We start from the raw sequence: 48,568 nt of genomic DNA on the forward strand, positions 1-48,568 counted from the left end.
TCCTTATTTTTATAAGGGGGTACCCCCTTAAAATCCCCCATTTAATAGGAAAAAAGAGAACTTTCCTATTAAATAAAAAAGGAATTGCCCTCAGTTGGGCGATTCCTTTTTTATAGGATTTCCTTACAATATGAAATAGTCATTACTCTTTAGTAATTTCTGCAACATTTTTGCCATCCTGCACGGCTTGGACATTAATCTTTTTATCTGGATACTTTTCCTTTAATTGATCAGCATATTTCGCTGCCAGTTGGTTAATCCTTTCTTGGCTTACACCCTTTTCAATTACCATAGTACCCACCATATACTCATCGGACTCATATACTTTGCCACCAATAACTCCTTCCTCCTGTTGAATCTCGCTAGTTATTTCCTCATCAGTAACCTCCTCAACTTCTTCTTGGGGTTTGTCACTTATCTCGTCTGGGGTTTGAGGATTCTGACCCTCTGGAGCTTCTTCTTCTCCTCTACATCCAAAGGAAAAGACGCATACTACTATTAACAAAAATACTAAGATTCTAACATGTTTATTTTTCATTTTTATTTTCCTCCATATTAATTTCTTTTATTTTAGTATGTGTCATCAATAGAAATTGAATACTGAGGATAAGGAATTTAACTTCTAAAGTTAATAACTAAAGGCTGACATAGAAATCCTCTATCCCAGCCTTTAGTTATCGTATTAATTTTGCTAGCCTACCAACCAAAGGTATTGCTATTCATAAGTCCTTCAAAGATAGAGGCAACGCTTCTTTTAATATAAAACCATGTTATGATAACCGTAATAATATTTATAACAGGTACTAAGTAAGCAGCCCTATCAGCATCTATTCTTAAAACATCTTTTGTTCCTATATATAATAGAATAAGACTTAAAACACCACCAATTATCAATGCACCATAGGTTAGGTTTAGTGAAATAAATGAAGCTATTAAACCTATAATAGTAAATATGATAGAGGGTGCAAAGGATACTCCCACCATTGTAGTGATTGATTGGTACTTGGCGTTTCCTTTTAAAAGGCTATTGGCTAATAATAGCAAGCCAATGACTGCTGCAGCTTGAATGATAATTGCAAAGAAGCCGAAGAAAAATACTTTGCTTGATGGTATAAGCTCGGTTATTTGATTGGCAAAGCCATACATCCCAAACTCACCTAGCATACCTCCTAATAAGCCACCTGTAGTTTCTAGCATCTTCTTAACCATGCTCATAGCTATTAATCCCCATATTAATGCATAGGCTAATATAAAGGTAACTCCAACCGAAAAGTTGGGTGTTTTAATAACCTCAGTAAAGGTTGTCACTGGTTTAGCCACCATTTTAACAGTAATATTTTTAGCAGCAATAACACTACTTAATCCCTGATTAACTACCTTATTCACATCTACATTGACATTAACAGTTCCCTGCTTATCTTCTGTAGTAGCTGTTGTTTCCACCTTTGCACCTTGCTGCGAAGTACAATCACACACAGCACCCTCTTCTATTTGAGACCCACAATGAACACAAAATTTAGCCATTTAAACTACCCCCTATAATTTAATAATATATCCATTCACCATATTCATTCAGATACTGATCTTCATATGACCACTTATTAACATATTCAATCTTCCAAGCACCGTTATCCTTAGTTAGCTCATAGGTTCCTTCAAGAAGATTCTTTCTTTCAATGGATTTCTCTCCATTGGCACTAAAGGACCAATAATAATCTTCTCTTATTTCTTCCCTTGTATGCCAGCTTTCATCTGTAACAACAGTGACATAGGTTTCAGAACCGATTTCTATATAATAATCTACAATGGAGTAGCTTTGACTATTAATAATTTTCCACTCAACCTCATCATAGAAATCATACACATCATCACTAAATCTATACTCTGTTACATATTGAGACAGGTTTGATAGAGGATCTTTCTCAGATGACTCATCATAGTTGACATAGGCATTAATCAGTGTGTTGTTATAGCCTTCTATTATATCCATAATTTCTTCTGTAAAGGCCTCCTGAGGCTCTAGCTCATTGAAAATAAAATAATCGTTATCCCTTGACACTTCAATCTCAGCCTCAAGGGGTTTAACCATATCCCCCTCCATCTTAATGGTAACCTTATGGGTTCCTTCTAGTACATCATCTATGTATGCATAGCCCTCCTTACCTAAAGACTGGCCATTAAAGAGAATCTCTGCTCCATATAGGGTTTCTACATAAACCATATATGTATCATAGGGAGATTCAACATGAGATTCCCTTGGAAGGAAAATTTCCTGACTGTATGGCGGCTGAACATCGTTAAAAAACTTCAACTCTATGACATGTTTTCCTGGTAAGTATGGGCCTATCTCAAAGTATCTACTATCATCAGCTTTAAGAGCCTCTTCTCCATTAACCAATATTGTAGTACCCACTGGAGCTGTAACTGTGGCATATCCCATAGAATAAGGATAAGAGGTTTGCCACTGTTTTTCGTCAAGGCTCTTGTAAAGGGTTAGAATATTCACTTGCTTATTATTATTGCCATAATCATACTCTACAGGTATAAAGACCTTGTTTTTATCAAGTAATTCAAACTCAGAATATCCTTGATTCTCTAAAACCATATCTCTTCTCTTACCCTTTTCAATAATCCTAATTACTGGTGGTTGGGTATCCTCGGCCATATCCTCCATAGATTTAATAACCATTTCCTTAGTTAGGTTATTCTGGTTCATAAAATCCTGATAATACTCTGATGCCTTTTCAAAATCACCTCCGTTTAAAGCTTCAACATACTGCTTTGCAGCCAGCTGAGGACTGTTCAAATACTGAATTAGCTGAAAAGAACCAATACCTATAATAATAACTAAGAAAATTACTAAACCAATAAGTTTTTGCTTCTTAGTTAGCTGCCTCAGCTGTAGCTGAACACCACTGTTTTGAGGTTTTGATGGCGAAATATGCTGTACAGTAGCCACAGAGCCGTTTTTAATGACTTCCGTTGGTATTCCCGTCTCTTTACCACAATGCTCGCAAAATTTGCCTTCGTTTACCACTCTTTCACCACAACTTTGACAAAACATTTTTAACCCCTCCCTTTTTAAATTTGTGTCTCTACCCTGATAACACAAGCCTTTCATAATTAATATCCAATAGTCAAAAAGCTCTTATTTTCCAGAGAACCCCTGGGTTCTCTAGGACCCTTTGTTGTATTCTCCTTATACAAGAGAATGACTACAAAATAACCCTCATACAATAAGTAGCAAAAATATCTGTCCATTATATAAGAAGTGGGTATTTAGCACTATTTAAGTATAGCAGGAAAGGAACCTTTCATTTGTCGATATTTGTCGATACTTACTAATTTTAACTGCTAAAGTATTCTTATGGCTATTGTTTATAATATGCAAAAAATCCCTTGGCATATTCCATGGGATTCTCTTAAAAAATTATTTGACTCATGTACCCATATTGTACTAATCCTTATTCATAAAATTTCTTATAATCACCCTAACTACACCATATAAAGGTATGGCTACAAAGGCGCCCACAAAGCCATATAGGGAAATTGCTATTATAACGAGAAATATGATGATTAAGGGATGAATTTGCAGACGATTCCCCATTATATGAGGTCTAACCAGATTCCCCTCCAATTGCTGTACCACCAATATTACAATTAGGATCTTAATAATCATAAAATAATTTACTGTCAGACCGATAAGTAAGGCTGGTATAGCTCCCATAATTGGTCCAATAAAGGGAATGATCGATGTTATCATGGCAAATACAGCCAGTATTAAAGAATTTGGTAGCCCAATTATCAAATAGCCTATGTATGTTAGTATTCCTAGAAATAAAGCAACCATCAGCTGACCTGTGATGTATACTGAAAGGGTATTATCTATATCCTTTAAAAGATTTCGGGCTTTTGAAGTCCTTTTTTGGGGAATAAATTTTTTAATATTGCTGTAAATTAGCCCATCATCCTTTAACAAGAAAAATGCCACAATGGGTATCAGTATTATTACCGCCCCTACATTGGCAACAATAGAAACCCAGCTTCTTATGTTATCTACTAGCCTTGTTAATCCTATATCCAGGGCTGCCATGGCCTTTTCCTCTAAATCCTGCATAGAAAATATCCATAGGTTCTCGCCCTGCAATATATCTTGAGTGCTTTCTTGTGCACTTTTAAGCTGTTTGGAAAAGGTGCTATAAAAGCTAGTGAAATCTTCTTTTAACATGCCACCGCCAAATGTTATTAATCCCACTATAATGATTATAGTTAATAGGAATACCAATGACACTGCTGCAGTTCTGTTTATTTTTCTGTTCTCTAATATTCTCACTAAAGGTCTTAAGGAGTAATAAATAAATCCCCCACCTATAAAGGGAAAAAGTATTAAGGCTAAAATCCTCTGTAGGGGAACTAGAATGAAATCTAGCTGTCCTAGCAGGAATATTGATAAAAGAATTAAAACTGTAGATATGGTATATTTAAAAAACTTACTATTATAATCCATAAGCATCTCCTCCTTAGTAACTCACAAGTTATATATACCCATAATCCTTACCAATATCCTTAAAAGAATACTTTGACATGGAAATAGGTAGATTTTTACGTGAACAGATAATCTTTTGGTATATATTCATCAGAAATATGCAAAATCCTGCAAATTATAAGTCAAATTAATGGCTACAACTGACAACGTTCTTTTTACTCATGTATTATAAATTATAAAAGTCAATCTATTAGGTCTACAAAAAATATCCTATAGTTTATCAAAAGAATTTTATGTTACAATATAGTTATTAAAGGTACTGAAGGGAGGATTAGGAATCTATTGATTCCCTTAATACAAATGGATTCCGTTTAATATGAATAATAAAGAAATTCGTTGGAAACAAAGATATGAAAACTTTACAAAGGCCTACAATCAATTTGACTCTGCAATTTCCATGTTTGAGAATCTAAGCGTACTAGAAAAGGAAGGGTTAATTCAACGATTTGAATATACTTTTGAGTTGGCATGGAAAACATTAAAGGATTACTTAGAATCCCAAAGCGTAATGGTCAGCTTTCCAAGGGAAGTTATAAAATCAGCCTTCCACTACGGCATTATTATAGACGGCGAGGTATGGATGGATATGTTAGAAAAAAGAAATTTACTGGCCCATACTTATAACGAAGAGCGATTTAATTTAGCTATGAAAAAAATCAAAGATGAATATTATACAGCAATAAAGCAAGTTTTTTGTGATTTAGGTGATAAAATATGAAGTATGGTTTATCAGAAGAAAGCCTCAATAGGATCGTTAGTGCCATTTCAACTTTTCAAGAAATTAAAAAAGCAGCTATCTTTGGTAGTAGAGCCATGGGAAACTATAAAAATGGATCTGACGTTGATATCGTAATTTATGGCGAAAAAATAAGCAATGAGATTGTAAATAGCTTAAGTGTCACATTAAATGAAGTAATGCCTTTGCCCTATTACTTCGATATTGTACACTATGAAGCCCTTGACCACAACGGCCTAAGGGATCATATCGATGGTTATGCTATAATGATATTTAGAAAAAACTAATAAAGTATAGAAACCCCCCATGGCATTATAACTGGTGGGGGTTATATTTTTATCTATAACATATTCAGATATAGTCCTCTTATATGAGAAGCAATTACCTGTATTGTAAAAACACGGGTAATTTTTTTGTTTTTACCTATGTTTAATTGATATAAGATGTAATGATCCATTTAATATTTCTTAGTTAGATTATCAGCATCTTCTTTTAAATAGTTGCATATAAAATAGCTGCATAGTATAATAGTTTCATGACCCGACCGGCCAGTTCTGAGTTGGAGCATATATATTAGGAATAGCAGATGTTACTTATTACTAACAAACTATCAGGAGGTTAATTAAATGTCAAAACCAGTAATTACTAGAATATTATTATCAGTATTGCTACTTGCTCTTGTTGTATCAGGAGTAGGTTGTACAAAGGAAGTTTCAAGTGATGAAGCTATCAAAGAAAATTATATAGCAGTTGAAACAGAAAAGGTATTAATTGATTCTATTGAAAATACCACCCGCTTTAATGGTAAAATCATTGCCAACGAAGAGATTGTCGTAATGTCAAAATTAGTCGGTGTTGTAGATACCGTTAATGTAGAATTAGGTGATAAAGTTGCTAAAGATACCATTCTATTTACTTTAGATCAAGAGGATTTGTCAAAAAATACTCAACAGGCTGAAAATGCTCTAAGTTCTGCTAAAAAAAGTGTAGAACAGTCTTTAAATGCCCTGAACTCTGCTACACTAAATTTTCAATTAACTAAGGAAAAAATCGATAATGCCATACTAAATCACGAAAGAAATAAAGAGCTCTATGCCGTAGGGGGAATTTCTAAGGCACAATTAGAGCAATCTGAATTAGCAGCTTCTACTAAGCAATTAGAGGTGGCGGAACTTCAGGTGAAACAAGCAGAAATTGCCTACCAACAAGCACAAAATCAATTAACACAATCCCATATATCCTTTGATCAAGCTATGAGGAATTTTGACAACACCGTAGTGAAGGCTCCTATGGATGGGATTGTATCTACATTAAATGTTAAAGAAGGTGCAATTGCCACATCCAGTCAGGCTGCTGCTGTAATAGTTGATGCCCAAAGGGTTTATATGCAATTAAATATTGTAGAAACCTTGGTTAATAAGCTTTCTGTCGGTCAAGAGGTAGAATTATATATCCCGGCTGCCTTTGATGAGGCCATAACAGCTACTATAGACTATATTAGCCCTACTACCGATGCTAGAAATCAACTTTATACTGTAAAAATATATGTGGACAATACAAGTGGAAAAATCAGACCAGGAATGAATGGAGAAGCAAGGCTCAGTGTTGATAGAATTGATTCTGCTTTAATTATTCAAAGTGATGCTGTTATTGATAAAGATGGAGATAGTGTTGTTTATGTACTTGAGGATGATAAAGCGGTTGAAAGAAATGTTACAACAGGATTAGACACAGGGGATTTTGTCGAAATACTTTCAGGCCTTGAGGAAGGTGAAGAGGTTATTGTAAAGGGTCAACACTATGTAGAGAATGGTCAAAAAGTTCAAGTGGTAAGGGGTGAATAGCATGAATTTATCTAGCTTTTCAGTTAAAAAGCCCATTACGATAACCATGATTGTTCTGATAGTAGTTATTCTAGGAGGAATTTCATTAAGTGGATTACCAATAGATTTGTTTCCAGATCTTGAATTGCCTATAGCTATAGTCTCAACCTCATACTCAGGAGCAGGACCCCAAGAGATTGAAAACCTAATTACTGAACGGATGGAAGGTGCTATTGCAACCGTTGGAAATATAGATGAAATACAATCTATATCCTATCAAGGCAACTCCATTGTTATAGCTCAATTTAATAATGGCACAGATATGGATTTTGCAGCATTAGAAATGCGGGAAAAAATTGATATGGTGAAAGAATTCTTACCTGATGGTGCAACCCAGCCCATGGTGTTGAAAATGGATATAAACTCTATGCCCATCATACAAATAGCTGTTTCCACCAGTGGGGATTTGGGTGGATTACAAACCTTAGCCGAAGAAACCTTCAAGCAAAGATTAGAAAGGTTAGACGGAGTAGCTTCTGTAAGCATCGGTGGGGGTTTTACAAAGGAAGTAGAAGTATTAGTAGATCAAAATAGACTAGCTGGCTACGGCCTAAATACTAATCAACTGGCTCAGTTAATAGCTGCTGCCAACATGAACCTTCCCGGTGGAACTGTTGAGCGTGGTAATCAAGAGCTTACCATAAGGGTTGTAGGTGAATTCGCATCCCTTGATGAAATCAAAAACATGCCCCTAACCCTGCCAACTGGCGAAATAATCGCTCTAAGGGATGTTGCAGAGGTTAGCTTTACTAATGAAGACATCAGCTCCTTTTCAAGGGTTAATGGAAGGGATAGCATCAGTATATCTGTTCAAAAACAGTCTGGTAAAAACACTGTACAGGTTGCCAACTTAGTACTTGATGAGATAGAAAGTTTAAAACAGGATTACCCAGGAATTGATATAGATGTAGTATCCGATAACTCTGTTATGATAAAAGCCTCCATTAACACCGTAGTAAAAAATGTTATGATGGGTGCTATATTTGCAATTCTCATTCTATACATTTTCTTGAAGAATATAAGAACGACATTGATTATAGGGCTCTCTATCCCTATTTCAGTTATCGCTTCCTTTATACTACTCTATTTTAATGGTATTACATTAAATATGATGACACTGGGAGGCCTAGCACTGGCGGTTGGAATGCTGGTGGATAGCGCCATAGTTGTGCTAGAAAACATCTACCGTTTTAGAGTAGAAGGCCACTCGAAAAAAGATGCAGCCATAAAGGGTGCTTCAGAAGTGGCAATGGCTATTACAGCATCTACCCTTACCACAATAGCAGTATTTCTTCCCATTGTTTTTATTGATGGTATAGTAGGTACCATATTCAAGGAGTTTGCCCTAACTGTTACCTTATCCCTGGGTGCATCCCTTTTGGTATCCCTAACATTAATACCTATGCTTTCATCTAAGATTTTAACCGTAGATCTAGGTGATGTAGCAGTTGAAAGAAAAAAGAAGAAATTTGATTTTATATACAACGCCTTCGACAGATTATTTGCAAAGATAGAGGTAATTTACAAAAAACTCTTAACCAAAAGTCTTATTAGAAGAAAGTCCACGATTATCATTTCTGTATTGATCTTCGTAGTAAGTATAGTCAGCCTCTTTGGAGTAGGAATGGAGTTTTTCCCTGCTACAGATGAGGGAAGAATATCCATAGATGTGGATTTACCCTTAGGTACTAGAATTGAGGAAGTTGACGAAGTTGTTGAAATAATCGAAGAAAAACTAAAGGATATCCCAGAGGTTGAAGTAGTATTTGTCAGTGTAGGCTCAGGAGATGTTATTATGGGAGGCAGTTCTAGTAATAGCAGCGGTTCAATTACCGTGGGCTTAGTGAAGCTTAATGAAAGGGATAGAAGCACAAATGAAGTTGCTGAAGAGATTAGAAAACTGGTAAAAAATATTGCAGGAGCTGAAATATCAGTAAATGCGGTTTCTACTACTGCAATGGGTACTACAAGCCCTGTCAGCATTGGAATTACAGGAGACGACCTAACTCAATTGGAAGAAATATCGGCTGATTTTAAAAAGATTATTGAATCTGTAGAAGGAACCAGAGAGGTTAAAACCAGTATCAGTGAATCGGTACCAGAGGTTGAAGTTTTAGTAAACAAAGATCTTGCAGCCATTTATGGGTTAACTGCATCTCAGGTGGCCTCTGCTGTTAGAGGTGGGACCACAGGAACCACTGCTACCAGATATAAATATCAAGGGGATGAATTAGATGTGGTAATTAGAGCCCAAGGCAGTACCACTGAAAGCATATCCAACCTTGAACAATTATCAATTACAACCCCAGCTGGATCAAGTATCCCCCTTAGCCAAGTTGCAAAGCTATCTATCGTAAAGGGACCTATGCAGATCAATAGAGAGAGCCAGGAAAGAATTGTAACGGTTACTAGTCAAATAATTGGTAGAGATGTTAGAAGTATCACTGCAGATATAGAAAGGGAATTGCAAAACTATGAAATGCCACAGGGTTATAACTATAAAATAGGGGGAGAAAATGAACAGATTATGGATGCCTTTACCCAGCTATTGTACGCCCTAGCCCTTGCAATTGTATTAATCTATATGGTAATGGCGGCTCAATTTGAATCTTTAATTCATCCCTTTATTATAATGTTTACCATACCACTGGCCTTCTCTGGTGGAGCCCTATCATTATTTATAACTGGAAGAACCTTTGGTGTAACAGCCTTTATAGGAATAATTATGCTGGCAGGAATTGTTGTTAACAATGGTATTGTATTAATAGACTATATTAATGTCTTACGTAATAGTGGTCAAGAAAGAAATGAAGCGATTATTGCTGCAGGCCCTATAAGGTTAAGACCCATATTAATGACTACCTTAACAACGGCCCTTGGCTTAATACCCCTGGCTATTGGTGTTGGTGAAGGAGCAGAAATGCAGGCCCCCATGGCTACTGTGGTTATAGGAGGACTAATGCTTTCAACTTTGGTAACCCTAGTATTTGTACCAGTGCTTTATACAGTATTTGATGATTTCTCTATTTCACTAAAATCCAAATTAAATAAAAAGTTCAATAAGATTCCTAACCCTATAGAAAGTGAGGTGCAGGAATAATGGTAACACAAAGGGGAAAACGACAAATTGAAATTATAGAAGCAGCCCTAAAGGTCTTTGGAGAAAATGGATTTTTTCAAGGGACAATGGAGGAGGTTGCAAAGGAAGCCGGAATTGGAAAGGCTACCATTTATGAATACTTCAGCAGCAAAAAAGAACTATTTCAAGAGATGCTGGTATATTTTGTTGAGGATTATATTACAGGGGCCCATGATGCCACTGAAAAAGAGAATACTGTGCGGAGTAAGCTGATTGCCTTAACTGAATATAACATAGCCTTTGTAAAATCTAAAGCCGACACCCTTCAACGAATGACTTCCAGGTCTGAACATGTATCGGAGGATTTTAAATGTAAAATTTTCAACATTAAACAGACAGTATGTAGTATTGCACTAAAAATTGTTGAAAAAGGTATTGAAACGGGAGAGCTTCGATCTGATTTAGATAAGAATATAGCAGCGCTGATTATTATTGGCGCTCTCAATAGTGTTAGTACGGAATATATTTTTAATGAAGAAATAGCATCCAACACCATCAACACCTCAACATTTGTAGATATTCTACTTTCAGGCTTGAGTTAATTAAAGGACCCCGTAGGTCTTCTACCTACGGGGTTAACTTTGTCATATTCTGATTTAATTTCAGCAATTACTCTTCTTTTGCTATCATATAGGGCTCCTTCATCAGAACCCTTGTCCCTTCTTGTTTTGCTTAATTTATCACAGAAAGCAACCAGTCTAGGGCTCCCTTTGTATTTTCCCATGCATCTAAGGCATTGTTAGCATAGACTATTGCCTCTTCTTTACTACCCATTTGAAAAAATTCTGGCAGCTTCTTCGGTATAACATTAAAACCTAATAGATAATAGGGGATAAAATGATTTTCCTCTAAAGCGTCCTTTAGCCAAGCCTTAGCGTCCTTTTTTCCTCCCTTCACTTTAAAATTATATAAGGCAGTATTATATGTCCATTGAGGACTACCATCTTCATAGGAATTTATTAACTCCCTTGCTTCCTTAAGTTTATCTAGCTGCATATAAATAGGCAATAGAATATAACGAGCACCTTGATTATCATTGGGATTCAATTCTAGCATTTCTTTAAAATGCTTTGTTGCTTGCTCTAAATTGCCCTCCTTCCACAATAGCAGAGCAAATCCCATTTTTGCCCTCATATAAGGTCTAGTCTCCGTCATTAACCAAAAGTGTCCTATATTTTCATTAAAGTAATTTTCACCCAAAACCATTCTTCCTCGTTCTAGTGCTTCTAAATACATCTTTTCTTTATCTGTGAAACTTGTAGCTTCCTCCACTGCCAGCAAAACATAGGCATCCACACAGTTAGAGTGTATTTTTAATGCTTCCTTTGCCAATCTTATCCTGTCCTTTGATCTGCTTTTTTCCCAAGCTTTATAGATAAGATCTTGGGCCTTTTCTTCATTAGATAAATCCTCTGAACTAGCTTCAGGAATTCCATTCTTCATTAAAGTCTGCATATATTCATTAAGCTCATCAATTGACTGGAAGTTTTTGTTTTGTAATTGCTTATGCACTTGATTCATGTATACTTCTGTTACCCTTCTTCCGTTACCTGGGGTAGGGGTCAAGATTTCTGGATAAGGGTCTTCTAAATCTTCCATATCTTCCATATATAAATTTTCGATTACTTCCATAGACCCATCTACAAGGAGATTTAAGTTTTTTGATAGGGTGGTGGCTGACACATCATATTTCTGTGATATTTCCTTTTGGGTATAGTAACTACCAGTAGCTTGATTAGAACTTACCAGATACTCTAATGCAGAGGCCCATGAGCCTCTTTTCTTTATAATTGGCTGGTATCTGTTACAATAGCCACTAAACAAAATAAGAGCACCATTTATCTCGAAGGGGTAATATTCTCCTATCATTTTTTCTATAGCAAATAGAGCCTCCTCCTTGTAGGAATCATCCACTAGAGAGGTTTCAACAAGGTCCTTAAGCTCATGAAGGCTGCCCTCCAGAACCTCAATAATATAATCAATATGATCTGATAGGAGTAAACCCCTATCCCCATCATCATATTTTCCATTGCCTACATTTTGGATAAATTTATCAAGTTTTTTATCAAAGCCAGGCGTTAAGCAGGCCTCCAAAGGACTCTTGCCCTGTAATGGTTTTTGAGGCTTTTGTAAGAATCTTTTAATAAGGAATTGCTCATATGGAGGAAGATGGTGGTATTCATCTTCATCATCATAATCATGGAAATCATGCACATCCTTTAACAGATCAATAATTAGGCTTACTACAAAAGCTCCTTGGTTCATTAAGAATTTTTTCCAATCTTTATCTCTGCCTACTTTATGACTTTTAGCATCTTCAAAGGTTGTAATCACCTTATCAATTGCTTCTATGGGAAGAGTCACATATCCATGGAAGATATCATAGCTTTTACCCATAGGTAATAGTCTTAGAACCAATAGTCCGTCTATATCATCCTTTATAGCCGAGGGGTTAACCTCCAGCACATCTCGAGTAAAGCAATCCTCCAGTAAGAAATTTCCGTTATTAAGGGTTTCTATATAGGTATATATTGAAATATAGCTTTGGGGCCATAGCTCTAGCTGTTTTATTACCCGATCACTAAAATGCGGCAAATTATCCTTTATAAAGAGATTAAATATGGTCATCTCTTCTTTAATAGGGTGATTGAAAGCAAACCATTCAAAGAAAAAACCCATCCATGAGACACATTGTTCAGGATCTATTCCATACTCAAAACCTGCCCTTTGTATTTGGGGATTTAAGGTATTTTCAATGGATTGAAGATATCTAAAAAAAAGTCTTTTTACTTCCACAAACTCCTCAATCAATACCCCTTCTGAAGGGAATAGTAATACTTTGTCTTCTTCTCCACAGCACCTTTTAAACTTTTTTCCACTACCACAAGGGCAGATTTCATTTCTTCCTACTTTGAACAAGGCGAACTCTCCTTTCATTTTTTCTTTAGGGGCGGTTCCCCTTTGTCAGCGGAATGATTCCAATACCTTCCTAATTGTTTCTCTATTTATTCCAATAGCCTCCCCAATCTTTCTAGTAGATAAATTGAACTCATCCTTTAAGGCAATAATTAGTTTGTCTCTTTGTCCTCTATTTTCAAACTCCTTCAATTTGCTAAAACTAATTTCATTTATGTAGAGATAATTAAATACAAAGTCCCTTATCTTCTTTTCATCAATAAATTCATCTTTAATATCATCTTCATCTATGAATTCCACATCACTGGCTTGTTGACTGTATTCTTTAAATAACCTAATAGCTTCTGATTGATTATTTGATAGAATACTTAGTATTGTATGGGTGCTCAATAGTTCTCTATCTAATATACCATTTATATATATATTATAGCTACTCCATTTATAGTTTTCCCTTTTACATATATGTGCTTTTTCGGGATTATTGTGTATGTATCGTAACACTGCAAGGAGATAGTTTTCATCCTCTACTTCTTCACTTTTAAATCTGTCTTGAAAAACATGCCCTATCCTTCTATGTTTTTGATTATAATATTTTGCATAGCTTATTCCTATTCTTTTCATAATTCGATCAATTGTATCTGTTTCCTCTTTTATCAAGAAATGTGCATGATTATCCATAATACAGTAGCCGTATAGCTCAAATTCATTTTTTCTCTTCTTCTCCCTCAATGTATCAATGATTCTTTCTTTATTGTCATCATCTATAAATATTGATTTTCTTTCATTTCCTCTAACCATTACATGATAGATTCCTGTGCTGCTTCTTTGCCTTGCATATCTTGGCATAGCTTACTCACCCCCTACTGTTATTTTACTTAAGTTGCTCTGTGTTGTCAACAGAACCGTCCCCCTGGCAGTCCCCTGGCATTAAACGGCAGAGTCCTAGACGAGACGATCGGAACTATTATTAATCATATTATAAAAGTCATGGTGTTCAGAAACTAATGATATCATTACACCTACAAAAAGTGCCCATAATGGTGCACTTATATTTAGTATTTGAATGTTACTAAGTGCAATTATGAAACTAAAAAAAGCACCATTACTAAACATCTCTACTGAAAAAGCATCTTTGTATGATCTTTTTAAAACTCCAATCATGGATAATCCTGCTATTATATTCATTAGTGCTCTTGGAAAAGCAGTTACAAAACCTAGCGCTACGCTCGAGAAAATTCCGAACACAACAAAAATTATGCCATTTATAATAGAGGCCTTATATCTATCAGTATGACTGTTTCCTGCTTCCTCAGAAGAAAAAATCGCAGTCATAGGCCCAGCAATATTTGCAGCATGGCCACCAAACAGAGATGCTGCAATACCACCAAGCCCACTAGCTACAGTCATGGCATTTACAGGTGGCTTATAACCTTGTGAAAATAATATTCCAATAGCTTGAGCATTCTCTGATCCTAGTATCAGTATTGAAAGTGGAATAGCAATACTAAAGATGGCATTAATATTAAATTTAGGTTGAACTATCACAGGCAATGCTAAATTTAGACTTAAATTTGACAAATATACTGTTTGCATAATTACTGAAGTTATCATTCCTATTATTAAGGCAAATAATACTGGGGGCACTCTTTTAGTAAATTTCGGAGCTATAAGAAAAGTAGCTAAAGTTATAGCCCCTAGTAATGGAAGTTCTTTAGCAGAATTTACGATTCCTATTCCAAATCTAGTTAGAGAACCCCCAATCATAGCCATCACAATGGGCAATGGAATATATTTTAATATCTTCGCCTTAAGTCCACTAATTCCAATAATGAAAATGGTTAATCCTGAAACTAAGAAAGCTCCCGTAAGCTCATTATAATTATAATTAGAAACATTATTTAATAGCAACACCGAACCGGCTATCGTATAAGCACCGCTTATTGGTATTTTATATTTTGTAGATAGTACTATACCTATTATGCCACCAAAAAAATATATCGCAAATAACCAAGATGAAGTTTCAAACTTACTTAATTTAAGGTTTTGAGCAGCATTGATAATTAGAAGCGCAGGTCCAGTACACCCAAATATTCCAGCTACTAATCCTGCAGAGATATTTTTAATATTTATTATCTGCGAGAAATCCATCATTTGTGATGGTTTATTTATCTTCATATTTATTGCTCCTATCTAAAGCAATTATACCGTTCCATAAATAAGTCTTGGTAAGAATAGAGAAATCTGAGGGAAATAAGTTATGAAAATTAATGCTATGATACTAATTATTACAAAGGGGATAACTCCTTTTATAATATTTATCATTTTTTCTCCTGTTGCAGGTTGAGCAACGAATAAGTTTAATCCAAAAGGTGGTGTAAACATACCTATTGCTGCATTGGTGACCATTATTACTCCTAGGTGAATCGGATTGATTCCTAACCTCATAGCAATAGGATATAGTAACGGTGCTGTGATGATAATTGCAGATGATCCATCTATGAACATTCCTGCTATTAATAACATTACATTTACTAGCATGAGGAAACTATACGGGCCAAAATTTCCTCCTATAATTAAATTAGCTAAGTCTTGGGGCACTTGTGCTACTGTTAATACCCATCCAAATATTGATGCAGAGGCTAATAAAAGCATAAGCTGAGCAGTAGACTGTGCTGAATCTACACAGGTTTTAATTAATTCTTTCAAACTCATTTCTTTATATATAAACATACTTATGATAATTGCATAAATAGCAGATACACCTGAAGCCTCAGTAGGAGTAAATACACCAAGGTAAATACCTCCCATAATAATCATTGGTATACCAAGTGCCCAGCTTGCTGATAATGTAGCCTTAAGTTTTTCCATATAAGTGCTTTTGGGCCCTGGTTCAATATTTTTTCTAACAGCAAACCAATAAGAGTATATTAAGTAAGCTATAGAATAGATAATACCTGCACCAGCACCAGCCATAAATAATGCTCCTACCGATACTCCAGTAACTGCACCATAGATAATAGCACTAATGCTAGGTGGTATAAGCAATGCTATAGATCCACTAGAAGCAATAAGCCCGACACTAAAACCACCGTCATATTGATTCTTTTTTAGGGCAGGATACATAAGTCCACCTATGGCAATAACTGTAGCTGGAGAAGATCCTGAAACAGCTCCAAAAAACATACATGCTATAATTGTTGTAAAAGCAAGGCCACCTCTAGTACTGCCTACCATTACCTGAGACCATTTTAAAATTCTATCTGCTATTCCACCTTTCTTCATTACATTAGCACCAAGAATAAAGAAAGGTACTGACATTAAAGAGAACTTATCTATGCCCCCTAACATTCTTTGAGTTACCACCATTAATGGTAAATCCGTAAAGAACAAAAGGGCTGAGAAAGCTGAAAAACTAAGTGCAATAAAGACCGGGGCACCTATAAATACAAGAATAAAAAAAATCATCAGTAAAAATAAAGTCATGTTAGTAACCCCCTTATAATGTTGACATATCTAGCTTGTCATTATTGTCATCTAATCTATCAGTGGCTGTTTTCCATGCGTTTATTCCAAATCTTATAGCCATTAAAAATGAACCAATAGGTATAGCTATATAAACAAACCACATTGGCATATAGAGTGCTGGACTTTTTTGTGAAGTATTAATCACTAACATAGTATTTTCATATCCATAATAGGTAATTATAAAACAAAATAGCGCACTAACTAATTCTGCTAACATCATTAATAATTTCTTTATCTTTGGAGGTGCGTTAGATACAAATATATCTATACCGACATGAAGATAATTCCTCACACACACGCTTCCACCAATAAATGTAATCCATATCATGATGTACCTAATCACTTCTTCTGCCCACGTTGGCGAGTTTGAAAATACGTACCTCAGTATTACATTTGTAAATAAAAGTATTGTAGCTGCTAATAAGAGAAAAGCGATTAATCCTTCTTCAAAACGAACCAAAACTTTGTTGATTTTTTTCATCCACATACCCTCCTACTTATTAAAATAGAGGTATTTACATACCTCTATTTAATTATTTATTTATTTACTTCTTTCTTCCCCAAATTTTATAAGCTTATCAATTAATTCTCCACCTATTTTATCTCTAAATTCAACATAAACAGGCTTACTTAACTCCTTTAATGTTTCTATTTCCTCTGGAGTCATATAATATACTTGGGTACCTGCATTCATCATATTCTTCATATAGCCTTCATTTGCTTCATTAGTCATTACTTTATGAATTTCTCTCATCTCTATACCAGCTTCAACTACAGCATCTTGTAAATCTTTCGGAAGACTTTCAAACCATTTGTTGCTTGCAGCAAGGAAGTATGTCAAGTAAGCATGATCTGCTACGGTTATCCAATCCTGAACTTCATAAAATTTCATATCATGGTTTGAAATGATCGGATTCTCTTGTCCATCCACAACTTTTTGCTGAAGTGCATTATATACTTCTGCAAAATCTATCGGAACCGGATTTGCTCCCCAAGCTTTAAATTGAGCCATTATAACAGGAGCTTCCATAGTTCTTATTTTCATTCCTTTAAAGAAGTCTGGTCCTTTTATTGGTTTATCAGCAGTAAAATGTTTATATCCTTCTGCATTAAATGAGATCCCTTTTATACCTATGGTTTCAAGTCCTGCCATAAGTTCTTGTCCAATTTCTCCCTCTAGAGCTTCCCACATGATGTCCTCACTAGGGAATATGAACGGAAGGTCTAATACAGTAAGCTTTTGGTCAAATCCAGCATATTTTGCAGTTGGAGTCCATACCATTTCTATAGTACCCATTTGCATACCTTCAATCATCTCTCTAGCACTTCCCAGTTGCTGCGCTGGATATATCTGAACTTCAATACGTCCATTGGTTTTTTCTTCTAGAATTTCTTTATACTTAAGAGCTGCCTCATGATATGGTGAATTGGTTGTATAATCATGTGCAAATTTTAATACTATCTTTTCTGAGTTGTTTTCTGTTCCACCATTGCTAGTATTTTCATTTGAAATAGTTGGTGAATTACCTCTATTGCATCCGCTTACTATTCCTAATACTAAAATAAAAACCATAAATAGTACAATTATTTTTCTTGAGAACCTAAACATATAACTCCTCCTTTTTATTAAAAAATATTGGAATGCATGCTTAATATTAACGAATTTTCAAGCATTAATAAAAATGCATTTACCCCCTTCATTCTTATTATGAAGCAATAATTATGCCAAACTATAAACTGCTAATTTAAGTAACTTCATTTGTATATATTTAAAATAATTCTGCAAAATTTGCGAATATGCAAATTTTGCAGAATTATTCTTGTGATTCCGTATACTGTTTAATTTTATATTGTAAATTTCTTTCGCTAATTTTTAGACACTCTGCTGTTTTTCTCCTATTTCCTTTAAAATGTTCTAGTGTTTTTAGAATTACTTCCTTTTCTGCTTGATTTAAGCTTATTCCTACTTTAATTCTAACTAAGTCCTTATCTGAAAGTTGATCTCTAATAGTACTTGTTATATATTCAGGCAAATCATCTACATCTATTTTTTCTTTATCCGTGAGAACCACTGCTCTCTCGAGAAGATTTTCTAATTCTCTTACATTACCTGGATAAGTATATCCTTCTAAAATATTAATTGCATTATTGGTAAATCCCTTAATATTTTTATTGAACTTTTTATTGTATTTATCTAAAAAGTACTTTATAAGAACAACTATATCTTCCTTCCTATCTCTTAATGGAGGTAATTTTATGTTGATTACATTCAACCTATAATAAAGATCCTCCCTAAATCTATTGTTTCTTACTTCTTCCATAAGATCTTTATTAGTTGCTGCGATTATCCTAACGTCAACTTTTTTAGGATTTTCTCCTCCTAAAGGGATTATCTCCGTATCTTCAACTACTCTTAAGATTTTTGCTTGCAAAAGCATATCCATTTCTCCAATTTCATCCAGAAAAAGTGTTCCATTATTGGCAAGTTCAATTTTCCCCAATTTCTTTTTATCCGCTCCGGTGAATGCACCTTTTTCATAGCCAAATAATTCGCTTTCTAGAAGATTACTGGGTATAGCCGCACAATTTACAATCTCTAATTTTTCATCTTTTCTTTTCCCTCCAAAATGTATTGCTTTAGCCAAGATATCTTTTCCAGTGCCACTTTCCCCTGTAATTAAAATTGTAGTATCTATATCTTTTATTTTATTAACTGTAACTAAGACATTTCTTAATTTCTGAGATCTTCCTATTATTCCATTTATTGAATACTCTTTTTCAACAATCTGCTTTAAATTTGACAGTGAACTGTTTATAAACGTATAATCTAAAGCCTTACTTATAAATACTTTTAGTTCCTCCATGTTTAAAGGTTTAGATACATAATTTATAGCACCCATTTTTATCGCTTCAACGGTCGATTCTATACTACCATAAGCTGTCATTATAATAACTTGTATTTCATCCTTTATAGCTTTGATTTGTTTAAGAACCAGTAATCCATCAATATTTCCAATTTTTAAATCTAGTATAACTACATCAATATCCTTGTTTTGTATAATCTCGAATCCATCCTCTGGATTTTGAGTACTATACACCTTATATATATCTTCTAATGCAAATTCCAGAGAATCGCATATTGATGGTTCATCATCTATAATAAGTATCTTATTCATAGTACCTTACCCCTTACCGTTATTTAAAATTAAGCTTACCTTTGTACCAATTCCTTTTTTACTAGAGATTATTATATCTCCTCCAAGCCCCTTTATCTGTTGATAGCATATTGAAAGCCCAAGACCTGTACCATTCTCCTTAGTTGTATAAAAAGGCTCAAATATTTTATCAATACATTCGTTATCTATACCCAAACCATCATCTTCAATATCGATATATACACTATCCTTTACCTCATAAACTGAGATGCCTATTTTCCCTTCTAGTTCTATGGCTTCAATGCTATTTAATAATATATTAATCAAGATTTGCTTCAGCATTTGTATATCTCCATAAGTAACAAACTCACTAGTGTATTTTTTTATAACTTCTATGTTTTTCTTATTAATGGATGATTCTAGTAAACTTATAGTTTGATCTATAATTGGAGTAATTGAGAATTCTTCGTAGTGATTTTTTTTAGGTTTTGCGTAGTCCAAGAGGTCTGTTAGGAGATTATCCAGTCTTGTAATCTCCTGAGGAACCTGTACAGTTATCTTTTCTCTAAATTTTGGGTTGTCATACTTTATTGGTAATATTTCTAAATAGGTTTTTATAGAAGTTAGAGGATTGCGTATTTCATGTGCAAGACCTGCAATCATTCTTCCTAATGATTGCATTTTATCTTTCTGTGAAAGAGCATTTCTAATAGTTTTTTCTTCGGTAATATTTCTAAAAGTTAAAACGCCCCCAGAATTTTTTGAATGCCCTATGTAAAGAGGAGAAATTAGATAATTATAATAGTATTTTTCGCCTTTTAAATTGAAAATCGTTTCCTCTATATTTAATCCTTTCTCCTCTTGTATACAGTAATTTATATGCTCAATATTAAAAAACTTATCTAAGCCTAACTCCTGAAAGGTTCGTCCAACACAATCATCTCTATTCAATTCAAATATTTTTTCTGCTCTTTGATTAAAGGCAGTAATGCCTCCAGAATTATCAAAGGTTATAAGTCCTATACTCAAACTATCTATAATCTGTTCTTTAAATTTATCACTCTCTTTAATAATATTTCTACTAATATCTAGTTCTTGATTAATTAAATATAATTCTTCAGTTCTTTTATTTACCTCTGCCTTTAAATCGTTATTCCATTTTACAGAAACACCAAAAATAACTATAGCTAATACTATTGTACCTATGATGCCATATACATAATACTTTCGTTCTTCCCAAATAAAATAAGCCTCTTTTCCAAACCATTTTTCATATATTTTACTATATGTGCCATTTTTCTTTAATCTCTCTAGTGCTTCATTTATATCTTTTAGCAGAACCGTATTTCCTTTTCTTACTGCTATACCATAATCAACTTGATTTATTTCCTCTCCCATTATCTTAATATTATTTTTGAGTTGGAGTTTGTTTAATATGTATATTCCAGTTAGCCGGTTACCAAATACTGCATCTATCTTTTGATTGTTTAGCTTATCGAAAGCATCTTCAAGATCTGAGACAAACATAACTTCAATTTCACCTATTTCAGCAAGTATATAAGCTGCAGAATCACTTCTTTGTACTGCAACTATCTTCCCCTTAAAGTCATTAGAATTAAGCACCTTTTCATCTTCAGTTCTTACAAAAAATACTGATGAATTCAATAAATAGGGTGTTGAAAAATCAAAAAATTCCTTTCGCTGCTTGTTAAAGTTCATACCTTGAACAGCATCTATCTCTCCATCTTGTAGAGCTCGATGAACTTCCAACCAATCCATAGGGAGAAGCTTAATTTCAACACCCATCTCAATAGCTATTGCTCTCATTAAATCTACATTAAACCCCCTATATTCTCCATCATCATCAAGAAATTCATAGGGTGGATAATTCTTATCGCCTGCTATAACGAGAATATCACCATTTTCATTTATTCCGTAGGATAAAGGTATGCTAAAGGATATTAAAACAAAGAGTATAATAGTCGCTCTTGCTATCAGTTTCAATAAGTATCCCCCCCTGCCCCTACCTTTATATTTTTATATATTATAAAATATTTCCTATAACTAACTTCTTCTACTTTAAAAATAACATTATATAATTCAACTAAATACTGCTTTTTTCCTGCTAGCTATCATTTAAATTCTTACTGATTCAATAATATACCTTAAGGTTTCTTCTTTAAAATTAGTCAGATAAAGTATTAGGCCTACTCAGGCACATTTGATTATTATTGGCGCCCTCAATAGCGTTAGTAGTGAATATATTTTTAATGAAGAAATAGCATCCAACACCATCAATAGCTCTAAATTTGTTGATATGATATGTTGCTTTCAGGCTTGAGTTAATTAAAGGACCCCGTAGGTTTTCTACCTACGGGGTTAACTTTGTCATATTCTTATTTAATTTCAGCAATTACGTTTCCTTTAGTATCGTATAGAGTGCCTTTATCTGTCACAAAGTTATCTCTTATAACGAAATCCCCTTGAACATCTTTTTCCTGACCCTCCTTTATCAAATCAAAAATGTTTTGGTGGCCAGCCTTAACAATTGAATTCTTCTCAATATAATAAACATTATTTTCTTTATCTTCGACAATGCAGCCCCCTAAATCAAAATTTTTTTTTGAATGATTTTGTAGAGTTATTCGATGATTAATTAAATCTAATTGTCTAATGACGATACCACTAAACTCTCTGGTGTCTAGCTCATACTTTTCTCCATCTGTCTTCAATACAATACTTCCGTCTGCCTTTGTATCATAGACTTCAACCTCCAGCTCCTTCAACTTTTCATATACAGCATAAGAAGTTGACTCATCCAGTTCTTCGGAATCTTCAATAAAGCTATTGTAGGATGCATCTATAATTACTACCTTAGGATTTATGTTTTCTAAGATCTCAAGGTTTGTTAAATCCTCCACGCTACTAATGTTGAGTTTTATTATTTCTGTATCTTTAAAATCCTTATAACTCCTATTATCCAGAGTCCCCTTAAGTAATAGCTCTATATTAGTATGTTGAAGTATAATAGTGGGATTATCTAGGCTATTTTTCATTAGTTTTAAATGTACTCCATTGCTTAAATCCATTTTCATATCCTTATATGTAAGGAATACTACAACATTGTTGCTTGGCATTAGTGATAAATTCCCCCTTAATTCATCTGCCTCCTTTTTATCACCGGAATAGAGGAACTTGTAAATATTAAAGCTCTCCATCACATCCTTCAACCCACTTTTCTCATGAAGGTTATAATTGGTTGAAATATATAGTTGGATATCCTTTACCCCTTGATTCTTTAAATAATTTCTCACGATTATTCCATCTTCTTCTCCACCGCTATTAATAAGAATGTGGTAATCTTTATAATCAATTAGGATGCTTTCTCCTTCACCTACATCAATAAAATGAACCTCAATGTTGTTGTCCCTATAGATATTAATTATTCGTTCCTCTTCATCCCATGTTACCTTTCCTTTGAATACCTTCCTTATGAAATCTATGGGTATCATAATATACCCATTAATCCTCATTGGTGACGATTCTAAAGGGATCCTTTCTTCATTGATATAAACGAATTTACTACCTAGCTTAAATCTAATATTACTGTCACCAATTTTTCCTTGAATATTTCTTTCCTCTGAGTTATATTCGTAACTCATACCGAATTTATCTGCTACCAATTCTAATGAAAGGGAAGGTACATTATTTATAATGGCTGCTTGATTTGGCATATCATTTATCTGATGACCCTCAAACCTTATCCTTATATCACCTTCCCCTGCAAAGGTTTGTAATACTGTGATCAATATAATTATCATGATTATAGGTAACATAACCTTACACTTCATCCTAATTTCCCCCTCTTTAATCAATTACTATAATTATATTGTTGTAGTACAAACTATATTCAGTTTTATTGCAAACAAAAAGCCAGCATTATCCTTAAAGATATGCTAGCCTTAATGTTTATCCTATTAAGTTTTCTATTGTTTACACTCTACAAATCTTATGTTTCTAACTGGTTTTTTTATTGTATTTATAGGTGGGAACCATCTTTACCATGTATTCCTTTATATCCTCGCTATTGCCGAAAAGCAATCCCTTTAGTATTTCTAGCTCCCTTTGTAATAGCTTTAAATCCGTAAAAAAGGGTTTTCCAATAAAGATTTTATCATGCTTGGTTGATTGAAGACCTTCCTCATCCATTAATAGCTCTTCATAAAGCTTTTCGCCAGGTCTAAGGCCAGTAACTTCTATGGGAATATCGATATCGGGCTCAAAACCAGATAATCTTATAATGTTTCTTGCTAAATCCATAATTTTAACGGGTTCTCCCATATCCAGTACGAATATCTCTCCACCTTTAGCCATTGAGCCTGCTTGTATCACCAGCTGCACAGCCTCAGGAATGGTCATAAAGTACCTTGTTATTTCTTCATGAGTAACGGTAACAGGGCCCCCCTCTGCGATTTGCTTTTTAAACAGTGGTATTACGCTACCATTACTGCCCAATACATTGCCAAATCTTACTGCCACAAACTCCGTTTTACTAGTTACATTTAAAGATTGTACAATCATCTCTGCAACTCTTTTAGATGCCCCCATTATGTTGGTGGGGTTCACAGCCTTGTCTGTAGAGATTAAAACAAATCTCTTTGAACCACATTGGTGGGCACATTCTGCAACATTCCTTGTGCCGAAAATATTATTCTTAATAGCCTCTTGAGGGTTACTCTCCATTAATGGTACGTGCTTATGAGCAGCTGCATGGAAAACCACCTCTGGTAAGTGCTTAGCAAATATTTCATCTAGCCTTCCTTTATCTCTAATGGATGCAATTATTACATTCAGGTTTAGCTCTGGATGCTTACGTAATAACTCATTTTCTATTTCATAGGCATTATTTTCATAAATATCTAGGATTAAAAGCTTTTTAGGTTTAAATTCTGCAATCTGTCTGCATAATTCAGAGCCTATGGAGCCTCCACCTCCAGTAACTAAAACAACCTTATTGTTCAAATATCCACTTATTTCATCTAAATCTACCTTTACTTGATCTCTTCCCAATAAATCTTCAATGGCAACGTCTCTTATTTTATTAATACTAACCTTACCATCAATTAGCTCATAAATCCCCGGAAGGATCTTTAATTTGCATTTGGTTTTACTACATTCTTCTACAATTTGTCGAACTTCTTGTTTGGATGCAGAAGGTAGAGCAATGATGATTTCATCAATAAGCTTCTTATCTGCAATTTTTGCAATATGATATCGATCCCCTAAAACCGGTACCCCATTGATTTTGGCACCAAGTTTGGAGTCATCATCATCTATTATAGCAACGGGTTTGCTATGTAAGTCATCGTGACTTTTTAATTCCTTTATAACCATTGCCCCGGCCTGGCCAGCGCCTACAATCATAACCCGCTTATACTCTTTATTCTTTAAGAAAAATCCTTCTTTAAAGCCACGGGTAGCCCTTATACTTAAACGAATACCGCCAATTAAAATAATATCTAACAAGAAGGCTAGAATATATATACTCCTTGGCAATCTCTGCTCCGTAATAAACATATATGTGGTGATTCCTGCATTAGCCGTAAAGGAGGTTAAAACAATCTGCACCATTTCCTCAATACTGGCATACTTCCATAGGTTTTTGTACATGCCAAAAACATAGAAAATGACAATTTTAATTAGAGTTAAAGTTATAGCATTTTCTTTATATACCTCTATATATACGCTGGCAACATTAGAACTTAATGCCCCATCAAACCGTATTATAAAAGATATAATAATGGATAAGTTCAATAGTATAATATCTATAAAAAGCAAAAGCATAGATATGGCTTTTTTCTTCATTTCGACACCACCAACATTCCTAGGATAGATTAATAATTATATATCTACTTATTTTCTTTATAAGCTTACAAATTCCTTCACATTATCTCAAATCATATATTGGGAATTTCATCATACTAGAAAAATACCTTTGTAGCACCATGACTTAAACTCATAATCAGAATAGCAGCTATCATATTACCCACTAATATGGCTGGAAAAGCCCATTTAAACCTCATGCCTAGCAAAGCAGCAGCAAGGCTCCCACTCCATACCCCAGTTCCAGGTAGAGGGTTGGCCACGAATAATATTAACCCCAATATACCATATCTCTTAATATTTCCAATCTTGGAGATAGACCTATGGATTAGCTTATCAACCGAGTTTTTAAACAGCTTGATTTGTTTAAGGTAAGCAAAAATGTAACAATTATTATTGCTTTAAACATCTTGTCTTCCGAGCTTCCTCCTTATTGCTCCAATCATTACGTCGACATCTTCAATCTTCATAAAGTAGATTATCCCAAAGTATGAAACCGCTCCGACACCGATCGCTGTTAATAGTGAAAGGTTTTGGCTCAGTGTTGATGTTAGATAATTGAAGCTTAGTTTTGCTAATACACCCATAAGCAATGAAGCTATTAATATTTTTAGGAATGAAATGCTGATTTGCTTCATGCCGAATGGACCTATTTTTTTGCGAAGACTAATAAATAATAGTGCTGTTGTAAATATTGCTGCAATACTTGTTGCTAAGGCTAGCCCACCAATACCTAAATAACGTGAAAGTACAATGTTAAGTATAATATTTAGCACCATACCTATTGCAGCGTTAATCATCGGTGTTTTTGTATCTTGCATTGAATAGAATGCTCTAGATAAAATTTCACGCAATCCGAAACCTACCATGCCTAAAGAATAGAAGAACAAAGCTGATGAAGTTAATATAATAGCTTGTGAATCGAATGCACCTCTACCGAATAATAAACTAATAACTTGGTTTGTAAATGTCATAGATCCAATTGTTACAGGTAACACTATTAAATTTATCCCAGTTATTGCGTCAGACAAAGCTTTCTTTAAGCCTTTAATGTTATTATCAACAACCATTTTAGAAATCAAGGGATACATTACAGTCGCTATAGACATAACAAATATTCCTTGAATAAATGCATTAAGCCTATTAGCATAATTTAAAGCAGAAATTCCACCAACAACCAAAGCTGAAGCGATTGTCCTATCCACTAAGACATTTATTTGATTAACTGATACTCCTATAACTACAGGTAGAGCTAGATAAACTAGTTTTCTTAAATTCTCATCTTTTATGTCTAATTGTAAATTAAATTTAAATCCATTTTTATTTACATATATTAGAACAAGAAATAGTTGTGCCAATAATGATACTACAACACCAATAGGCAACAAGATAATGTTTAATTTTACGCTAAGCCATATTGATATTATTAGGATTATATTATTTGGAATTCCTACTAAAGCTGGTATGTGGAAATTATTTTTCAAGTTCAGATAACTAGTAAAAATATGAATAACTACAGAAATGAATATTCCAAATACTGTAATACGTGTAAACTTTACTGCTAATTCCAGAGTCGTATTATCAAATCCCATAGCAAAAGCTCTAACAATAGGATATGAAAAGTAGTACCCTATAAAAACAAAAATACCACATAATATTAACAATACAATTATTAAATTGTTGGTGAATAGGTCCGCCCTTCTAGTACCATTCCTTCTATCTATATCACTATATAGTGGTATGAAACTTGTAGCTATTCCAGTGCCAATAAAGGAAAAAATAATTCCAGGAATTGTATACGCAATGAGGTAAACATCACTTATATTACTTGCGCCATAAAAATAAGACAATACTACATCTCTTGAAAATCCGAACAACTTAGACACTATTGTTAGAATTATTATTATTAATGTAGCCTTTTTCATCTTAACTTAATATCTAGAAAAAATTTCATGCTATCAAATGTTCTCATGAAATTTCACCTTCCCTTTCATAGGTCATTACCTCATATCTTTTATTGCATTTATTCAAACGGATAATCAATTTCTTCCCCAAATAACTCTATTTACATAATCTGTGTAAGATAATATAATTCTTAAAACCTTTTCAGAGACATTGGGCATGCTATAATCTGTAACATGTCTCAATGTACATCTTCTCTGTGTCTCTAACACCTCAAGTCCCTGAAGAATTCTCTCTTTCTTTAGTCCCACCATCATCACAGATGCTTCTTCCATCGCTTCAGGTCTTTCGTGTGCTTGTCTAATATTCAGTGCTTTAAATCCAAGAATAGATGACTCTTCACTGATTGTCCCGCTATCACTAAGAACAGCTTTTGCATACATTTGAAGTTTCACATAATCATTGAATCCAAGAGGTTTCATAGTTTTTACCAGCGGATTAAACTCGATTCCTTTAGCTTCAATCATTTTTCTGGTTCTAGGATGTGTGCTTACTATAAGTGGCATCTGATACATTTCGGCTATGCTGTTTAAACTATCTACCAAATCCATGAAATTTTGTTCAGAGCTAATATTCTCTTCTCTATGAGCAGAAACTACATAGTATTTCTCTGTTTCAAGTCCTAACCTTTCAAGTACATCTGATTTCTCAATGTCTTCTTTTCTTGAACTAAGAACTTCAAACATCGGGCTACCCGTTTTGATTACTCTATCTGCAGGAAGACCTTCTTTTAAAAGATACTCTCTAGCAATATCGCTATAGGTCAGATTTATATCTGCTGTATGGTCTACAATCTTTCTATTAGTTTCTTCTGGGACTCTCTGATCGAAACATCTATTTCCAGCTTCCATATGGAAGATAGGGATATGTCTTCTCTTTGCAGCTATCGCACATAAACAACTATTTGTATCTCCGAGTACTAGGAACGCTTCTGGCTTTACCTCTTCTAGAATTGGATCAATCTTAACTAAAATGTTACCAATCGTCTCAACAGCGGTTCCTGTTGCAGCATTTAGGAAATAATCCGGCTTCTTTAGATTGAAGTCACTAAAAAACACTTCATTCAACTCATAGTCATAGTTCTGTCCAGTATGAACAAGAACATGATCAATCGCTTCTGACTCATCTAACTTATTTATAACAGCTGACAGCCTAATTATTTCTGGTCTAGTACCAACGACTGTCATGACTTTTAATTTCTTCATCAGTTATACCTCCAAATAATAAGTATCAGGTTTTTCGGGATCAAATGGCTCATTGGCCCACATTAACGTAACCATATCTGCGTCACCAAGATTCTCAATATTGTGTGTATAGCCAGTTGGTATATCTACAACTTCCATCTTATCCCCACTTACGAAATACTCTAATACTTCTTCTGAACCTATTTTCCTAAACCTAATAACACCTTTGCCACTTACAACTAGAAACTTCTCATTCTTCGTGTGATGCCAGTGGTTACCCTTTGTGATTCCAGGTTTTGAGATATTAACTGAAACCTGGCCACGATCATGTGTTTTAAGAAATTCAGTGAATGAACCCCTCTGATCTACATTCATCTTTAAGTCATAACTAAACTGGTCTTCTGGCAAATAGCTTAAGTATGTACTGTAGAGTTTCTTGACAAATTCATCAGACATATTTGGCACTGATCTATCTTCTCTACTATTCTTGAATGAATATATCAAATCTACTATTTCACCTAGTGTTGTGGTATGTACCACAGGCACTTCACAGAATGAATCTACTTTGTTTTCTTTTCCCTCTAGCGAATTAATCAGCTCATTAACGACATCATCTATATAAACAAGATTCATTACTACGCTTGGATCATTCACTTGAATAGGCAAATCATGTGCAATATTATGACAGAAAGTAGCTACTGCACTGTTATAATTAGGTCTACACCATTTACCAAATATATTTGGAAATCTATAAACAAGAACTTTGGCCCCTGTTTCTTTACCATAAGAAAACAAAAGATCTTCCCCTGCTTTTTTGCTTTCGCCATAAGGATTATCTAACTCAGCTTGAATGGAAGAGGAAATCATCACTGGACAGGTGTTATTATGTTTCTTGAGCGAACTTAATATATCTGATGCAAACCCAAAGTTACCCTCCATAAATTCAGATTGTTCTTTTGGTCGATTTACTCCCGCGAGATGAAACACAAAGTCAGCCTCTTTACAGAACCCATCAAGTAAAGAAGACTCTGTATCACGATCATATTCAAAAATTTCAGTGAACTTTCTATTTCTCAGCTCTGCTATTAAGTTTTTTCCTATGAAGCCCTTTGCCCCAGTGACTAGAATTTTCATTATCTATCCCAACTTTCCAATTGTTCTCTTACATAATCAAGTTGAAGTAACTTTTCTTTAATCTGTTCAATATTAAGCCTTTCCGTATTATGAGAGTTGTACTCATCTTCAGATGACAGCTTTTGGTCTCCTTCAACAAAGTACTTGTCATAGTTTAAGTCTCTCTTATCAGCAGGCACTCTATAAAATCCACCCATGTCTTTTGCTACAACATGCTCTTCTTTTGTTAGAAGCGTTTCATAGAGCTTTTCACCATGACGAGTTCCGATTACTTTAATTTCATTGTCTACTTTGAAGAGCTCTTTAACTGCTTGAGCTAAATCCCCGATTGTTGATGCTGGGGATTTCTGAACCATAATGTCTCCTGCTTCAGCATTCTGGAAAGCAAATACAACAAGCTCAACTGCCTCTTCAAGACTCATTAAGAATCTTGTCATGTTAGGGTCTGTAACAGTGAGTGGTTGTCCACTCTTAAGCTGGTCAATGAACAACGGAATTACTGAACCTCTAGAAGCCATGACATTACCATATCTCGTACCACAGATAAGAGTTTTTTCTGGATCAACAGTCTTAGCTTTTGCAACAAATACTTTCTCCATCATAGCTTTGGAGATTCCCATAGCATTGATTGGGTAAGCTGCCTTATCTGTAGAAAGACAAATAACCTTTTTTACTCCCATCTCAATTGCACCTGTAAGTACATTATCTGTCCCCAATACATTCGTCTTGACTGCCTCCAATGGAAAAAATTCACAAGAAGGTACTTGTTTAAGGGCTGCTGCGTGAAAGATATAGTCTACTCCATGCATAGCATTCTTAACACTTGCTAAGTCTCTTACATCGCCTATATAGAACTTTAACTTATCATTTTTATATAGCTTCCTCATATCATCCTGCTTCTTCTCATCACGAGAAAAGATACGAATTTCCTTTATGTCTGTGTTTAGGAATCTTTTCATTATAGCATTCCCAAAAGATCCTGTGCCACCTGAGATTAATAAATTTTTGTCTTTAAACATACAATCATTTCTCCTAACCTTGTAATCTGAATTATTTTATGGCTAAAAATTATATCTTCTATGAAACATTATCCAATATGAAATTGTAAATATAGTTGCTATAAAAGTATCTATAGAGTTTAATAATTGATTATTAGCAGGTACAAATACTAAACCCAAAGAAATTGTAGCAAACAATACAATAGATATTGGATTTTGATGTTTAATAATTTCTAACCAGGCTGTTTGCCACAAATAACCTACTATAACGAATACAAATAAAGTTCCTATAAATGTAAAGTCTGATGCCAACCATGGAAAAATAGTATTCCATGTCCTCAGCCCGTTCCTCCCAAAAACTTCTGTCATCCTGTTCAAATATGTTTTTTCATATATCTCCGAAGTGTTAAACAATACTGCTATTAACTTTGACATGAAATACGAATTCCCTATTCCATATGTCCACTGAAAAGGTAGCTTAAAGCATAGAGATAAACCATAATACCCAGATGACAAATAACCAGTTAGTAGTATTGCAAAACCCAGCCCTAACTCATTTCCTAAAATCTTAAAAATTATGTGGTCGGTATCAAAATACAATTGTCCACCCGCTCTAAAACCATAATTCTCTGCTGTTATTCCTAAAAGTGCATATCTTTGTGCTTGTACAAAAGTAAAAATAATTATTAATACCATTACTAACGATATACTTATCATAACTATTTTCTTTGTTCTTCTCCTGTCAGAGTCCATCATTTTAATTGCCAGGACAATAATTGTATATATGATTATATCACCTAAGAACTTTTGAGTTCCATAAGCCACCATATTCACCATCACTAGTAATATGATAAAAAATATAAAGATACTTTTAAATCTCAGCTTTAGATTCTTCCAATAATATATACCTAAAATCATAGTTGCATTTCTAAAAAATCCTGTTAAAAATCTAAATAGAATCGGAAAGGAATAGAACGAACCATCCTCTCCTAAATTAAGGTCAAGATAATTACTAGCCATATTCGAAATAGATAATGATGCCGGATTTTTTAATAATACTTCCAAAAATTCTAATAAGATTGAAAGGAAGGCAATGTTTAGTGAGATTTTCACAAACTTCATTATTTTTCTTTTGTTATTTGCTGATATAGCATTTACCATTTCATCAGAATACTCACGTTTTTTGTTTATGACAATTTTATATTTGTTTGCAATAGCATAACCTATATATAGACTTAGTAAAAACCCAATAATATATATAAAAACTGGAAATTTATCATAATTATAATACTTCATTGGACCATAAAAGCTTAAAAATAAAGTTGTTAATATATAAAGTGTAAACATCTTAATCGGTAATGATTTCATTTATTCACTCCTAAAATTTACTTGACTACAATATTTTACTGAAAAAATCATCAAATTTACCTACATAACTTTTGAAATTAAAATTTGAATCATTGATACAGTTCATTTTGAGTCTTGAAATTTCTTTTTCAGTTAATTGCAGTATCTTGCTAAATTTGTTAACTGATTCTGTTAAATCTTCATTTATATAAAAACCATTAAAATCATCAACTAAATACATTCCTAAATCACTGGTTTTTGTTGTGATCACAGGAACACCACAATTTATACTTTCAACAAATTTTGTTGGAAAACCAGCATTTGTTAACCTATTGCTTTCCCGAATAAAAATACTAAAATCACTTTTCATTAATTGATCAATACTGTTTATGTGTGATAATCGACCCTTAAAAGAGATTCGATTTCTAAGTTCACTAAGCATATCTTCATGTTCAGGATAGTAGTCAAGATATTCATTAATGGTGAGTCCAATTACTTTCAACTCATAATTCTCACTCTCTTTTAATGAGTATAGAACTTCAATTAATTTATTAATTTTATCTTTATTCTTCCCAGGACTTCCTGAATATGAAAAACTCAATTTGTTACCGGTATTATTTATATACTTACTATCCCATTTAGTTTCATCTTTATCTACCAAAGGGGGCACCCTTAAAACATTGATATTCTTTTTATAGTAATTTTCCAAGTATGTACTTATAACAATTAAGCCGTCCAATCTCTTGTGAACAATTCTCATTCTAAAAAAAGAATCAAAGCCTTTGATAAGTTTAAACAGGAAGTTTGAACCTTTTGTGCTATACCATTCTGTACAATCAGCAATGATTTTAATATTATTCTTTGTACCATATCGTTTAAGTTTATACAAAGCAACTGAAGGATAGTTATACGCTATAACTCCTCTTATATCTGTATATTCGTTTTTTATTACATTAATGAAACTAATTGTAGTTAAAAAACTTAACCATTGGTCAATCTTATGTGGATATGGCACTGACCAACAGTCAAAACCTTGGATACTTTTATGAGTGGTTGAAATATCTGTATTAAAACTTAGTGATTTATCAATACCTACAAATACAACATTGTATCCTAACTCTCTCATTGCTTTCCCATTACTGAGAACTCTATGAGCTGCAGCATTCTTATCCGGTAATTCAAATCCACCTATATATAAAAGAGTTCCGTTTGACATATCACAAATTCTCCCTATACCATTCTATTGCAGCTTCAATTCCTCTTTTAAAACTCCAACTAGGATCATATCCAAGCATCTCTTTAGCTTTGCATATATCAGCATTGCTATGCTTTATATCACCTTTCCTATCAGGTCCAAAGATTGGCTCAATATCTTTTCCAAGTGCTTTACAAAGGGATTTATATACATCTATCAGATATTCTCTTCCACCGTATGCGATATTAAATGCTTCTCCCGCAACTTCCGAAGATGCATTACATGCTTTCAAATTTGCCTCAATAACATTTTCAATATAAGTAAAGTCTCTACTTTGCTTTCCATCGCCATTTATTGTGGGTTGTTCATCATTAAGCAGTTGTTTAATAAACTTTGGAATTACTGCTGCATATGCTCCATTTGGATCTTGTCTTTTACCGAATACATTAAAATATCTTAATCCATAAGTATCTAATCCGTATAGTTTTGAATAAAGCTTCCCATATTCCTCATCAACCATTTTAGTCAAAGCATATGGTGATAATAGGTTTCCTTCTCTTCCCTCTTGTTTTGGGAGATTTGGCTCATCTCCATAAACAGATGAACTGGAAGCATAAACAAACTTCTTCACTCCATTTTGTCTAGCTGCTTCCATCATATTGAGAGTTCCTCGGATATTGATTTCTTCGTAAAGCAATGGCATCTCAATGCTTCTAGGAACACTACCCCAAGCTGCTTGATTTAAGACATAATCTACACCTTCACAAGCTTTCATGCACGTATCTAGATATCTTATGTCCCCTTTTATAAATGTATAGTTAGGATTATCAATAAACAAGTCCACATTAGATTGTTTACCAATGGAAAGATCATCTAGACATCTAACCTTATAGCCTTTATCTAATAAAACCTCGCACAAGTTGGAGCCAATAAAACCAGCTCCACCAGTTACGAGAAATACAGTATCTTTTTTAAACTCTATATTTTCATATCCCACGGCTTATGCACTACCTTTCCTTACAGTCTCCAGTATTTGTATCCTGCAGCTTCGTATTCTTTTCTATCTAAGATTCCTTTAATATCAAGCAATACTTTGCTTTCATAAGATCCTTCTTTAAACATCTTATTGAAATCTTCTTGAGTAAATCTTAAGAACTGGTCATGTCCAACAGCTACAACAATTGCATCCATCTCTTTAATGTCTTCTACTGAATCAAAGTCAATTCCATACTCATGCTTTGCTTCTTCAGCATCTGCTTCTGGATCTGCAATCATCGGAGTGATTCCATATTCTTTAAGCTCATTGACAATATCAATGACTCTAGTATTTCTAGTATCAGGACAGTTTTCTTTGAAAGTAAATCCTAGGATTGCCACTTTTGCATCTTTAACTGGCACATCTGCTTTTATAAGGTTTTTAATTAAATTCTCAACCACATATTTGCCCATATCATCATTAATCCTTCTTCCTGAAAGGATAATTTGTGAATGGTATCCTAGCTGCTCAGCTTTATATGTGAGGTAGTAAGGGTCTACACCAATACAGTGTCCACCGACTAATCCTGGGAAGAAGTTCAGGAAGTTCCACTTCGTTCCAGCAGCTTTTAGAACAGCTTTAGTGTCAATCCCCATCTTGTTAAAGATAATGGAAAGCTCATTCATAAATGCTATGTTAATATCTCTTTGTGAGTTCTCAATAACCTTTGCAGCTTCAGCCACTTTTATAGATTCAGCTCTATGTACTCCTGCATCAACCACAAGTTCATACACTTTCGCAATAATATCAAGAGATTCTTCATCCATACCTGATACGACTTTTACAATAGTCTCTAGCCTATGTACTTTATCACCAGGATTGATTCTCTCAGGTGAGTAGCCTACTTTGAAATCTTCGCCACATTTCATTCCAGATTCCCTCTCAAGAATTGGAATGCATATTTCTTCTGTCACGCCCGGATAAACAGTAGATTCAAATACAACAATAGAACCTTTAGTAAGATTCCTCCCGACTGTTCTACTTGCTGATTCTACTGGTCTTAGATCGGGTGTGTGATCTACGTTAACAGGAGTAGGTACAACAACAATATGAAACTTAGCTTCTTTAAGTTTGCTCTCATCAGCTGTAAACTCTACAGTTGTTGACTTAATTGCATCATCTCCAACCTCTTTAGTTGGATCAATTCCTTTCTTATATAACTCAACTTTCTCTTCACTAATATCAAATCCAATGACATTAACTTTTTTAGCAAAAGAAACTGCTATTGGCATACCAACATAACCAAGACCAACAAGTGAAATTTTTTCTTCTCTATTTTTAATCTTTTCATATAAACTCATATCAATTAACTCCTTTATATTAATCCCATAGTTTTCATAATAGATTTATTGACAATATTTACATCATACTTCTCTTTAGCAAGTTTCAAACTGCGTTCTGCCATAATCCTATTTGTTTCTTGATCTTCTATTAGAATTCTCATCTTATCAACTAAACCATTTACGTCTTTAACAGACACGAGGAACCCATTGTATTCATCTGTGACAGTTTCTCTACATCCAGGAGCATCACTGGTTATAATTGAGCGACCTATTGCCATTGCTTCTAAGACAGTCTTAGGTGTTCCTTCATGATAAGAAGGCAATACATAAGTACTACATTGTTTCAAATAGGGTCTAACATCGGTCTGCTCTCCAAAATACTCAATAATACCCTGCTCAATAAATGGCTGTAGTTCTTCAGACTTCAGTGCTGAAGGATTACTATCATAAGGTCCCACAAGTAAGCATCTTACTTCAGGATATTCAGCCTTAATTCTCTTACAAGCCTCCAAATACTCCATAATACCTTTATCTTTGATTAATCTGCCAATAAATAAAAATGCCGGTGCATTAGGCAATGGTTCTGGTTTAAACTTCTCAAGATTCACACCTGATCCATTGATAATCACAACTTTTTCATCTTCAATAAGTCCGCTATTTACAAATTCGTTTTTATCATCGTTGTTTTGAAAAAACACCTTCTTGCTTGCATTGCATGCTAAACGATACTCAGTCTTCATTATTGTTTTGATTACTCTGTTTTTAAGCCCTTCTCCCCTAAAAATCGACCCAAGACCTGCTATCAGTGGATATACTTCAGTAATACCCTTGGCTTTTGCTGCAAGACTTCCGTAAACTACAGTTTTTGCTTGGTATGCGAATACTTTGTCTGGCTTCTCTTCTTTCATAAATTGCTTAAGATCTCGATACGTCCTTAAATCATTAAAGGGATTTATGCCATTTCTTTCCACAAAGAGTTGCTTATAATGAATTCCATTTTCCTCAAACTTGCTCTTCCAGTTTGATTCAGGTTCTGGTCCTAAAGCTATGACAGAATGTCCATGTTTTATAAATTCTTTCATCATATCCATACGAAACCAAAATAGTGATGACGTATGGCTTGATAGTACAGCTATTTTCATATTGTCAATCCTACTTTCATCACTTAGTTACTTCTTTAAATACTGATTCACTTCAATTTCAATGCCCTCTTCAAAACTCATCGGTCTATAGTTGAAGTCTTTCTTTGCTTCGACATGAGGATAACTTCTGTCTTCACCCATACGTTGAACCCTTTCTACATAATCAATTTTTCCTAAAGTTAGTACCTTCGCTATTTGGGTAAGTACAACTCCAAATGATAAAGGAACACTGACAAAGGTTGTTTTCTTATTAAGATTATCGCTTATCATCTTAAAAACTTCTATCATCTGTATAGGCTTTTCACCTGATAAATCATATGCTTTTCCAGCTGTTTTTTCAGGAGATGTCAATACAGTGTAGAATGCCTTTCCTAAATCCCTTGCATTTACTGGTTGTATTAAACTTCTCCCACCGTTGATAACTGGCATTACTCTAAATTTATCTATCATCTTGATGAACTTACTCATATTGCTATCACACAGATCACCATAGATCATAGTTGGTCTAACAATCGTAACTTTTGTAAGGCAGTTTGGATCTGAAGTCAATTCAGAAACTTTCTTTTCTATGGTATAACCTTGAGAAGCATATTTGAAGTTTGAATATATTCCCGTCGTATGTACTAAGATTGCTCTCTTCACATTGTTCTCAATAGCTGTTTCAACAATCATTGGTGAGTGATGAATATTATAGATGTGCATGATACTATCTATACCACTCATAACTTTTCTAATGAACTCCTTGTCGTTGAGATCTCCATAAACCTTCTCAATATCTAATCCGCTGTTATCCAACATTGAAGTGTCAGATGTTTCCCTAACGATGCAGCGGATTGGTCCTTCATATTTATGAGCAATAAGTTCCTTTAAGAAATATCTGCCTGTATGTCCTGTGATTCCTGTCACTAATAACATCTTCTCACCCCTAATATTTCACTGACTCTTTATCGGCTTTCTTCGTCCCAGTCCCACCTTCAACAACACCATCACTTCTAAGAACACTAAATATCGTCCCAAAGAAACATCTAACATCCATCATGAATCCAATCTTCACTGCGTACTCTCCATCAAGTCTCGCCTTAACATCAATCTCAAGCTCGTCTCTTCCATTAATCTGAGCCCACCCAGTAAGACCAACCGGCACGTCATTAGCACCATATTTGTCTCTTTCTTCAATAAGATCATACTGATTCCAAAGTGCAGGTCTTGGCCCAATGATGCTCATCTCGCCTTTAAAAATATTGATGATTTGAGGCAATTCATCTAGAGAAGTTTTTCGTAGGAACTTACCTACCTTTGTAATCCACTGATCAGGATTCTCTAGAAGATGTGTAGGGGTGTCCTTCGGCGTATCTATTCTCATGGTTCTGAATTTTAATATATGAAAATGACTCTTATAGATCCCGACTCTCTTCTGTTTAAAGAGAACAGGTCCAGGGGAGTCAAGCTTGATTGCAACCATAAGGATTGCAAATATCGGAGAAAGGATGATTAGGCCGATAGCCGATAGCAATATATCAATTAACCTCTTAACTCTCATGTACATATGTTACCCCTCCGAAATTGCTTTCTAGTTGGAATGTTGGAAAGTAGAATGTTGGAATGGTAGAACCATCAATCTAAAGTCTTAATTAATCCAGCCAAAAGTCTTCCTACATCCTTTGATAAATCCAATACATCTTTATACTTTTGTTCATCTATATACTTCAAATCTTTTGCTAATAGCAACTGATACTTTGTTTCTTCCAAAGAACCACGTGCCACCAGCAAAAATCGCTTGTATTCCTTGTTAGAACCTCTTGCTTTACCTTCAACAATATTATTTGGAACTGATGCTGCCGCTCTTCTGATTTGAGAAGTTAGTCCAAATATCTCCTCCTTAGGGAAGCTGTTTGTAATCTGGTATATCTTCAATGTAAGTTCATGAGACTTCTGCCACACAACTAACTTATTCGTATCATCGAACATAGGCTACTCCTTTCCAACTTACCAACATACCAACTTTCTACTTCTTTATTCTTTCACCACTCACGTCGCACTCTATACTCAATTATCCATAGTAAAGCTTCATAACTATCTACTCGGTATTTTACAATTCCTCTAATATATTAATGGTTTCATAACCAAGGGTCTTATACTTTTCATAATCTTCATGATTTGTTACAATAAATACCCCTCTAATATCGTGTTTTTCATCTTCTCCAAAATGAATAAATTTTTCATCAATATCTAATTCTTCTATCGAAGATTTTATAAGGCTACTTATTTCATCTTGACCTAGTATTATAAAAACCTTGTTATACTCACTTAAAACTCTTATGAACAACTTCTTTATCTTTTCTTTGGTGTTGTTTATGTAGGTATAATGGTGCTTTATATACTTATATGTCTTATTTACCTTTTCCACCATCCCCTTCGGTGTTATCATATAAACTACCCTGTTAGCTGGAATATTTTCTATTTTAATGAAGCCTTCTTTAACCATCTTCTTGATAAGAACGTTTATACTGCCTAGGGAAAAACCTGTTTTCTCGGATAACTGTCTTTGGGATAATAGCTTATTTTCATTTATTAACTCTAACAAAATATATTCTTTGTCCACTTAGATACTCCTATGGTAGTTTTTTAGGCGTTCATTTATTGAACGCCTAATTTTAGTATAATGTCTTGTAAAAACTTAGTCAATAACATTGTTATTAATTTGAATGATTTTAAAATTTTTCACAGATAAACTATTATTGCTAAGTCCTTTATGCTCAACTATTATATACTGATTACCAGGTTCTATATCTGGTTGGGTTTGAAATTCAAAACTTTCACTATGACTACTAACAGAGTTTTGTTGATGTTGAAGGCTCACTTCACCAGATCTGCTAAAAACCCATACTCTAGCATTTTCTAAGTTGGTATCTTCACTAAATTCTACCTCTACTTGATATTTTGTATTGGGTTGTAAGCTAATATCACTTGAGTAAACCCCGCCTCTATCTCCTTCAATATTTTCTAGTTTCATTCCCTTTTGTGAACTTTCGATTCTTTGAGTTTTATTTTGAGGATTCCATATACGCCAATAATCTGGAACATTGTTTTCATCAAAATCAGTTGAAAAATAGCTTATATATACATAGTCAGCGAGTTGTAATAACTTGTTTGGTGATTCAATATTCTTGATAAAATACTGAAGCTTATTATACTTTGCCTGTGTAGCAGAGGTTTGTATAATTTTTTTGTCAGTTTTTTTATTGGCACGCATTATATCCTCTTTTATGCTCATTGCTTTTTCATACATCTTAAGGGCTTCTTTAGTGTCCTCCTGTTGCATGAAATAGTCTCCAATAGAAGAATAAGCATCCAACTTAATTTGGTATATCTCTGGCTTGTATGGATTATTCTTCACTAAGTCTTCGGCTATTTCTTGTGCCTCATCAAACTTACCCCTTTGAAGGAAATGGGCAATGGCATGATATGAAACATCTAAATCGTACGGCGAATTATTTAAGGCAGCACTAATATGCTTATCTGCTTCAAAAATGAGTTTCTGCTGCTGTGTTTGTTGGGCTGATGCCCTTAGTAACTGTGCTAAGTCTACTCTATATTTTGCAGAAAAGGGGTCTCTTATTACAGCTTTTTGATAAAGGGCTAGGGACTTTCCACCATTCCCTTTTTCTGCCTCCTTTACGGCCTCCATAGCATTACTGTAGCCTGTATAAAGGGAAGATGTAAATAAGAGAAAAATTATCGACAGCATAAATGCTCCAGCTAGGTTTACTTTTCTTCTGCTATAGGTCCATCTTAATATTTTGATGTTTAACATAGGTTCCCATTGAATTAGACTTAGTATTGTAAATAGCAATAGTATTATTGAGAAATATGCAAAGTTAAAATCTAATCCGCTGTGGGCTAGAAGGACTAGTGTCGCGATAACAAGAGAAATATTGATGGTACAGTATCTTCTTGCAGCCTTATACAGTTCTACGCCTAAAAGCAGTAACAATATTAATATAACCAAGAGTCCTATAATACCTGTTTCGACTAATACTCGTAGATATAGATTGTGGGGTTCATTACTATAATAGGTATATGACTGATAGGCACTATACAAATACCCCCAAGCCTTTCCCCCCGCACCAATTATGGGATAATCATAGAATATTTTACCTCCGTCTTTATAAAAGGCTAGTCTGGCAGAGGAACTATTTTCATTTAGGTCAATTGCATTAAGACGGCTTATTAAGGATTCTGGTAAATATTTGTACTTCAGTTTTATATTTTGAATAAAGTTACTCTTCCCATCTAACAACATTGCCTCATCAAAAGTCACTTTTATTCCAGGATGAACTGCAGTAAAATCTATTAGTGCCTTTTCTGTTGTAAGCTCTGTAGTAAAAGGGATCTTAATATATCCTGATTCGCCAACCTCTGCTATTCTATCATCTAGTAGAGCTTGTTCTCCCTTATCGTCTGCTCCAAATACTCTTATTCTCCATGTCCATTGTTTTTCATTTGATCCTTCCACACCTACATTTACAGATAAAATATAGTTTTGGTTAGGATAAACCTCTATAGTTCTTCTTATGCTGTTCCATTTATTTTCTGATGCATTTAAATTATCAAATACCAATGGTTCTGTTATATTAAAGGCAAGAACTCCTAAAGATCCCGCCAGTAGAACTCCAATTAAAGGGATTATAACGAGGGTTTTCACAGAAACTGATTGGAGTTTTGAAGCAATCCACTGAAAAACCCAATGAAGCAAGGTGAATCCTATAATTCCTACTATAAATATGCCTATTAATTTAATATTTCCCTGGTTCTCTGATGAGGTCACCTGAGTAAAGGGTTGCATAACTAATAGTGTTGGAATTACTATAGATATACCAAATAATATGGCAATTATCTTCTTCATATTAGGAATTGCTAATATATAAAGCAGAAAAAATAGTGGGAAAACCAACCAGGCCGCCCTAGAGTAGGTGAATATAAATGTGAAAAATAGGATATATGCCATAACCCCATTTGCATATGCCTTCCACCTATTGTCTTCTTCTAACATAAGTCCTAGGGCAATAAATAAACAGGTCATCATCATAGCTGCAAGGGTATTGGGGTACTGAAAGGTGGAGGATATACGGTTACCTATTACGGAATCAGTCAAACTTATATAGCCCCCTAAAGAACCAATTCCAACTATGGCCACTGTCACTCCACTTAAAACTATGGAATACATAATGATTATACGATGCTTTATCTCATGAGCATAGTCTTTCACTAACAAGTACAAGAAATAGGCATTTATATACTTTAATGCCTCTCCTATAGCATCCCTTAAACTTACAGCCTGTTGAAAAAGTATAGGCAGAAGATACGCAACTACAAGTAACAATCCTAAATAGTCCATAGGGTTGCTTAGGATGATTTTCTCTTCTTTAAAATATTTCTTTACAATCCAAAGGGCAAATAGACCAAAGGATATTAAATGGGTCAACAATACTTCTTTGGTAAAGAATAGTCCCCTAAGTAAAGGCGCTGTAAAAATAAGCAGACAGGCTACCGCAAAGACAAACAAACCAATTTTACTAGCTGTATCGTTATTATTAAGATACTTTTTAGATGTTTTTTGTTTCGCAATCTTTGGCATAATAACAACTCCTAATTAGCTACATGGTTCTTAGCAATTTTATCCTTATCCTCAGAGTTCCAATATTCAATAAAGAAGGCAGCAAATACACTTATCATCAGACCCAGCACTGCTGCAATGGCAACATTCAAGACTTTACGAGGCCCAACCGGTTGGGTTGTTGGATAGGCTTTTGAAATAACGATCATATTAGATTCTCCGATTTGAGACGATTCTGTAACCCGTAATTCTTCATGTTTTTCTACAAAGGCATTATAAGTATTTTGAGCCACATCTACCTTTTGTCTAATGATTCTTTCTTCATGTTCCTTCTCAGCAAGTTCAGCTTGAAGGGTTTCAATTTGGAACTGGGTTTCATTTATTTTCCCTTGTAGATTTGTTAGTCTAGCATCTACTTCTGCCAGTTCAATAACGAAAGTGTTTAGTGCAGTTTCCAATTCAAGATACACAGGGTTAATTTCTTCCGATTCAACTTTTATCCCGGCTAACTCACGGGTGGAACTATTTGTATTCTCCTCTACTAAGTCTTTCATCAAAGGGTCATCTAATATAGTTTTGTTAGTAATGAGTTTCTTATCAGTATTGATAATTTGCTGTTCAATTCTTCCTATAGACTTCTCTAGAACGTCCTTTCTCATCTGGGAGTTGGTATTCTCCGTTTTAAATTCTGTAATCTGTGTAAGCTTTGCTTCCAGCTCTCTTTTTAACTCCTCAGTTCCCTTTGGTTGAGCAAGGTAATTTCTTAATTCAATTAGTGCTTCATCTAGCTTTTCCTTCTCAAATACCATTTGGGCTTCGATGTAGCTTGAAGAAGCTGTTGCTTGTTCCTTAGCCTTATCAGAGACAAAGGAAACAAACTCTTCTCCGACCTTATTAACAATTGATGCTGCTTTTTCTGGATCATTATCCTTCATCTTAATTGTAATTAAGTTTGTATCCTTAATAGTTTCTAACTCAATTTTCTTTGCAAGGGTTTCGATATCATATATATCCTCTAGCCCTAGATCGGCAATGGTTTGGCGCATGATACGAGGCGCTTTAATTTGTTGCTTATAAGTTTCCAGGGTCATATCAGGAAAGCGGGATAAAGAGTCTAATATATTATCTATTCCTTCGCTATTAAACTGATTTGGTTGTAGTCTCTCACTAAAATTTGAAGCCATTAATACCATTTTAGTTTCATAAACTGGCTCCAATAGGGCAAAGCTTACTACTGCTGATATAAGTACTGCTAATATTGTAATTCCTATAATCATTGTTTTTCGTTTTAATAGTATTTCAATCAGTTCTCTTAAGCTAATCTCTTCCACAATGAACCCTCCATTAATAAATTATCTAGCTTTAATATTGTGTAGTTCAACAAAAAACACGAAATTCCTTTCACACCAACAAGATAGTTCAAATTGATTTGGGTTTTCACATAAGTAGATTATATCATAATGCCAGTTTCAAATCTTACATTTTTGTATTACAGTTTCTTTACAATACCTTTCTATAAGTTACTCTAAGATTATCACTCTTATAACACATTTTAAAACAGTTATAAAAAGGACAGATATTCAAAAGAATACCTGCCCCAACTATTGACATAGAGCCTAATAACAAAAGAGAGACTCAAATGAGTCTCTCTTTAAGTTCATACATTATTATCTAACGTCGAAGCTTGGAAGTTCTTCGTCAGCCATAAATGTGTTACCGTCTGAGTCAACAACATTTACTTTTTGAGTTACTTTTGGAGCATCTGGAACAGTTTTGCCAGATTTAGCCGTAAAAGTAATTACTACTACATTATCTGTACCAATCTTAACATCCACATCGCTCACATTAGCATTTTCAACAGTGAATGTCAATGAAGATAAAGCTGCTGCATCAATTGCTTCAGAGAAAGTAATTTCAATTTCTGTATTGCTTACTCTTTCAACAATGTACTCATCTTCATTAGCACCTGAAGTGTATACCATGATTTCTGGAGCTATTGAGTCTGCTATAAAGCTGTTTGCGAATACTATCTCAGTTCCTGTTTGTGAATCATAATCAGCTGAATCATTAGCAAATGATGTAATCTCAGTTCCAAATGAATTTTTAATGCCTTCTCCAAACAGAATCTCAAACGTTACATTTGATTTGTCAGTTTCGAAGGCTTTGCTTCCATATACAAACTCAAGAACTGTTACACCTTTATCTTCAGTTTGTGTTAAAGTAAAGTTATTTCCACCATTTACTTCGAAAGCATCACTTGTTACACCTGTTAATAAGTCATTGAACTTAACTACTAAAGTATCTTTGCTTGTAGCTTCAATGCTTGTCACCTTAACAAATTGTGATGATTGAATATTTGTTTGTAGATCTACAATCTTTGGTACAATTTTATTACCTGCTAAGTCTTTTACGTTGATAACCTGAAGCTTAACATTGGCCTCTACATCTGCATTAGTATAAAGGATGTCAGCTTGAGCGTCGGTTAAAGGTAACTTAACTCGAGTATTTGCACCATCAAATGATGGATCTTCTGTTAATATAGTTACCGCATTGCCTACTACGATGGCATAGTTAGATGCTTCTAAAGCAGTATCAGCATCTACAGCTTCGCTGAATCTTACAAATAGCGCTTTGTTGCTGAATACATTATCTCCAGATTTAACTTCCTTAAACTTGATATCATAGTATACTTCTTCAGCAACTGGCTTAGTTTTGTCAGTAACTTCAACTAATTGAGTGTAAAGTGTAATCTTGCTAGCAACTAAAGCTGTATCTTGTACATCCTTAATGTTAACCGTTAACACTTCACCTGGTTGCTTCTTGCTTAGCTTTAACTCTACTGATTTTTCTTTCTTGTTCTGGATAGTTACTGTTAAACCATCAATTTTCTTACCATCTTCGTCTAACACTTCAACATTTTTACCTTCGAACTTGTCGTAAGCCTTGTTGAATTTAACTACTAATACGTCTTCTGCTTTAACTTCAATCTCAGTAACTTCGATTGGAGTTTTGTCTACAGAGATTCCTACTGTCATAGTTTGATCTCCAAGTTTGTTACCCCAATGGTCTTTAATGTCAGACCCTTTAATTCCTACTGTAATATTACCTTCAGGAAGTGGCTTGCTGTTAGTATTACCAGATTCCCAGAATTGAACGTATACTTTTGTTACATAATCTGTAGCTTTTACTGTTACTGCATCAGCTCCACTGAATTCAGCTGTTTTGAAAACTTCAAGTGCTTCCCAAGCAGTGAAAGTGTGGTAGAACATGTCAGCTTCAATACCTTTTACAGGCTTGTTGAATTCAACAACTACATATGTTTGCTCCGCCTTTGTTATAGTCGCTACTGGTGGAGTTACATCTTTAACATAGTTGAACTCTAATGTTTTATTGATGTTCTTGTATGTTGCATAGTCAACGAAACCAGTAACTTTTACTGTATAATCTTTGCCATCTACAAAGTTTGTAAATGTTTCAACAACAACTACATTAGTTCCATCAACAGTTACTTTGTTTCCTAAGGTTGTTTTATCTTGCTTAACTTCAACTGTACCAGCAGTTTTAATTGGCTCAGAGAATCTAAGCTCAAGATTTCTAGGTCCAGTTACAACTACTTCTTGAATTTCTGGTAAAGTAGCGTCGAAAGCTGTAAATTTAGTTTCTGTTTTTTCAATAGCTTCACCAGCTAAGTTTTTAACTTTATCAACTGTTAAAGTGTACTCAACTTGGTTTGCTAATTCTGTTTTGATTGTAAGTACTACGGTCTTTCCATCTGCTTGAAGAGTTGCAATAGCTTCTTTTTCTTTGTTTAGAGAGAAGTTTGCATCTACAACTGTTTCAACATCAACTTCTTGGTTGAATTCTACAACAACTTCTTTTAGGTTGTCAGCAGAAACTGAAACTACTTCTAGGAAATCAACTTCCCATACTACTGTAATTTCGAATACTTCTTCTAAGTATTCAACAAGTACTGCAGTTTCTACATTAGCTTCTAGAGCTTCAGTTAACTCATAAGCTACAGTAACATCATCGTTGAAAGTAACTTCGATGTTTGTGCTATCAACTACTACTACTTCAACAACTGTTAACTCTTCTACATAACCAAGGGCTGCTTCAAGAACAACGCCATCTTTAGTTTCTGTAGCTAAGGCTGTTAAGATAGTGTCAGCCATTTGGCCTCTAGTAATGTTAGCGTTCATTTCGATTGATCCATCTACTAAACCAAGAGCTGCTGCCTTAGCATAGTATCCTGATGGCCAAGCTAAACCTTCTAAGTCTGCTCCGTAACCTAATGCTCTCATTAATACTGTAAGAGCTTGAACATAAGTTACTTCTGCTTCTGGCATATACTTGTTGTTACCTACTCCGTTTACTAAACCATCTTTGTAGGCTTTTCCGATGAATGGAGCGTAGTATCCGCTTACATCATCAAAAGGTGCTGCTTCATTTAAAGCTTGAACCTCTGCGTCAGTATTACCTGTTAATCTTGTAGAGAATACTGCAAATTGTGCTCTTGTTAATGTTTGATCAAGCATTAAGTTACCTGATCCATCGCCAATTAATACACCATAATCTTGTAGCTTCTGAATATCAGTAGCTGTTGGTGCAGCGAAGGCAAATCCAAATGTTCCTAGTACCATTGCTAATACTAGTACTAACGATAGGACTTTCTTCATTATGTCTTCCTCCTTTTTATCTTTGTTTTGAAGTGGGTTGAATTTAGGATGTTAGCTGTAACCCCTTCTTTAAACCAGCTAATCCTTTAAATTGTATAGAAGCGGTATAAAATATGTATCCGCTATCTATAAAGTTGATTATACCACCGTACTATTGCTAGGTCAACGATGGTGTGGTGATTGTAACATAACTGTAATAAACAACTTAGGTATGTTCAATCTTTACAAGTACAATTATACACTTGTATAAACCAAAATACCATTACAGTTATATTACAAGTTTTTTGCATGTGTATGACGACAAAGGAATCCTTTACCACTACACATAGTTATCCACCTTCATAGTATTCTAGACTTAGCAGAAAATTCCTTCTTTAATTCTAAGAAATTTCGTAGAATTTTTGATGGATTCTGTTATCTATAAATATATACCCATTTTCTTGGACAATATACATAGATAAAAGAAAATGAGAAATGTTGAATGTTGAATGTTGAATTCAGGATGCTTCGATACATCGAAGCTATTTTATAAAGAACAAAGAATGAAGAACTAAATATTAATGTTGAATGTTGAATTAAAAGAAAAACATGCCTTGTTAGACATGTTATTTATCAACTAATCTTCTCTATATCTAATTTTCTTTGTAATAGCTGTTAAGAGACTAATGATTTCTTCACATTCTTTAAGTAATGGATCGACTAACTTAGACTCTGCCTCTTCTCCATCCTTAATTAAACATAACCAGTACTTTGCTTCAGCTGCTTCTTTAAGAGCTATGTACAATTTATGTCCGAAGTCCTTTTTTGTAGGTGCATATTGTGCTTCTTCTATATTAGCCCCGACACTTGTACCTGACCTCTTTAACTGATTAGATAGTATATATTCTTTCTTAACCATTCTCATATGTTTGGAAAACTTAATAATGTTGACAGAGAATTTAAAGGATTTTTCTCTTATAATTCTTTCATAAGAATAACCTATTTAATAGATTTTAGTAGCCTTATACTGGCCTCTTGGTTGTCGACTCGGTCTGTTAGTATATCTAGTCTATTATTAATTTGGTGAATACCTTCAATACTCTGTTTGTAGCCATCGTACAAAGCTTTATGATTTTCGTCCATTCTATTTTCTAATCTTACAATGTCTTGTTTAGTTGCCATCTCAGATCTTACATCATCAATATCTTGTTTAGTTGCCATCTCAGATCTTA

Annotated in this window: 38 protein-coding genes; 5 read left to right on the forward strand and 33 right to left on the reverse strand. The window is 34.3% G+C overall.

What is annotated here, in order from left to right; translation table 11 throughout:
• Nucleotides 1-142: 142 nt before the first annotated feature.
• The 4 genes from F8153_RS08755 to F8153_RS08770 form a co-directional block, all read right to left on the reverse strand.
• Nucleotides 143-538 (reverse strand): hypothetical protein, encoded by a 396-nt coding sequence (locus F8153_RS08755; RefSeq protein WP_151865983.1) that lies wholly within the window; start codon nt 536-538, stop codon nt 143-145.
• A gap of 158 nt (nt 539-696) precedes the next feature.
• Nucleotides 697-1,524 (reverse strand): YIP1 family protein, encoded by an 828-nt coding sequence (locus F8153_RS08760; RefSeq protein ID WP_151865984.1) that lies wholly within the window; start codon nt 1,522-1,524, stop codon nt 697-699.
• Nucleotides 1,525-1,543: 19 nt separating this feature from the next.
• Nucleotides 1,544-3,064 carry a zinc ribbon domain-containing protein gene (locus F8153_RS08765; RefSeq protein WP_151865985.1) on the reverse strand — a complete coding sequence of 507 codons (1,521 nt, stop codon included), beginning with the start codon at nt 3,062-3,064 and terminating at the stop codon, nt 1,544-1,546.
• 393 nt (nt 3,065-3,457) lie between these two features.
• Entirely contained in the window at nt 3,458-4,507 is a 1,050-nt protein-coding gene (locus F8153_RS08770) for an AI-2E family transporter (protein WP_192929740.1), read from the reverse strand.
• A 355-nt stretch (nt 4,508-4,862) separates the two neighbouring features.
• On the opposite strand from F8153_RS08770, the gene F8153_RS08775 reads away from it, so the two are divergent.
• From F8153_RS08775 to F8153_RS08795, 5 genes are all read left to right on the forward strand, one after another.
• The gene (locus F8153_RS08775) at nt 4,863-5,264 is read left to right on the forward strand and encodes a nucleotidyltransferase substrate binding protein (RefSeq protein WP_151865987.1); all 402 of its coding nucleotides are present in this window, start codon (nt 4,863-4,865) and stop codon (nt 5,262-5,264) included.
• Nucleotides 5,261-5,569, forward strand: coding sequence for a nucleotidyltransferase domain-containing protein (locus F8153_RS08780; protein WP_151865988.1), 309 nt, complete (start codon nt 5,261-5,263; stop codon nt 5,567-5,569). Before F8153_RS08775 ends, F8153_RS08780 begins: the two co-directional genes overlap by 4 nt.
• Before the next feature lie 339 nt (nt 5,570-5,908).
• The gene (locus F8153_RS08785; protein WP_151865989.1) at nt 5,909-7,126 is read left to right on the forward strand and encodes an efflux RND transporter periplasmic adaptor subunit; all 1,218 of its coding nucleotides are present in this window, start codon (nt 5,909-5,911) and stop codon (nt 7,124-7,126) included.
• A 1-nt stretch (nt 7,127) separates the two neighbouring features.
• On the forward strand, nt 7,128-10,265 hold the full coding sequence (locus F8153_RS08790) for an efflux RND transporter permease subunit (protein ID WP_151865990.1): 3,138 nt from the start codon (nt 7,128-7,130) through the stop codon (nt 10,263-10,265).
• Nucleotides 10,265-10,846, forward strand: coding sequence for a TetR/AcrR family transcriptional regulator (locus tag F8153_RS08795; protein WP_151865991.1), 582 nt, complete (start codon nt 10,265-10,267; stop codon nt 10,844-10,846). Before F8153_RS08790 ends, F8153_RS08795 begins: the two co-directional genes overlap by 1 nt.
• Before the next feature lie 130 nt (nt 10,847-10,976).
• On the opposite strand, the gene F8153_RS08800 is transcribed toward F8153_RS08795, so the two are convergent.
• The 29 genes from F8153_RS08800 to F8153_RS08940 all read right to left on the reverse strand — a co-directional run.
• Nucleotides 10,977-13,223 carry an SEC-C metal-binding domain-containing protein gene (locus F8153_RS08800; protein WP_192929741.1) on the reverse strand — a complete coding sequence of 749 codons (2,247 nt, stop codon included), beginning with the start codon at nt 13,221-13,223 and terminating at the stop codon, nt 10,977-10,979.
• Nucleotides 13,224-13,268: 45 nt separating this feature from the next.
• Entirely contained in the window at nt 13,269-14,066 is a 798-nt protein-coding gene (locus F8153_RS08805) for a transposase (protein WP_151865993.1), read from the reverse strand.
• A gap of 96 nt (nt 14,067-14,162) precedes the next feature.
• The gene (locus F8153_RS08810; RefSeq protein ID WP_151865994.1) at nt 14,163-15,395 is read right to left on the reverse strand and encodes a benzoate/H(+) symporter BenE family transporter; all 1,233 of its coding nucleotides are present in this window, start codon (nt 15,393-15,395) and stop codon (nt 14,163-14,165) included.
• Nucleotides 15,396-15,419: 24 nt separating this feature from the next.
• Complete coding sequence (locus F8153_RS08815; RefSeq protein WP_151865995.1) at nt 15,420-16,703, reverse strand: TRAP transporter large permease; 1,284 nt, start codon at nt 16,701-16,703, stop codon at nt 15,420-15,422.
• Between the two features lie 13 nt (nt 16,704-16,716).
• A complete protein-coding gene (locus F8153_RS08820; protein ID WP_207707711.1) occupies nt 16,717-17,226 on the reverse strand; it encodes a TRAP transporter small permease in 510 nt (169 codons plus the stop codon).
• A gap of 60 nt (nt 17,227-17,286) precedes the next feature.
• On the reverse strand, nt 17,287-18,354 hold the full coding sequence (locus F8153_RS08825; protein WP_151865996.1) for a TRAP transporter substrate-binding protein: 1,068 nt from the start codon (nt 18,352-18,354) through the stop codon (nt 17,287-17,289).
• Between the two features lie 205 nt (nt 18,355-18,559).
• Nucleotides 18,560-19,921, reverse strand: a complete 1,362-nt coding sequence (locus tag F8153_RS08830; RefSeq protein WP_151865997.1) for a sigma-54-dependent transcriptional regulator — start codon at nt 19,919-19,921, stop codon at nt 18,560-18,562.
• Nucleotides 19,922-19,927: 6 nt separating this feature from the next.
• Entirely contained in the window at nt 19,928-21,904 is a 1,977-nt protein-coding gene (locus tag F8153_RS08835) for a transporter substrate-binding domain-containing protein (protein ID WP_151865998.1), read from the reverse strand.
• 392 nt (nt 21,905-22,296) lie between these two features.
• Nucleotides 22,297-23,751 (reverse strand): stalk domain-containing protein, encoded by a 1,455-nt coding sequence (locus F8153_RS08840; protein WP_151865999.1) that lies wholly within the window; start codon nt 23,749-23,751, stop codon nt 22,297-22,299.
• Between the two features lie 166 nt (nt 23,752-23,917).
• Nucleotides 23,918-25,765, reverse strand: coding sequence for a nucleoside-diphosphate sugar epimerase/dehydratase (locus tag F8153_RS08845; protein WP_151866000.1), 1,848 nt, complete (start codon nt 25,763-25,765; stop codon nt 23,918-23,920).
• 116 nt (nt 25,766-25,881) lie between these two features.
• The gene (locus F8153_RS08850) at nt 25,882-26,166 is read right to left on the reverse strand and encodes a COG2426 family protein (RefSeq protein WP_151866001.1); all 285 of its coding nucleotides are present in this window, start codon (nt 26,164-26,166) and stop codon (nt 25,882-25,884) included.
• A gap of 18 nt (nt 26,167-26,184) precedes the next feature.
• The gene (gene murJ / locus F8153_RS08855) at nt 26,185-27,708 is read right to left on the reverse strand and encodes a murein biosynthesis integral membrane protein MurJ (RefSeq protein WP_151866002.1); all 1,524 of its coding nucleotides are present in this window, start codon (nt 27,706-27,708) and stop codon (nt 26,185-26,187) included.
• A 114-nt stretch (nt 27,709-27,822) separates the two neighbouring features.
• Nucleotides 27,823-28,950 carry a non-hydrolyzing UDP-N-acetylglucosamine 2-epimerase gene (gene wecB / locus F8153_RS08860; RefSeq protein ID WP_151866003.1) on the reverse strand — a complete coding sequence of 376 codons (1,128 nt, stop codon included), beginning with the start codon at nt 28,948-28,950 and terminating at the stop codon, nt 27,823-27,825.
• Between the two features lie 3 nt (nt 28,951-28,953).
• Nucleotides 28,954-30,063, reverse strand: a complete 1,110-nt coding sequence (locus F8153_RS08865) for a capsular polysaccharide biosynthesis protein CapF (protein WP_151866004.1) — start codon at nt 30,061-30,063, stop codon at nt 28,954-28,956.
• Nucleotides 30,063-31,082 (reverse strand): polysaccharide biosynthesis protein, encoded by a 1,020-nt coding sequence (locus tag F8153_RS08870; RefSeq protein ID WP_151866005.1) that lies wholly within the window; start codon nt 31,080-31,082, stop codon nt 30,063-30,065. The genes F8153_RS08865 and F8153_RS08870 overlap by 1 nt, the downstream gene beginning before the upstream one ends.
• 42 nt (nt 31,083-31,124) lie before the next feature.
• Entirely contained in the window at nt 31,125-32,429 is a 1,305-nt protein-coding gene (locus F8153_RS08875; RefSeq protein WP_151866006.1) for a hypothetical protein, read from the reverse strand.
• Between the two features lie 25 nt (nt 32,430-32,454).
• Entirely contained in the window at nt 32,455-33,624 is a 1,170-nt protein-coding gene (locus tag F8153_RS08880) for a glycosyltransferase (protein ID WP_151866007.1), read from the reverse strand.
• A gap of 1 nt (nt 33,625) precedes the next feature.
• Nucleotides 33,626-34,600 (reverse strand): SDR family oxidoreductase, encoded by a 975-nt coding sequence (locus tag F8153_RS08885; RefSeq protein WP_151866008.1) that lies wholly within the window; start codon nt 34,598-34,600, stop codon nt 33,626-33,628.
• A 20-nt stretch (nt 34,601-34,620) separates the two neighbouring features.
• A complete protein-coding gene (locus F8153_RS08890) occupies nt 34,621-35,940 on the reverse strand; it encodes a nucleotide sugar dehydrogenase (RefSeq protein WP_151866009.1) in 1,320 nt (439 codons plus the stop codon).
• Nucleotides 35,941-35,954: 14 nt separating this feature from the next.
• Nucleotides 35,955-37,064 (reverse strand): glycosyltransferase family 4 protein, encoded by a 1,110-nt coding sequence (locus F8153_RS08895; RefSeq protein ID WP_151866010.1) that lies wholly within the window; start codon nt 37,062-37,064, stop codon nt 35,955-35,957.
• Nucleotides 37,065-37,091: 27 nt separating this feature from the next.
• Entirely contained in the window at nt 37,092-37,979 is an 888-nt protein-coding gene (locus F8153_RS08900; RefSeq protein WP_151866011.1) for an SDR family oxidoreductase, read from the reverse strand.
• Between the two features lie 10 nt (nt 37,980-37,989).
• On the reverse strand, nt 37,990-38,610 hold the full coding sequence (locus F8153_RS08905; protein ID WP_151866012.1) for a sugar transferase: 621 nt from the start codon (nt 38,608-38,610) through the stop codon (nt 37,990-37,992).
• A 68-nt stretch (nt 38,611-38,678) separates the two neighbouring features.
• On the reverse strand, nt 38,679-39,032 hold the full coding sequence (locus F8153_RS08910; RefSeq protein ID WP_151866013.1) for a four helix bundle protein: 354 nt from the start codon (nt 39,030-39,032) through the stop codon (nt 38,679-38,681).
• Nucleotides 39,033-39,153: 121 nt separating this feature from the next.
• Nucleotides 39,154-39,666, reverse strand: a complete 513-nt coding sequence (locus F8153_RS08915; protein ID WP_151866014.1) for a winged helix-turn-helix transcriptional regulator — start codon at nt 39,664-39,666, stop codon at nt 39,154-39,156.
• Nucleotides 39,667-39,741: 75 nt separating this feature from the next.
• On the reverse strand, nt 39,742-42,702 hold the full coding sequence (locus F8153_RS08920) for an O-antigen ligase family protein (RefSeq protein ID WP_151866015.1): 2,961 nt from the start codon (nt 42,700-42,702) through the stop codon (nt 39,742-39,744).
• An 11-nt stretch (nt 42,703-42,713) separates the two neighbouring features.
• A complete protein-coding gene (locus tag F8153_RS08925; RefSeq protein ID WP_151866016.1) occupies nt 42,714-44,012 on the reverse strand; it encodes a GumC family protein in 1,299 nt (432 codons plus the stop codon).
• 336 nt (nt 44,013-44,348) lie between these two features.
• Nucleotides 44,349-47,357, reverse strand: a complete 3,009-nt coding sequence (locus F8153_RS08930; protein ID WP_151866017.1) for an Ig-like domain-containing protein — start codon at nt 47,355-47,357, stop codon at nt 44,349-44,351.
• Nucleotides 47,358-47,973: 616 nt separating this feature from the next.
• Complete coding sequence (locus F8153_RS08935; protein WP_151866018.1) at nt 47,974-48,339, reverse strand: four helix bundle protein; 366 nt, start codon at nt 48,337-48,339, stop codon at nt 47,974-47,976.
• The coding region (locus tag F8153_RS08940) for a hypothetical protein (RefSeq protein ID WP_151866019.1) at nt 48,336-48,568 on the reverse strand (233 nt) is incomplete at its 5' end. The genes F8153_RS08940 and F8153_RS08935, both read right to left, overlap by 4 nt.

This window comes from Alkaliphilus serpentinus (assembly GCF_009017255.1).
GTDB classification, from domain to species: Bacteria; Bacillota; Clostridia; order Peptostreptococcales; family Natronincolaceae; genus Alkaliphilus_D; species Alkaliphilus_D serpentinus.

What these genes read in the sequence shown, in the direction of transcription:
- F8153_RS08755 (WP_151865983.1), bottom strand. Translation starts at nt 538, where the DNA reads ATGAAAAATAAACATGTTAGAATCTTAGTATTTTTGTTAATAGTAGTA.
- F8153_RS08760 (WP_151865984.1), bottom strand. Translation starts at nt 1,524, where the DNA reads ATGGCTAAATTTTGTGTTCATTGTGGGTCTCAAATAGAAGAGGGTGCT.
- F8153_RS08765 (WP_151865985.1), bottom strand. Translation starts at nt 3,064, where the DNA reads ATGTTTTGTCAAAGTTGTGGTGAAAGAGTGGTAAACGAAGGCAAATTT.
- F8153_RS08770 (WP_192929740.1), bottom strand. Translation starts at nt 4,507, where the DNA reads ATGGATTATAATAGTAAGTTTTTTAAATATACCATATCTACAGTTTTA.
- F8153_RS08775 (WP_151865987.1), top strand. Translation starts at nt 4,863, where the DNA reads ATGAATAATAAAGAAATTCGTTGGAAACAAAGATATGAAAACTTTACA.
- F8153_RS08780 (WP_151865988.1), top strand. Translation starts at nt 5,261, where the DNA reads ATGAAGTATGGTTTATCAGAAGAAAGCCTCAATAGGATCGTTAGTGCC.
- F8153_RS08785 (WP_151865989.1), top strand. Translation starts at nt 5,909, where the DNA reads ATGTCAAAACCAGTAATTACTAGAATATTATTATCAGTATTGCTACTT.
- F8153_RS08790 (WP_151865990.1), top strand. Translation starts at nt 7,128, where the DNA reads ATGAATTTATCTAGCTTTTCAGTTAAAAAGCCCATTACGATAACCATG.
- F8153_RS08795 (WP_151865991.1), top strand. Translation starts at nt 10,265, where the DNA reads ATGGTAACACAAAGGGGAAAACGACAAATTGAAATTATAGAAGCAGCC.
- F8153_RS08805 (WP_151865993.1), bottom strand. Translation starts at nt 14,066, where the DNA reads ATGCCAAGATATGCAAGGCAAAGAAGCAGCACAGGAATCTATCATGTA.
- F8153_RS08810 (WP_151865994.1), bottom strand. Translation starts at nt 15,395, where the DNA reads ATGAAGATAAATAAACCATCACAAATGATGGATTTCTCGCAGATAATA.
- F8153_RS08815 (WP_151865995.1), bottom strand. Translation starts at nt 16,703, where the DNA reads ATGACTTTATTTTTACTGATGATTTTTTTTATTCTTGTATTTATAGGT.
- F8153_RS08820 (WP_207707711.1), bottom strand. Translation starts at nt 17,226, where the DNA reads ATGAAAAAAATCAACAAAGTTTTGGTTCGTTTTGAAGAAGGATTAATC.
- F8153_RS08825 (WP_151865996.1), bottom strand. Translation starts at nt 18,354, where the DNA reads ATGTTTAGGTTCTCAAGAAAAATAATTGTACTATTTATGGTTTTTATT.
- F8153_RS08830 (WP_151865997.1), bottom strand. Translation starts at nt 19,921, where the DNA reads ATGAATAAGATACTTATTATAGATGATGAACCATCAATATGCGATTCT.
- F8153_RS08840 (WP_151865999.1), bottom strand. Translation starts at nt 23,751, where the DNA reads ATGAAGTGTAAGGTTATGTTACCTATAATCATGATAATTATATTGATC.
- F8153_RS08845 (WP_151866000.1), bottom strand. Translation starts at nt 25,765, where the DNA reads ATGAAGAAAAAAGCCATATCTATGCTTTTGCTTTTTATAGATATTATA.
- murJ (WP_151866002.1), bottom strand. Translation starts at nt 27,708, where the DNA reads ATGAAAAAGGCTACATTAATAATAATAATTCTAACAATAGTGTCTAAG.
- wecB (WP_151866003.1), bottom strand. Translation starts at nt 28,950, where the DNA reads ATGAAGAAATTAAAAGTCATGACAGTCGTTGGTACTAGACCAGAAATA.
- F8153_RS08865 (WP_151866004.1), bottom strand. Translation starts at nt 30,063, where the DNA reads ATGAAAATTCTAGTCACTGGGGCAAAGGGCTTCATAGGAAAAAACTTA.
- F8153_RS08870 (WP_151866005.1), bottom strand. Translation starts at nt 31,082, where the DNA reads ATGTTTAAAGACAAAAATTTATTAATCTCAGGTGGCACAGGATCTTTT.
- F8153_RS08875 (WP_151866006.1), bottom strand. Translation starts at nt 32,429, where the DNA reads ATGAAATCATTACCGATTAAGATGTTTACACTTTATATATTAACAACT.
- F8153_RS08880 (WP_151866007.1), bottom strand. Translation starts at nt 33,624, where the DNA reads ATGTCAAACGGAACTCTTTTATATATAGGTGGATTTGAATTACCGGAT.
- F8153_RS08890 (WP_151866009.1), bottom strand. Translation starts at nt 35,940, where the DNA reads ATGAGTTTATATGAAAAGATTAAAAATAGAGAAGAAAAAATTTCACTT.
- F8153_RS08895 (WP_151866010.1), bottom strand. Translation starts at nt 37,064, where the DNA reads ATGAAAATAGCTGTACTATCAAGCCATACGTCATCACTATTTTGGTTT.
- F8153_RS08900 (WP_151866011.1), bottom strand. Translation starts at nt 37,979, where the DNA reads ATGTTATTAGTGACAGGAATCACAGGACATACAGGCAGATATTTCTTA.
- F8153_RS08905 (WP_151866012.1), bottom strand. Translation starts at nt 38,610, where the DNA reads ATGTACATGAGAGTTAAGAGGTTAATTGATATATTGCTATCGGCTATC.
- F8153_RS08910 (WP_151866013.1), bottom strand. Translation starts at nt 39,032, where the DNA reads ATGTTCGATGATACGAATAAGTTAGTTGTGTGGCAGAAGTCTCATGAA.
- F8153_RS08920 (WP_151866015.1), bottom strand. Translation starts at nt 42,702, where the DNA reads ATGCCAAAGATTGCGAAACAAAAAACATCTAAAAAGTATCTTAATAAT.
- F8153_RS08930 (WP_151866017.1), bottom strand. Translation starts at nt 47,357, where the DNA reads ATGAAGAAAGTCCTATCGTTAGTACTAGTATTAGCAATGGTACTAGGA.